Annotated in this window: 51 protein-coding genes and 1 pseudogene (1 of these 52 running past the window's edge); 20 read left to right on the top strand and 32 right to left on the bottom strand. The window is 70.6% G+C overall.

All coding sequences use genetic code 11. The annotated features are described in order from the left end of the window. Positions 1-884 (bottom strand): maltotransferase domain-containing protein (locus ACWGI2_RS33145; RefSeq protein WP_453699431.1); only part of this gene is annotated, 884 nt, incomplete at its 3' end. A 105-nt stretch (positions 885-989) separates the two neighbouring features. Next, a complete protein-coding gene (locus ACWGI2_RS33140; protein ID WP_453398705.1) occupies positions 990-1223 on the bottom strand; it encodes a DUF5133 domain-containing protein in 234 nt (77 codons plus the stop codon). Positions 1224-1516: 293 nt separating this feature from the next. Here ACWGI2_RS33140 and ACWGI2_RS33135 point away from each other — a divergent pair, with 293 nt between their 5' ends. Next, the gene (locus tag ACWGI2_RS33135) at positions 1517-2035 is read left to right on the top strand and encodes a pep a2 (protein ID WP_453699429.1); all 519 of its coding nucleotides are present in this window, start codon (positions 1517-1519) and stop codon (positions 2033-2035) included. Positions 2036-2083: 48 nt separating this feature from the next. After that, positions 2084-4234 (top strand): glycogen debranching protein GlgX, encoded by a 2151-nt coding sequence (glgX, locus tag ACWGI2_RS33130; RefSeq protein WP_453699428.1) that lies wholly within the window; start codon positions 2084-2086, stop codon positions 4232-4234. A gap of 9 nt (positions 4235-4243) precedes the next feature. On the opposite strand, the gene ACWGI2_RS33125 is transcribed toward glgX, so the two are convergent. The 10 genes from ACWGI2_RS33125 to ACWGI2_RS33080 form a co-directional block, all read right to left on the bottom strand. After that, complete coding sequence (locus tag ACWGI2_RS33125; RefSeq protein ID WP_453699426.1) at positions 4244-4993, bottom strand: FadR/GntR family transcriptional regulator; 750 nt, start codon at positions 4991-4993, stop codon at positions 4244-4246. Positions 4994-5010: 17 nt separating this feature from the next. After that, complete coding sequence (gene denD, locus ACWGI2_RS33120; RefSeq protein WP_453699424.1) at positions 5011-6051, bottom strand: D-erythronate dehydrogenase; 1041 nt, start codon at positions 6049-6051, stop codon at positions 5011-5013. Further along, complete coding sequence (otnI, locus tag ACWGI2_RS33115) at positions 6048-6869, bottom strand: 2-oxo-tetronate isomerase (protein ID WP_453699422.1); 822 nt, start codon at positions 6867-6869, stop codon at positions 6048-6050. The genes denD and otnI overlap by 4 nt, the downstream gene beginning before the upstream one ends. Before the next feature lie 44 nt (positions 6870-6913). After that, on the bottom strand, positions 6914-8218 hold the full coding sequence (locus tag ACWGI2_RS33110) for an MFS transporter (protein WP_453699420.1): 1305 nt from the start codon (positions 8216-8218) through the stop codon (positions 6914-6916). Positions 8219-8291: 73 nt separating this feature from the next. Next, positions 8292-8978 (bottom strand): class II aldolase/adducin family protein, encoded by a 687-nt coding sequence (locus tag ACWGI2_RS33105; RefSeq protein WP_453699419.1) that lies wholly within the window; start codon positions 8976-8978, stop codon positions 8292-8294. Then, positions 8975-10273: a 3-oxo-tetronate kinase gene (gene otnK / locus ACWGI2_RS33100; RefSeq protein ID WP_453699418.1), complete on the bottom strand. Its 1299-nt coding sequence runs from the start codon at positions 10271-10273 to the stop codon at positions 8975-8977. Before otnK ends, ACWGI2_RS33105 begins: the two co-directional genes overlap by 4 nt. Position 10274: 1 nt before the next feature. Then, the gene (gene ltnD / locus ACWGI2_RS33095) at positions 10275-11243 is read right to left on the bottom strand and encodes an L-threonate dehydrogenase (RefSeq protein ID WP_453699417.1); all 969 of its coding nucleotides are present in this window, start codon (positions 11241-11243) and stop codon (positions 10275-10277) included. 173 nt (positions 11244-11416) lie between these two features. Further along, positions 11417-12067: a hydrolase gene (locus ACWGI2_RS33090; RefSeq protein WP_453699416.1), complete on the bottom strand. Its 651-nt coding sequence runs from the start codon at positions 12065-12067 to the stop codon at positions 11417-11419. Positions 12068-12152: 85 nt separating this feature from the next. After that, positions 12153-12914 carry a cytochrome c oxidase assembly protein gene (locus ACWGI2_RS33085; protein WP_453699415.1) on the bottom strand — a complete coding sequence of 254 codons (762 nt, stop codon included), beginning with the start codon at positions 12912-12914 and terminating at the stop codon, positions 12153-12155. Beyond that, positions 12911-13333, bottom strand: coding sequence for a DUF2243 domain-containing protein (locus tag ACWGI2_RS33080; RefSeq protein ID WP_453398693.1), 423 nt, complete (start codon positions 13331-13333; stop codon positions 12911-12913). Before ACWGI2_RS33080 ends, ACWGI2_RS33085 begins: the two co-directional genes overlap by 4 nt. Positions 13334-13593: 260 nt before the next feature. Here ACWGI2_RS33080 and ACWGI2_RS33075 point away from each other — a divergent pair, with 260 nt between their 5' ends. Together ACWGI2_RS33075 and ACWGI2_RS33070 are read left to right on the top strand one after the other, a co-directional pair. After that, positions 13594-14256 carry an HAD family hydrolase gene (locus ACWGI2_RS33075; protein WP_453699413.1) on the top strand — a complete coding sequence of 221 codons (663 nt, stop codon included), beginning with the start codon at positions 13594-13596 and terminating at the stop codon, positions 14254-14256. Positions 14257-14279: 23 nt separating this feature from the next. Further along, the gene (locus tag ACWGI2_RS33070) at positions 14280-14873 is read left to right on the top strand and encodes a MepB family protein (RefSeq protein ID WP_453699412.1); all 594 of its coding nucleotides are present in this window, start codon (positions 14280-14282) and stop codon (positions 14871-14873) included. Positions 14874-14900: 27 nt separating this feature from the next. Here the strand turns inward: ACWGI2_RS33070 and ACWGI2_RS33065 are convergent, their stop codons facing one another. Genes ACWGI2_RS33065 through ACWGI2_RS33055 form a run of 3 tightly spaced genes read right to left on the bottom strand, consistent with a single transcriptional unit; the run spans position 14901 to position 16139 of the window. Continuing rightward, positions 14901-15278: a toxin Doc gene (locus tag ACWGI2_RS33065; protein WP_453398690.1), complete on the bottom strand. Its 378-nt coding sequence runs from the start codon at positions 15276-15278 to the stop codon at positions 14901-14903. Then, positions 15278-15517: a hypothetical protein gene (locus ACWGI2_RS33060; protein WP_453398689.1), complete on the bottom strand. Its 240-nt coding sequence runs from the start codon at positions 15515-15517 to the stop codon at positions 15278-15280. Before ACWGI2_RS33060 ends, ACWGI2_RS33065 begins: the two co-directional genes overlap by 1 nt. Positions 15518-15533: 16 nt before the next feature. After that, complete coding sequence (locus ACWGI2_RS33055) at positions 15534-16139, bottom strand: winged helix-turn-helix domain-containing protein (RefSeq protein ID WP_453398688.1); 606 nt, start codon at positions 16137-16139, stop codon at positions 15534-15536. 62 nt (positions 16140-16201) lie between these two features. Between ACWGI2_RS33055 and def the strand changes: the two genes are divergently transcribed. Beyond that, a complete protein-coding gene (gene def / locus ACWGI2_RS33050) occupies positions 16202-16846 on the top strand; it encodes a peptide deformylase (protein WP_453699410.1) in 645 nt (214 codons plus the stop codon). Positions 16847-16869: 23 nt separating this feature from the next. On the opposite strand, the gene ACWGI2_RS33045 is transcribed toward def, so the two are convergent. Then, complete coding sequence (locus tag ACWGI2_RS33045) at positions 16870-18198, bottom strand: aspartate aminotransferase family protein (protein ID WP_453699408.1); 1329 nt, start codon at positions 18196-18198, stop codon at positions 16870-16872. A gap of 91 nt (positions 18199-18289) precedes the next feature. Between ACWGI2_RS33045 and ACWGI2_RS33040 the strand changes: the two genes are divergently transcribed. Together ACWGI2_RS33040 and ACWGI2_RS33035 are read left to right on the top strand one after the other, a co-directional pair. Beyond that, entirely contained in the window at positions 18290-19207 is a 918-nt protein-coding gene (locus ACWGI2_RS33040) for a LysR family transcriptional regulator (RefSeq protein ID WP_453699407.1), read from the top strand. A gap of 127 nt (positions 19208-19334) precedes the next feature. Continuing rightward, positions 19335-20507 carry a serine hydrolase domain-containing protein gene (locus ACWGI2_RS33035; protein ID WP_453699405.1) on the top strand — a complete coding sequence of 391 codons (1173 nt, stop codon included), beginning with the start codon at positions 19335-19337 and terminating at the stop codon, positions 20505-20507. Positions 20508-20599: 92 nt separating this feature from the next. Here the strand turns inward: ACWGI2_RS33035 and ACWGI2_RS33030 are convergent, their stop codons facing one another. Next, complete coding sequence (locus tag ACWGI2_RS33030; protein ID WP_453699404.1) at positions 20600-21709, bottom strand: hypothetical protein; 1110 nt, start codon at positions 21707-21709, stop codon at positions 20600-20602. 2 nt (positions 21710-21711) lie between these two features. Continuing rightward, positions 21712-22791 carry a hypothetical protein gene (locus ACWGI2_RS33025; protein ID WP_453699402.1) on the bottom strand — a complete coding sequence of 360 codons (1080 nt, stop codon included), beginning with the start codon at positions 22789-22791 and terminating at the stop codon, positions 21712-21714. A gap of 149 nt (positions 22792-22940) precedes the next feature. On the opposite strand from ACWGI2_RS33025, the gene ACWGI2_RS33020 reads away from it, so the two are divergent. The 4 genes from ACWGI2_RS33020 to ACWGI2_RS33005 all read left to right on the top strand — a co-directional run bounded on the left by ACWGI2_RS33020 (position 22941) and on the right by ACWGI2_RS33005 (position 26898). Further along, positions 22941-23219: a hypothetical protein gene (locus tag ACWGI2_RS33020; RefSeq protein ID WP_453398681.1), complete on the top strand. Its 279-nt coding sequence runs from the start codon at positions 22941-22943 to the stop codon at positions 23217-23219. 85 nt (positions 23220-23304) lie between these two features. After that, positions 23305-25029: an immunity 49 family protein gene (locus ACWGI2_RS33015; protein ID WP_453699401.1), complete on the top strand. Its 1725-nt coding sequence runs from the start codon at positions 23305-23307 to the stop codon at positions 25027-25029. Positions 25030-25117: 88 nt separating this feature from the next. Beyond that, complete coding sequence (locus ACWGI2_RS33010; RefSeq protein WP_453699400.1) at positions 25118-26092, top strand: ATP-binding cassette domain-containing protein; 975 nt, start codon at positions 25118-25120, stop codon at positions 26090-26092. After that, positions 26089-26898 carry an ABC transporter permease gene (locus ACWGI2_RS33005; RefSeq protein WP_453699399.1) on the top strand — a complete coding sequence of 270 codons (810 nt, stop codon included), beginning with the start codon at positions 26089-26091 and terminating at the stop codon, positions 26896-26898. The genes ACWGI2_RS33010 and ACWGI2_RS33005 overlap by 4 nt, the downstream gene beginning before the upstream one ends. A gap of 12 nt (positions 26899-26910) precedes the next feature. Here the strand turns inward: ACWGI2_RS33005 and ACWGI2_RS33000 are convergent, their stop codons facing one another. Genes ACWGI2_RS33000 through ACWGI2_RS32990 form a run of 3 tightly spaced genes read right to left on the bottom strand, consistent with a single transcriptional unit; the run spans position 26911 to position 32594 of the window. Then, on the bottom strand, positions 26911-30069 hold the full coding sequence (locus ACWGI2_RS33000; protein WP_453699398.1) for an AfsR/SARP family transcriptional regulator: 3159 nt from the start codon (positions 30067-30069) through the stop codon (positions 26911-26913). A gap of 9 nt (positions 30070-30078) precedes the next feature. After that, on the bottom strand, positions 30079-31341 hold the full coding sequence (locus tag ACWGI2_RS32995) for a glycosyltransferase (RefSeq protein ID WP_453699396.1): 1263 nt from the start codon (positions 31339-31341) through the stop codon (positions 30079-30081). A gap of 32 nt (positions 31342-31373) precedes the next feature. Beyond that, positions 31374-32594 (bottom strand): erythromycin esterase family protein, encoded by a 1221-nt coding sequence (locus ACWGI2_RS32990; protein ID WP_453699395.1) that lies wholly within the window; start codon positions 32592-32594, stop codon positions 31374-31376. Between the two features lie 70 nt (positions 32595-32664). Between ACWGI2_RS32990 and ACWGI2_RS32985 the strand changes: the two genes are divergently transcribed. The 4 genes and pseudogenes from ACWGI2_RS32985 (at position 32665) to ACWGI2_RS32970 (ending at position 36316) form a co-directional block, all read left to right on the top strand. Further along, on the top strand, positions 32665-33432 hold the full coding sequence (locus ACWGI2_RS32985) for a TioE family transcriptional regulator (RefSeq protein WP_453699393.1): 768 nt from the start codon (positions 32665-32667) through the stop codon (positions 33430-33432). Positions 33433-33608: 176 nt separating this feature from the next. Next, positions 33609-34676, top strand: a complete 1068-nt coding sequence (locus tag ACWGI2_RS32980) for an FAD-dependent oxidoreductase (protein ID WP_453699391.1) — start codon at positions 33609-33611, stop codon at positions 34674-34676. Positions 34677-34728: 52 nt separating this feature from the next. Continuing rightward, positions 34729-35697 (top strand): polyphosphate kinase 2, encoded by a 969-nt coding sequence (gene ppk2, locus ACWGI2_RS32975; RefSeq protein WP_453398672.1) that lies wholly within the window; start codon positions 34729-34731, stop codon positions 35695-35697. Positions 35698-35735: 38 nt separating this feature from the next. Next, a pseudogene (locus tag ACWGI2_RS32970) lies at positions 35736-36316 on the top strand (PIG-L deacetylase family protein). Positions 36317-36427: 111 nt separating this feature from the next. Here the strand turns inward: ACWGI2_RS32970 and ACWGI2_RS32965 are convergent. Continuing rightward, positions 36428-37282 (bottom strand): alpha/beta fold hydrolase, encoded by an 855-nt coding sequence (locus ACWGI2_RS32965; RefSeq protein ID WP_453699389.1) that lies wholly within the window; start codon positions 37280-37282, stop codon positions 36428-36430. 176 nt (positions 37283-37458) lie between these two features. Here ACWGI2_RS32965 and ACWGI2_RS32960 point away from each other — a divergent pair, with 176 nt between their 5' ends. Then, entirely contained in the window at positions 37459-37803 is a 345-nt protein-coding gene (locus ACWGI2_RS32960) for a VOC family protein (protein ID WP_160509593.1), read from the top strand. Between the two features lie 57 nt (positions 37804-37860). Here the strand turns inward: ACWGI2_RS32960 and ACWGI2_RS32955 are convergent, their stop codons facing one another. Both ACWGI2_RS32955 and ACWGI2_RS32950 read right to left on the bottom strand, forming a co-directional pair. After that, entirely contained in the window at positions 37861-39438 is a 1578-nt protein-coding gene (locus tag ACWGI2_RS32955; RefSeq protein WP_453699388.1) for a hypothetical protein, read from the bottom strand. Beyond that, the gene (locus ACWGI2_RS32950) at positions 39438-40625 is read right to left on the bottom strand and encodes an FAD-dependent monooxygenase (protein ID WP_453699387.1); all 1188 of its coding nucleotides are present in this window, start codon (positions 40623-40625) and stop codon (positions 39438-39440) included. Before ACWGI2_RS32950 ends, ACWGI2_RS32955 begins: the two co-directional genes overlap by 1 nt. A gap of 191 nt (positions 40626-40816) precedes the next feature. Here ACWGI2_RS32950 and ACWGI2_RS32945 point away from each other — a divergent pair, with 191 nt between their 5' ends. Further along, positions 40817-41416 (top strand): hypothetical protein, encoded by a 600-nt coding sequence (locus ACWGI2_RS32945; RefSeq protein ID WP_453699386.1) that lies wholly within the window; start codon positions 40817-40819, stop codon positions 41414-41416. Here ACWGI2_RS32945 and ACWGI2_RS32940 read toward each other — a convergent pair. From ACWGI2_RS32940 to ACWGI2_RS32920, 5 genes are read right to left on the bottom strand one after another with little or no spacing between them, the layout of a single operon-like run. Beyond that, positions 41330-41830 (bottom strand): VOC family protein, encoded by a 501-nt coding sequence (locus tag ACWGI2_RS32940; protein WP_453699385.1) that lies wholly within the window; start codon positions 41828-41830, stop codon positions 41330-41332. The genes ACWGI2_RS32945 and ACWGI2_RS32940 overlap by 87 nt on opposite strands. Before the next feature lie 12 nt (positions 41831-41842). Beyond that, on the bottom strand, positions 41843-43552 hold the full coding sequence (gene cydC, locus ACWGI2_RS32935; protein ID WP_453699383.1) for a thiol reductant ABC exporter subunit CydC: 1710 nt from the start codon (positions 43550-43552) through the stop codon (positions 41843-41845). Then, a complete protein-coding gene (gene cydD, locus ACWGI2_RS32930) occupies positions 43549-45315 on the bottom strand; it encodes a thiol reductant ABC exporter subunit CydD (protein ID WP_453699382.1) in 1767 nt (588 codons plus the stop codon). Before cydD ends, cydC begins: the two co-directional genes overlap by 4 nt. A gap of 56 nt (positions 45316-45371) precedes the next feature. Then, a complete protein-coding gene (locus ACWGI2_RS32925; RefSeq protein WP_453699380.1) occupies positions 45372-46439 on the bottom strand; it encodes a cytochrome d ubiquinol oxidase subunit II in 1068 nt (355 codons plus the stop codon). A gap of 5 nt (positions 46440-46444) precedes the next feature. After that, a complete protein-coding gene (locus ACWGI2_RS32920; protein ID WP_453699378.1) occupies positions 46445-47761 on the bottom strand; it encodes a cytochrome ubiquinol oxidase subunit I in 1317 nt (438 codons plus the stop codon). Between the two features lie 184 nt (positions 47762-47945). Between ACWGI2_RS32920 and ACWGI2_RS32915 the strand changes: the two genes are divergently transcribed. Further along, entirely contained in the window at positions 47946-48848 is a 903-nt protein-coding gene (locus tag ACWGI2_RS32915) for a LysR family transcriptional regulator (RefSeq protein ID WP_453699377.1), read from the top strand. Here ACWGI2_RS32915 and ACWGI2_RS32910 read toward each other — a convergent pair. After that, positions 48841-49629 carry a class I SAM-dependent methyltransferase gene (locus ACWGI2_RS32910; protein ID WP_453699376.1) on the bottom strand — a complete coding sequence of 263 codons (789 nt, stop codon included), beginning with the start codon at positions 49627-49629 and terminating at the stop codon, positions 48841-48843. The genes ACWGI2_RS32915 and ACWGI2_RS32910 overlap by 8 nt on opposite strands. Before the next feature lie 92 nt (positions 49630-49721). Continuing rightward, complete coding sequence (locus ACWGI2_RS32905; RefSeq protein WP_453699374.1) at positions 49722-50411, bottom strand: DUF2848 domain-containing protein; 690 nt, start codon at positions 50409-50411, stop codon at positions 49722-49724. A 169-nt stretch (positions 50412-50580) separates the two neighbouring features. On the opposite strand from ACWGI2_RS32905, the gene ACWGI2_RS32900 reads away from it, so the two are divergent. Beyond that, entirely contained in the window at positions 50581-51945 is a 1365-nt protein-coding gene (locus ACWGI2_RS32900; protein WP_453699373.1) for an MFS transporter, read from the top strand. 58 nt (positions 51946-52003) lie between these two features. Next, positions 52004-52807: a carbon-nitrogen hydrolase family protein gene (locus tag ACWGI2_RS32895; protein ID WP_453699372.1), complete on the top strand. Its 804-nt coding sequence runs from the start codon at positions 52004-52006 to the stop codon at positions 52805-52807. A gap of 94 nt (positions 52808-52901) precedes the next feature. Here the strand turns inward: ACWGI2_RS32895 and ACWGI2_RS32890 are convergent, their stop codons facing one another. Further along, positions 52902-53329: the 3' portion of a GntR family transcriptional regulator gene (locus ACWGI2_RS32890; RefSeq protein ID WP_453699470.1), read on the bottom strand. Its footprint extends 199 nt past the window's final position; the window shows 428 of its 627 coding nt (coding positions 200-627); its start codon lies beyond the right edge, outside the window — the gene reads right to left on this strand; its stop codon occupies positions 52902-52904.

Raw genomic sequence — 53329 nt, 5'->3', positions numbered from 1 at the left:
TCCAGGGTGCCCAGGTCGGGGTGGATGGCGTCGTGGCCGCCCTCGGGGGAGCCGATCGCCCAGGGCACGCCCACGTCGTGCGGGCCGGGGGACAGCGAGTTGTTCGGCCCTTTGCGGAAAGTGGTCCCGATGGGGTGGATGGGCGGCAGGTAGACGACGTCGAAGCCCATCGCGGCGATCGCCGGAAGCCGCTCGGCTGCGGTGCGGAACGTGCCCGACTTCGGGGGCTTCCCCTCGCGCACGACGGCGCCTTCCGAGCGCGGGAAGAACTCGTACCAGGACCCGAACAGCGCCCGCTCCCGCTCCACTACCAGCGGCAACGGTGCGCTCTCGGTGAGGCGTTCGCGCAAGGGGTGGGCCGAAAGGAGCGCGCGCACCTCCGGTGCCGTGGCCGCCGCAAGACGGTCCAGCGGGGTGCGGGTGTCGTCGCGCAGCAGACCGAGCGCCGCCCGCAGGGTCGAGCGTGCCGCGTCGTCGGGTGCCTGGTCGAGGGCCCGCTCGAAGAGCTCGACCCCGTCCTCCAGGGTGACCCCGGTGTCCACGTCCGCGTGCACCTTGATCACCGCGTCACGCTGCCAGGCGGCCATGGGGTCGGTCCACGCCGCGACGGTGAAGGACCAGTGGCCGATCGCGTCCGGCGTGACGTCGGTGCCCCAGCGGTCCGTCCCCGGCTCCAGCTCCCGCATGGCCCGGCGCCGGACGGTGAGGCCGTCGGGCGCGTACAGGACCGCCTCGGCGCCGATCACGACGGAGCCTTCGGCGAACACGAGGGCCGAGACCTCGACGGCTTCGCCGACGACCGCCTTCGCCGGGCGCAGGCCGCCATGGACACACGGCCGCACATCCTCGATGGGGATGCGGACGTGGCTGGGGTCCACCGACATGCTGTCCACCTCCGGGGTCGTCCCGTGCGTTGTTCGTCTCGGCTGCGTTCCTTGAGCCTTCGTTCCTTGCGGCTTCGTTCCGTGCGGCTTCGTCTCCCGCGTCCGTCACTCCCCGGGCGGGGCCGTGCGGCTCCGCGGCCGGGGATCCGGCGGGCGTTCCGCGGCCTCGGCCGCCTCCCGTCCGCAGCGTCGGCTCGTCACCGCGCACAGCGCGGCCACGGCGTCCTCGAACCGCGCGCGCACCGCGGGGTCGCCGGGGGAGGCGAGGAAGCGGCGCTGCCATGCGCGGTACCTCACCAGTTGCAGATCGACGTCTTCTGTGACGCGCTCCGTCCGCATCGCGCTCGACCTCCTGGACCTCCGCGACGGCGAGTCCAGGCGGGCTCGCGGACCGTTCACGGAGGGGGAGCGAGCCGTCACAGCGGGTTTGCTCCCTCCCTAATGGTGCGAGGTGAAGCGCGCGCCGTCCTGTTGAACGCAGAGCGCTCGGCCGATCACTCTCGTGTTGCACGAATGGAGTAGGCGGGTGAAGGTGGTTGCTGACTCTCAAGCGAACACTGCTCACGCTCTGTGCGCATCACAGCTCCGATCGAAGCGTCGGAGCGCGAGCTCCGCGGTGAGGAGCAAGAACGATGAACCACCACGCAGTGCCCCGCTACTACCACCTCGACGTTGATCTGGTGCCTGAGCGCGTCGGTCAGATCCGACGCATCCTGGCCGCCCATCTGAGGTACTGGGGGCTCGAACAGCTCGTACCGGACGTGTCGCGTGGGGTCGGTCTCCTGCTGGAGCCGGCGGCACGGAACACCTCCGCGGCACGGACCGCGATCGAGACCTGGTGGACCGGACAGCACCTGATCACCGCGGTCTCGCACGACGATCCGGACACCGACGGGGAGCATCGCGTCGAGCCGCACTCCCTGGCCGAGATCGCGGCGCTCAGTGACGGGTGGGGCAGCTGCACCGCCGACGACCAGCACATCGTGTGGTTCTCGCTGCGCAGCCGTACGGAGCTTCGCGAACCGCTCGTTCCCAAGAGCCCGGCCCCCATCACGATCGAGGCGCGGCCCCTGCCCCGCGCCGTTCCGCAGCCGGTCGCCGTGGGCGCGCCGGAGCGTACGACGCCCATCGAGGTCGCCGGCCCCGCCTGACCGGACCGCGACGGCGGGTGCGCTCCCGGAAGGGCGCGCACCCGCCGCATGCCCGATGGTCGAACCCAGGGGACGACGACGGGAGACCTTGTGCACGTGTGGACCGGCCGACCCTTCCCGCTGGGTGCCACGTACGACGGCGACGGGACGAACTTCGCCCTGTTCAGCGAGGTGGCCGAGCAGGTCGACCTCGTCCTGCTGGACGCGGACGGTACCGAGCGGAGCGTGACGCTGGCGGAGGCGGACGGCTCGGTATGGCACGGATACGTGCCGGACATCGGGCCGGGACAGCGCTACGGCTATCGGGTGCACGGCCCGTGGATGCCCGCCGCCGGTCATCGCTGCGACCCGGACAAGTTCCTGCTCGATCCCTACGCCAGGGCGATCCACGACCTCCGTGATGACGGACCGGCCAAGGGGGCATCCGGTCGCGGGGCGTCCCACGCCGGTGCCGGACCGGACGCCCTGTGCGGTGTCGTCATCGATCCGGCCTTCGACTGGAGCGGAGACAACCCGCCCTCGCACGCCTACGCCGACTCGGTCATCTACGAGACGCACGTACGCGGACTGAGCCGCACCCACCCCGGCGTCCCCGAAGAACTCCGCGGCACCTACGCGGGCCTGGCCGCACCGGCCGTCATCGACCACCTGACCTCCCTGGGGGTCACCGCGGTCGAACTGATGCCGGTGCACCAGTACGTCCAGGACGGATTCCTGCTCGACAAGGGCCTGTCCAACTACTGGGGCTACAACACGATCGGATTCTTCGCGCCGCATCACACCTACGCGGCCCACGGAACGCTCGGGCAGCAGGTCACCGAGTTCAAGTCCATGGTGCAGGCCCTGCACGCGGCAGGCCTCGAAGTGATCCTCGACGTGGTCTACAACCACACAGCGGAGGGCAACGAGAAGGGCCCCACCCTCTCCTTCCGCGGCATCGACAACGCGTCCTACTACCGGCTGTCCGACGACGACTTCAGCCGCTACTACGACACCACGGGGACCGGCAACAGCCTGCTGATGCGCCACCCCAACGTCCTTCAGCTGCTCATGGATTCACTGCGCTACTGGGTCACCGAGTGCCACGTCGACGGATTCCGCTTCGACCTGGCAGCCACCCTCGCCCGGCAGTTCCACGAGGTGGACCGGCTCTCCGCCTTCTTCGACCTCATCCAGCAGGACCCCGTGATCAGCCGCGTCAAGCTGATCGCCGAACCGTGGGACCTCGGTGACGGCGGCTACCAGGTGGGCAACTTCCCGCCGCTGTGGTCCGAGTGGAACGGGAAGTACCGTGACTGCGTCAGGGACTTCTGGCGCGGGGGCGACCACACGCTCGCCGAGTTCGCCTCACGCCTCACGGGATCCGCCGACCTCTATCAGCGCGACCGGCGCCGCCCGCGCGCCAGCGTCAACTTCATCACCGCCCACGACGGATTCACCCTGCGCGACCTGGTCTCGTACGACAGCAAGCACAACGAGGCCAACGGCGAGGGAAACCGGGACGGCGAGAGCAACAACCGCTCCTGGAACTGCGGCACGGAAGGCCCCACGCGCAACCCTGAGGTACGCGCCCTGCGGGCCCGGCAGCAGCGCAACTTCCTGGCGACGCTGATGCTGTCCCAGGGCATTCCGATGCTCGGCCACGGGGACGAGCTCGGCCGCACCCAGCGCGGCAACAACAACGCGTACTGCCAGGACAACGAGACGACGTGGATCGACTGGGACCTCGACGAGGAACGCGAGGACCTCCTCGACTTCACCCGCCGGGTGGTGGCGCTGCGCACCGAACACCCCATCCTGCGCCGCCGCCGCTTCTTCCGCGGCGACACCGTCACGCACCAGGGGCAGCGGCTGCCGGACCTGGTCTGGTTGCGCCCGGACGCCGCGGAGATGACGACGGCGGACTGGGACCGGCCCGACGCGCACGCGGTGGCCGTCTTCCTCAACGGCGACGCGATCGCGGAACCTGACCGCGTCGGCCGGACCGTCGTCGACGATTCCTTCCTCGTACTGTTCAACTGCTACTGGGAGCCTATGGAGTTCCGTCTTCCCGACGTCACGTACGGATCGTGCTGGACGACCCTGCTCGACACATACGAAGCCGGTGGTCCGCCGGACGAGACGGAGCACAAGGCCGATACGACCCTGAGCGTGGAACCGCGGTCCCTGGTAATCCTCTCCCGTCCCCCGGCCGGGTGACGGAGCGGGTCAGGGGCGGTCCAGGTCCACCTCGAGCTCGTCCGTCTCCGTCCAGAAACCCTCGTCCGCGTCCTGGAGCCGGGACGCCGCGTGCTTCATGTGACGGCGTACGGCGCTGCGGGCCGCCTCCGCGTCACCCGACTCCACGGCCGCCAGGATCGCGTGATGCTCGACCCGCACGGCCTCGATGAAGTCGTCGCGCCGCGCCTCGTTGGCCCGCGTGACGCGGATGCCGCCGCGCATGACCTCGCCCAAGTACCGCACGGTCGAGACCATCACCGGGTTCCCCGTCGACTCGGCGATCGACTGGTGGAACGCCAGGTCCTCGTCCACCCCGTCGCCGCCGGCCGCCACCGCCTTGTCGATCGCGGCCAGCGACTGCCGCATCCGGGCGACGTCGTCCGGCGTGGCCCGGGAGGCGGCCAGCGAAGCCGCCTCGCCCTCCATGGCACGGCGGACCTCCACGATCTGCAGCACCTTGGACTTGGTGCCGGTGGCCTCGGCCTCCAGGTCGAGCGGCCTGGTGCGCCGGGGCATGACGAACACGCCCCGGCCCTGGCGCGGTTCCACGAGGCCCGCGTTGCGCAGCCGGGAGACGGCCTCGCGGATCACGGTGCGGCTGACGCCGAGCTGCTTGACCAACTCGACCTCGGTCGGCAGCTTGTCGCCCTCGGCCAGACGGCCCGACTCGATCTCCTCCGAGAGGATCGCGGCGACCCGGTCCGCGAGCCGAATGGGGCCACTCACCTTGGAGAACATGCTCGTCAGTCTATCCGTCAGGGCCTGATCGCCCCGGGCGCGGGCAGGTCCGCGGCGGTGACGGCTTCGGGGTGGTCCGCGACGTACGCCCGGACGACCGACTCGAAGCTCTCGTCGGGCCGCAGGCCGAGCGCCGTGGCGCGCGCGTTGTCGAAGGCGGCGGGCCACGAGCCGACGATGGCCTCGACGGCGGGGTCCGGCGCGACCGTCACCCGGTCGGCGACGGCGTCCCCGGCCACCCGGCGCAGGGTGTCCAGCATCTCGGAGACCGTCACCGTCAGCGCCGGAAGGTTGACCGGAAGCCCGCCCTCCAGCTCGCCCGGGCCACTGCCGCGCCCGGCCTCGGCGATGCGGAGGATGCCTTCGACGGTACGCCGAGGCGAGGCGAGAGCGACCCGCAGGTCCGTGCTGACCGGGCAGATGGCCGGCAGACCGGCGAGCGGCTCGCGGATGATGCCGGACAGGAAGCCGGAGGCGGCCGCGTTCGGCTTGCCCGGCCGCACCGCGACGGTCATCAGGCGCGCCACGCGTCCGTCGACGAAGCCCCGCCGCGTGTACTCGGCGACCAGCTGCTCGCAGACGCGCTTCTGGGTCCCGTAGCTGGACTGCGGGGTGGGCAGCGTCGACTCGCTGACCACGGGCGGCAGCGGCAGCGCGGGGTCGGAGCCGTAGACCGCGACGCTGCTGGAGAACACCACACGGGGGACCGGTCCGCCCGCGGCCGACTGCGCGCGGGCGGCGTCGAGCAGCGCGCGGGTGGTGTCCAGGTTGGCGCTCATGCCGAGGTCGAAGTCGGCCTCGCACTCGGCGGAGACCGCTGATGCCAGGTGGATCAGGATGTCCACGGGCCGCGCGAAGATGGCGTCGAGGCGCTCGCTCAGGTCGCCCTGGACGATGTCCACCCGCTGGTCGGCGGCCACCGTCGCCCGGTCCGGTACGAACCGGTCGGCTAGCACCAGTTGGCCGATCGGTGCCCCGCACAGGGTGCGCCGCTCCAGCAGCGCTTCGGCCACCTGCCGTCCCAGGAAGCCGAAGCCACCGGTGATGACGATCCTCATGCGCGTTCTCCTCGGTCGTTCTTGAGCAGGCGGTAGTTGTTGAGCCAGCCGAGCCCCTCGCTCGTACCGGCCCGCGGGGTGTACTCGCAGCCGATCCACCCGTCGAAGCCCAACTCGTCGACGACGTCGAACAGATGGCGGACATTGAGTTCGCCCCGGTCGGGCTCGTGGCGGTCGGGCACGCCGGCGATCTGCAGATGGGCGACGCGTCCTGTGGGAAGGTCGCGGCGCAGTGTCGTGGTGAGGTCGCCCTCCACGATCTGGCAGTGGTACAGGTCGAGTTGCACCTTGAGGTTCGAGGCGCCCACCTCCTGTACGAGAGCATGCGCCTCGGCCTGCCGGTGCAGGAAGTAGCCCGGCATGTCACGGCCGTTGATCGGCTCGATCAGGAGGTCGACGTCCACGGCGGCGGCCCGTTCGGCGGCCCAGGCCAGGTTCGCCAGGTAGGTGTCGCGGTGCGCGGCCCGCTGGGTCGCCGTCGCCTCCCGCGACAGGAGACCGGCCATCACGTGCACTTGGCCGCAGCCGAGCGCCGCGGCGTACTCCAGGGCCCGCTCGACCCCGGAGCGGAGCTCGCCCTCGCGGCCGGGGAGCGAGGCGATGCCCCGCTCCCCGGAGTCCCAGTCGCCGGGCGGTGCGTTGAACAGCACCTGCCGCAGGCCGTGCTCGTCGAGCCGGTGGCGCAGCTCGGCGGGTTCGTAGGCGTAGGGGAAGAGGTACTCGACGGCTTCGAAGCCGTCCGCCGACGCCGCGGCGAAGCGGTCGAGGAAGTCGTACTCGGTGTACATCATGGACAGGTTCGCGGCGAACCTCGGCATGCTTGCTCCTGTGGTGGGGCCAGGGTGGCCGGGTGCGGTCCCGGTCAGCGGTTGACGACATCCTTCTTCGTGGTCAGCACGGCGGCCGCGCCGATCACCAGACTCAGGGCAAGGACGTACATCGGGATGGAGGTCGAGCCCGTGGCGTCCTTGAGCCCGCCGATCATGTACGGGCTGACGAAACCGGCCAGGTTGCCCACCGAGTTGATCAGAGCGAGCCCGGCCGCCGCGGCGGTGCCGCCGAGGAACGCGGTGGGCAGCGACCAGAACAGCGGGGCGCAGGTGAGTACGCCTGCCGCGGCGAAGGACAGGGCGATCAGGGACAGCACGGTCGATCCGCTCCACCCGGCGGCCAGGGAGAAGCCGACGGCGCCCATGAGGCTGGGAATCACCAGGTGCCAGCGGCGCTCGCGGCGCTTGTCCGCGGAGCGTCCGAACAGGTTCATCGCGATCAGCGCCGCCACGAACGGCACTGCGCTGAGCACTCCGATCGTGAAGTTGTCCTCGATGCCGGTCGACTTGACGAAGGTGGGCATCCAGAAGGTCAGGGCGTACTGGCCCATCACGAAGCAGAAGTAGATGAGGCACATCAGCCACACCTTGGGGTCACGGAAGCCGTCCCAGACCCGGCCGTGCTTCTGGTGGGCGGTGTCCTTGGCGATTGCCGCCTCGACGATGTCCTTCTCCTCCTCGGAGAGCCACTTGGCGCTGCGCACCCCGTTGTCGAGGTAGAACATCGTCGCGACACCGATCAGGAGCGCCGGAATCGCTTCGAGCAGGAACATCCACTGCCAGCCCTGCCATCCGCTGACCCCGTCGAAGGTGTCCATGATCCAGCCGGAGAGCGGGTTGCCGAAGATGCCTGCCACGGGGATTGCCGACATGAACATCGCGATCACGCGGGCCCGGCGGTGGGAGGGGAACCAGTAGGTGCAGTAGAGGATCACACCTGGGTAGAAGCCTGCCTCCGCGGCTCCGAGCAGGAAGCGGAGCACGTAGAACGTCGTCTCGTTCGTGACGAACGAGAACGCCCCCGAGACCAGACCCCACGTGATCATGATCCGGGCGATCCAGGTGCGCGCGCCCACGCGCTGCAGCATCAGGTTCGAGGGGACCTCGAAGAGGAAGTAGCCGATGAAGAACAGACCTGCGCCGAGGCCGTACGCCGCTTCGCTCAGGCCCAGGTCGTCGGACATCTGCAGCTTGGCGAAGCCGACGTTGACGCGGTCCAGGTAGGAGAAGACGTAGCAGAGGATCAGGAAGGGGACGATGCGGAGAACGACCTTGCGGAACACGGCGTTCTCACGGGCGAGTTCGGGGGTCTCGGCCGTCGCGGTGGACGTGGACATGCGGAATCCTTACTGCGGCTCAGGGGATTCTCCGACGGGCGGTGCTCGGTTCGGCGCGCGGTGCGGTGTGGGATCACCAAGAGGCGCCGAACACGGCCTTGAGTTCGTCGAGAGCGGGGGAGGGGAGCGGCTCGGGGCGACGGTCGGTCAGGAGCCAGAGGCGCGCCGTTTCCTCGAGTTCTTCGAGTACGGCGAGAGCGGATGCGGCGTCCGGGCCCCAGACCACCGGGCCGAGACGGTCGAGCAGTACGGCCCTGATCGGCGTGCGTCCCGCAGCATGATCAGCGATGTGGCCGGTCACCAGGTCGGCCACGTGGGGGTCGCCCGGCCGGTGGTAGGGGATGAGCGGGACGTGCCCGACCTTCATGACGTAGTACGGCGTGAGGGGCGGAAGCACGTCGTCCTGACTCCACACGCCGGCCAGGGTGAGCGCGACCAGATGCGTGGAGTGGGTGTGGATGACGAACCGTGCCGCGGGGTCGACGGCACAGATGCGGCGGTGCAGGGTGAGGGTCTTGCTGGCACGGTCGCCCGCGATCTGCTCACCCCCGGCGTCGACCAGGGCGAGGCGCTCGGGGTCCAGGAAACCCAGGGCGGCGTCGGTGGGCGTGATCAGGTGGGAGTCGCCGATGCGTGCGCTGATGTTGCCGGCGCTGGCGTGGACGTATCCCCGGGCGAAGAGGCTGGTGCCTACGCGGACGATCTCGGCGCGCGCCGCGGCGACTTCAGTGCCAGTGTTAGTGCTCGGCGGCTTGGTCATGCCATCTCCCCGTCGAGCCGGGCGAATGCCGCGGTGAAGAAGTCGGGTCCGCCGAAGTTGCCGGACTTCAGCGTGATGTGGAGCGGGTCCCCGCCGGGCAGGGTGGCCGCGCACCAGGGCACGCCGGGGTCGATCTGCGGTCCGATGCGCAGGCCTGTCAGGCCGAGCGCCTGGACGACCGCGCCCGAGGTCTCACCACCGGCGACGACCAGCTGACGGACACCCAGCTCCACGAGCCCCTGGGCGACGCGGGCCAGGGTCTGCTCGACGAGCGCACCGGCCTCGGCGGCGCCGATGCGGCCCTGGACGTCCTTGACCGCCTCGGGTGCCTCGGTGGAGTAGACGAGGACCGGTCCCGCGGGCAGATGCGTCGCGGCGAAGGACAGGGCCTGCGCGGCCACGTCCTCACCGGCCGCGATCCGCAGCGGATCCACGCTGAAGGCGGGCCGGCCGCCGCGCAGGAACTCCCGCACCTGACCGTTGGTGGCGGTGGACACCGACCCGGAGACGATGGCCTGATGGCCGCCGGGCGGCGGCAGTTGGGCAGCGGCGGGGGACGGCTCGAACCCCCAGTTCGCGGGCAGACCGATCGCCAGACCCGACCCTGCGGTCACCAGCGGCAGCCCCTTGACCGCCGCACCGAGCCGCAGAAGATCGTCGTTCGACACGGCATCGACGATCGCGGCGCCGACACCTTCCTCGCGCAGCCTGTCGACGCGCTCCCGGATCGCCTCGGCACCGGCTGCGACCACGGTGTGGTCGATGAGACCGACCGGACGCGCGGTCTGCGCACCGAGCACGGACACCAGGTTGGAGTCCGTCATCGGCGTGAGTGGATGGTGCCGCATGCCGCTCTCACTGAGGAGCACGTCACCGACGAAGAGATGCCCCTTGAACACGGTGCGCCCGTTGTCGGGGAACGCCGGGGTGGCGACCGTGAAATCGGTGCCGATGGCGTCCATCAGGGCCTCGGTGACGGGGCCGATGTTGCCGGCCCGCGTCGAGTCGAAGGTCGAGCAGTACTTGAAGTAGATCTGCTCGGCGCCCGCCGAGCGCAGCCACTCCAGCGCCCGCAGCGAGGCCGAGACGGCCTCGGACGCCGGGGTGGTCCGCGACTTGAGCGCGATGACGACGGCGTCGGCGTCGGCCTTGACGTCGACGTCGGCGGGCTGTTCGGCCCCGACGGGCGGTACGTCGATCAGCTGGACCACGCGCATGCCCGCGCGCACCAGGTTGTTGGCCAGATCAGTGGCGCCGGTGAAGTCGTCGGCGATGCAACCGAGTCGGATTCCCACGTCAGACCTCTTCCTGTCCGGGCAGCTCGATGCCCGTGTCCTGTCCGGGCAGCTCGATCCCCGGGAAGATCTTGATCACCGCGCTGTCGTCCTCGCCGCCCAGACCGGAGGCCGATGCCTGGAGGAACATCTGGTGGGCGGTGGCGGCCAGGGGGAGGGGGAACTTCTCCGGCCGGGCCGCGTCGAGCACAAGACCCAGGTCCTTGACGAAGATGTCGACCGCGGACAGCGGCGTGTAGTCACCTGCGAGCACATGCGCCATGCGGTTCTCGAACATCCACGAGTTGCCGGCGCTGTGCGTGATCACTTCATAGAGCGCGTCGGCGGGTACGCCCGCCTTGATGCCCAGCGCCATCGCCTCCGCCGCCGCGGCGATGTGCACGCCCGCGAGCAGCTGATTGACGACCTTGACCTTGGAACCGATCCCGGCCTCGTCGCCCAGGCGGTACACCGTGCTGCTCATGGCATCGAGCACCGGGTCGGCGATCGCGTACGCGGTGGGGGCGCCCGAAGTCATCATGGTGAGCTGCCCACTTGCCGCCCGCGCGGCGCCACCGGAGATGGGGGCGTCCAGGTAGAGCACGCCGCGCTCGGCCAGGCGCCGTTCGAGGTCGGCGGACCAGGTGGGGTCGGCGGTGGAGCACATGACGTAGACGGAGCCCGGGTGCAGCCGGTCGGCCGCGCCGCCGTCACCGGTGCCGTTGCCGTCACCGTCACCGAACAGGACCGACTCGACCTGGGCGGCGTTGACCACGACGCCGACCAGGACGTCGACGGATGCCGCCAGTTCACCGGCGGATGCGTAGGCGGTGCCGCCGTCCACGGCGAAGGCCGAGGCCACGTGGGCCCGCAGATCATGGACACCCACATCGAAGCCCGCGTCCCGCAGGCTGCGCGCCATGCCGAGCCCCATGGCCCCGAGGCCCACCACGCCCACGCGCGGCCGTGCCGACCTGTCCTGGTCGTTCATGCCCATCCTCGTCTCGCTGTGCTGTGCCGAGCCGTGCCGCTCCGGGGTGCGGCTCAGCTCTGAATCCGTGCGGCGATCGGGTCATATGATGACCTGAGGACGTGGGATGGCGCACTGTGATGCCGGTCACATGGTTGGTGGTGTGCTCCTCCGTCGGCGACGGTCGGGGACGCTCAGATCTCCGCCTGTCCCATACCGGCGAACCACCGGGCCGCCACGGAGGCGGCCTCGTCCAATGCGCCCGGTTCATCGAAGAGATGCGTGGCATCGGGGATCACGCGCAGGCGGCTGAGGACGCGAAGCCGGTTGGCCGTTTCGCGGTTGCGCCGTAGGACCTCGGTGTCGCGTCCCCCGACGAGGAGCAGGACCGGGGCGTGCACATGGCCGAGCACATCGTCTCCGGCGAGGTCGGGTCGGCCGTCGGGGCAGACCACCGTGTCCACCAGGCCGGGCCTTGCGGCGGCGGCCCCGAGCGCGGCCGCCGCTCCCGTGCTCGCGCTGAACAGGCCGACCGGCAGATCGGAGACGTGGGGTGCGAGCCAGTCGACGGACGCGGTCAGCCGGTGCGTCAACAGGTCAACGTCGTTGTGCTGTCGGCCAGTTGACCTGACAGTGGCCGCTTCGTCGGCAGTGAGTAAATCGATGAGGAGCGTTCCGAGTGCGGAGTTGTGGAGTGTGCCTGCCACGGCCCGGCTGCGGGGGTTGTGCCGTGAGCCGCCGCCGACGCGGGCGAGGACCGCGACGCCGAACACCGTGTCCGGCACGGTCAGTTCACCGATGAGTGCTCCCTCGCCGTTGGGCACGGTGACGGTCTCGGACAGCATGTGGCCTCCGGATTCCGGGGACGGGGTGCACGCCGGGTACCCCGCGGGGCCTCCGGTACGCGGCAGGGGCACAGGGCGGACGCATTTACGACGACGCCGGGCGCGACCGGGAAGCCCGGACAAGGGCCCGGCCTTCGGCCGCGTACCACTGGTGGCACAGGAACACGGCCAGCGCGATACCGACCACGTCCCCGCCGTAGTACATGACGTACGACGCCAGGTGCAGATCGCTCGTGGTGAAGGAGGTGCCGGGCGGGCCGGCGGCGTAGAGCGACTTGGCCAGGATGCCGTGCGCGGCCGACGCGGCAAGCAGGGCTCCGCCCCGCAGCGCGAAACCGGCGCGATGGCGCAGCGGGTCCAGGGCCAGGACGGCGAAGGCGAACAGCGCGCCGGAGGCCAGGAGATGCACGCTGACGAGCGTGTCCAGCCACGGCCGGTGGTGCGCGGCGGCCATGACCGGCGTGCGGTACACCGCCCACAGTCCGGCGATGTGCAGGAGCGCGGCCAGCGGCGGCCACACGAGCAGGGCCGCGAGCCGGGAACGTACGCAGGAAAGAAGCCGCCGCCGGGGCCCCACCGGCAGCGCCCGCAGCGCCAACGTCACGGGCCGTCCAAGGACGAACAGCAGCGGCGCGATCATCCCGATGCCCAGATGGGCGGCCATGTGCCCCGTGAACGGCGGCCATTGGTCCCACGGAGCGGCGGCCGAGGCGATGAGCGCCGTGCCGCCCGCGCAGACCGCCGCGTCACGCGGGAGCGGCCAGCGGTCGCCGCGCCGACGCAGCTGCCGGGCCGCCGCCACATAGCCGAGACAGCCCACGGCCACGAGCAGCACCACTGCCGTCATCGGCGGGCCCGGACCAACAGCAGCGCTCCGGCGAGCAGGAACAGTACGGCGATCACGTTCCAGGTCCAGTCGTACGGCGCAAGGTCCACGCCGTAGCGGATCTGGTGCAGCTCCAGTGCCTTGTGCTGGAACGTGCCGTCGTACAGCTGGAAGCCGCCGAGCCCCAGACACAGGCCCGACCACCAGGCGGTGAGGTGCCGGGCGCCTCGGCGCCACAGGTCCGCGTACAGGAACAGGCCCGCCACCATCGCCAGCCAGCCGAAGGCGTGGAAGATCCCGTCTGAGACCAGACCGGCCTCGCTCGAAGCCTTGTCGTAGAAGTGGTGCCAGTGCAGCAGCTGATGGAACACCATCTCGTCGACGAACGCCGCAACCCCGACGCCGACCAGCGCACCGGAGAGCAGGGACCGCCGCGTCACCGGTCCGTGCCCCTGTGCCGCTCCAGCGGGCCATGTCGCTGCTCACGGGGATGGAACGTCATCCGGGCCTCCTCGGCGCCAGGGCGGACAGACGGGTACGAGCGGGAGAGCGAGGCGCCGAGTACCCGCGAAGCGGAATGGCAGACCGCCACATTTGCGCCATGCGTGCCGCCGGTGCGGCGATTACGGTGAAATCCCACGAAAGACCGTGAACGGACCGTGAACCGAGATCGTGAAGAGAGATCGTGAATGGAGCCCTCGTGAAGCGTGCTGCCCTGTTCGACGTCGACGGAACGCTCGTCGACACCAACTACCTGCACGTCACCGCCTGGTGGGAGGCGTTCCGGCAGGCAGGGCACCGGGTGCCGATGCGCACGGTGCACCACGCGATCGGCCTGGGCGGCACCGACCTGATCGAACACGTCCTCGGCGACGACCGCGATCCGGAGCAGGACGACGCCATCAGCGCCGCGCACAAGACGCTCTACGGCACCCACTTCGACCGGCTCGAAGCCTTCGAGAGCGCCGGGCAACTGCTGCGCTCCCTCGCGGGGGAGGGATGGACCATCGTCCTCGCCACCTCCGCGGGCGGCGCCGAGCTAGACGCGCTGCGTGCCGCCGTCGACGCGGACGACGTCATCACCGCGACGGCCAGCGCCGACGACGTCGAGGAGGGCAAACCCGCCGCGGAGCCCGTCACCCATGCGCTCGACCTGGCCGGCGCGAAGGCGCGGGACAGCGTGTTCGTCGGCGACTCGGTCTGGGACATGAAGTCCGCACGACGCGCGGGCGTCACGCCGCTGGCCGTGCTCAGCGGCGGCATCCCCCGGGACGACCTTTCCCGGGCCGGAGCGGCGGAGGTGTACGAGGACACCGCCCACCTGCTGTCGTCGCTGAAGAGCAGCGTGTTCGCAGGTCAGTGAGGCCGCCATGAAAGAGTGGAGCAATGGCAGCGACCCGCGAGTACTCGTCCGCTCTTCGACCGTGGCTCGACACCGCCTCGGCTCACGGAGATCTCTCCGAGGCGAAGGCGCTCGTGTACGACCCGTGCGGATTCACCTGCTCACAACCAGTGCCCGAAGCCGAGGGGGCCGAGTATGCCGCCCACGAGTTCACACTTGATGGCCGCTCCGTCCGGTTCCGCGCAGCGAAGACGACTCCCACCAAGGTCGGTCAGTTCGTCACCTTCTGGAAGCGGTCCCAGGAGGGACCCATCCAGCCCTTCGACGCGGCGGACCCCGTCGATCTCCTCGTCGTCAGTACCCGCGACCATGACCACTTCGGGCAGTTCGTCTTTCCCGTGGACGCGCTCCGCGAGCACGGTGTCGTCTCGGAGGACGGGGCGGGTGGGAAACGCGCGTTCCGCGTCTACGCGCCCTGGGTGACCACCACGAACCGCCGGGCAGGCAGCGCGCAGGCCTGGCAGGTGGACTTCTTCCTGCATCTGGACCATGTGGACCATCTGGACCAGAGCGGGCCTGCCGACCTGGCCCGCGCCCAGGAGCTCTACCGTCCGCGGGACGGGGCAGCGTCTCTGTGATCAGACATCGGGCATCGACATCAGACATCAGACCTTCCAGGACCTGATCCGGTCGGCGACGGCGTAGACGCTTATCCGGCTGTCGCGGATATTCCGGATGAGGTCGGACAGCGCTCCGTAGGGCGGATCGATGCCCTCGCCCGACTGGTCCATGTACTGGGCCGCGACGAACGCCGCGTACAGGCTGTTGCGGTAGGGCAGTGGCTCCAGGCGCACGATGGTGTGCAGCAGAGCGGCGGCGCGCCAGGCGGCATCCGGGTCGGCGGACTCCAGGGTCGGCAGCTTCGTCTTGTGGCGTGCGACCGCGGCGACGAGCGCGGAGTAGTCCGACACCGTCATGTCCTCGGGGGCGACCGCGAACTCCTGGACGTCGAGGAGCCAGGAGACGTCTACGTACAGAACCATCAGGCGGCCGCGGACCCCTCGTGACGCTTGGAGGGCGGAATCTCCTCGGGATTGGCCGCATCGAACTCGGCCCGCAGCCTGTCGGCCCAGGCAGAGGCGCCCGCGACGAATTTCTGGCGCTCCATTTCACGGACTCCGAGGTCGTGAAGGTACTGCTTGAGGCTCTTGCCCTCGGCCGCCGCGGCCGCGCGGACACCCTTGAGCTCCTCGTCGGTGAAGGTCACGTTCAGAGACGGCATACGTCCAAGGTACCAACTAGGTACCTGCCGGGGGAGTGCCTCCCCCGTCCGCACCGGAATCGGGCTGCGCCAGCAAGGGGAACAGGCGGCTGATGAGGGCTACCGGGCGGGCTCCGTCGGGCCGGGCCAGGGGGCGTTGCTCACGGTCCTGGTAGGGAGCGAGTGCCCGGCGGACGGTGTCCGCGACCCGGCTCATCTCCTCGGGGGTCAGATAGGCGATGGCGCTGAACGCTTCGTCGCGGCGCCATTCGGCCGGAGCCCGGTCGCGCTGGGCGAGCCATCGCTGCCAGCTCTCGTCCTCCAGGCCGCGGGCCAGGTCGCCGAACTCTTCCTCCGAGGGTCCACCGGCGGTGGGGTCGCCCTGCTTCAGGCGCCAGGGACGTGCGCGCCCCCCGTGGTGCGGGGCCTCCTCGATGTGCCCGTGACGTGCGAGCTGCCGGAGGTGGAACGAGCAGAGCCCCGAGCTGTAGCCCAGCCGGGCGGCGGCTTCGGTCGCTGTCACGGTGCCGACTTCGGCCAGCAGAGCCATCAGGGCCGTACGGACCTCGTGCTCGCGCAGAGCGTCGGCGGGGCCGGCGGGGTTGGCGGCGTCGGGGGAGGGGGTGAGGTCGTCTTCAGTCACTTTGCAAAGTCTGCTACTTTGCAAAGGCCTTGGCAAGCCGCAGAAAGATTGGGGAGTCAGCGATGTCCGTTCGTCTGGACCGGCGCGTCCGTGTGCAAGGTCGGCCCGTCGACACGTATCCCGCCCTGCCCCCCGAGGCGGAACGGGGTTCGGTGCGCCGGGTCACGGTGGTGGGGGAGGAGATCCTCAGCCGTCCGTGCCAGGAGGTGACCGAGTTCGGAACCGCGGAACTGTCGGCGCTCATCGACGACATGTTCCTGACGATGTACGTGGCCGACGGTGCCGGGCTCGCCGCCAACCAAGTGGACGTCGATCTGCGGCTGTTCGTCTACGACTGCCCGGACGACGACGGGGTACGGCACGTCGGCCACGTCATCAACCCCGTTCTGGAGCTGCCCGATCCTGGTAGCCGCCGACTCGTCGACGAGTTCGAGGGCTGCCTGTCCGTGCCCGGCGCGGCCATGGCGGTCCCGCGCACCGACCGTGCCGTCGTCCGCGGCCTGCACAAGGACGGCAGCCCTGTCGTCATCGAGGGCACCGGCTACTTCGCCCGGTGCCTGCAGCACGAGACCGATCACCTCGTCGGCCACACGTATCTCGACCGGCTGTCCAAGCGGGACCGCAAGGACGCTCTGCGGCAGATGGAAGAGCGCCGCGATGACGTCTTCGCGCAACGCGCGACCAAGGCCGACAGCCTGAGGCGTTGAACCTCAGAGAGAGGTGTTGAACCTCAGACAGAAGCGCCCGCCTCGCCGATCGCCTGGTCCAGCATCGTCAGGCCGAGCGACAGCTCGTCCTCGGTGGCGGTCAGCGGCGGAGCCATCCTCAATACCCCGCCCATGCCGGGTAGTTGGACGATGTTCATGTGCAGGCCGAGTTCGAGGCAGCGCCGTGTGACCCGCGCGCCCAGCTCGTTCGAGTGCTGCTTGGTCTCGCGGTCGACGACGAGTTCGAGCCCGGCCAGCAGGCCACGGCCGCGGATGTCGCCGACGACGGCGTGCCGCGAGGCGATGTCCGTCAGGCCTCGGTGGAGGAACGCGCCGAGCGACCGCGCCCGCTCGTCGAGCCTGTCGCCGACCAGGACGTCGAGGACGGTGTTGCCGACCGCGGCCACCAGCGGGTCGGCGACGTGCGTGGTGAAGAACAGGAACCCGCGCTCGTGCGCCTCCTCCTCGATCTCTGCGCTGGTCACCACGGCCGCGAGAGGCAGCCCTGCCCCCAGCGTCTTGGACAGCGTGAGGATGTCGGGCACGACGCCGTCGCGCTCGAACGCGTACCAGGTCCCGGTGCGGCACAGGCCGGTCTGGGCCTCGTCGAGGATCAACAGCATGCCGCGTTCACGGCATTTGGCGCGCAGGGCCGCGAAGTACCCGGCCGGTGGTTCGATGATGCCGCCCGAGCTGAGAATCGGCTCGACGAGGCACGCGGCCAGGCTGCCGGTCGACTGGGCGTCTATCAGGTCGAAGGCGAAGTCCAGTTGGCGTCGCCAGTCCAGGGAGCCGTCGTCCGTGGTGAAGTCGGGCCGGTACGCGTTCGGCACGGGGATGGCGAAATTGCCGGGCGCACCCGGACCGTAGCCCTTGCGTCCGGCGCTGTAGGTGGCGGAGGCGGCGGCCTGGGTCATGCCGTGCCAGGACCGCGCGAACGAGACGATCTCGTGCCTGCCGGTGACGAGCTTGGCCATCCGGATGGCGGCCTCGTTGGATTCGGCGCCGGTCGTCAGGAGCAGCGCCTTTTCCAGCGGCGCGGGCAACGTGTCGGCGAGGCGTCGGGCGAGGTCGACCACCGGGCGGCTGAGCATGCCGCTGAAGAGGTGGTCGAGGGACGCGATCTGCCGCTGCACGGTCGCGACGATCTCGGGATGCGAGTGGCCGAGGATCGCGCTCATCTGGCCGGAGGTGAAGTCGAGGATCTTCCGGCCGTCCGCGGTGAAGAGGAAGCTTCCGGCGGCACGCTCGATGATCTCGCGAGTGAACTCGCCGCCGTAGCGCACGAGATGCCTCTCGGCGTCGGCCCAGAAGGCGTCGGTGGAGGGCAGGGCGGGGGTCGAAACGGTCATGTCGCCGACGGTAGGCGGCAGTTGAGCGACACGTCCATCTCACGATTCCGGCTTTCCTGTTCGGGAAAACCGCACAACAATGAGGGGTGTGATGAACCCCTGGAGGCTGCGGCTCCTGAGCCAGCTCGACACGCTCGGCACCGTCAGGGCGGTCGCCCAGGCCGCCAACCTGAGCCCGTCGAGCGTGTCCCAGCAGCTCGCCGTGCTCGAGACCGAGACGCGTACGCAGCTGCTCGAACGGACGGGGCGCCGGGTGCGGCTGACCCCGGCCGGGCTGATCCTCGCCCGCAGGGCGCGGGCGATCCTCGACCACATGAACAGCGTGGAGGCAGAGCTGCGCGGCTTCGGCGAGGAACCGGCCGGGCTTGTGCGCCTCGGGGCGTTCCAGAGCGCGATCCACACCATGGCCGTGCCTGCCGTGAGCCGCCTGGCGCGCGAACATCCGCACCTCGACGTCGAGCTCCTTGAGCTGGAGCCGCACGCGAGCATGCCCGCGCTGCGGGGCGGCGACGCGGACATCATCATCACGACCACGGACTTCGACGAACTGCCGCTCGGACCGGACCTCGACATCGTGCCGCTGGCCACGGACCCGATCCTGCTGGTGGTCCCGCCCGACCATCCGGCGGCCGCGGTCGGCCGCGGTGCCGTGGACCTGGCGGCGCACGCGGACGAGTCGTGGGCGTTCGACATCCCGCAGTCGTACATGGCCAATCTCGCGCTGCGCCTGTGCCGTCAGTCGAGCTTCGAGCCGCGGGTGGTGTGCCGGTTCAGCAACTACATGATGACCCTGCAACACGTCGAGGCAGGGTTGTCGATCGCGCTGTTGCCCGGCCTGGCGGTCGACCGCCGCTATCGCGTCGCCACCAGGGAACTCGCCTCTCCCGTGACGCGCACCATCACGGCGGCGATCCGCCGCGGTTCACCGCCTCGCGCGGCGGTCCGCGCCGTACTGGAGGCGCTGCGGCACCATCCGGAGCTGCCGCTGCCGCTGCCGGGTGGGGAGTGAGCCAGGGGCCGACTGCTCTTCGTAGCCCCCGATGAGTGCCCCGCACCACGTTGTCGAGCACGACGAAGCCGCGGTCGAGCCGTCTGCCCTAGCTTCCGGTCATCGCAGCAACCGAAAGGGGCAGCAGATGACAGGGCGCACAGCACGGATGGGGGCAGTGGGTCTGGCGGCAGCGGCGGCCGTGACCGCCGCCTCGTTCACCTCACCCGCTGCGGCCGACACCGGCGCCGACACCGGTGTCGGCGTGGGACACGCGCAGACCCAGGAGGCGTTGGACGCCGCGGTCGAGGCCGGGGTGCCCGGGGCCACTGGGCAGGTCGACGACCGGTACTCGATCTGGACAGGCACGTCGGGCGTAGGGGACCTCAGAACGGGCGCGCCACGCTCAGCGGTCGACCGCTACCGGATCGGCAGCGCGACCAAGACCTTCGTCGCCACCGTGCTGCTCCAGTTGGAGGCGGAGGGCAGACTCGACCTAGACGACAAGGTCGACAAGTGGCTGCCCGGTGTGGTTCAGGGCAACGGTCATGACGGCCGTCGGATATCCGTCCGGCAGCTGCTCAACCACACCAGCGGGATCTTCGGCTACACCGCCGACCCGGAGTTCCTGGAGCGGGGCTTCACCGAGAAGTTCCTGGAACATCGCTACGACACCTACACACCCGCCCAGTTGGTGGGCATCGCCATGCGTCACGAACCGCTCTTCGAGCCGGGCGCGGGCTGGAGCTATTCCAACACCAACTACACACTGGCCGGAATGATCATCGAGAAGGTCTCGGGCCACCCGTACGAGGACGAGATCGGGCGGCGCATCATCAAGCCGCTCGGCCTGTACGCCACTTCCGTCCCCCGCACGGCGTCGTCGGTGCCGAAGCCGAGTTCCCGTGCCTACTCCAAGCTCTCCCTGGCACCGAAGCCGACGGACCCGACGCATGACGTAACCGATCTCAATCCGTCGGCCGCGGGCCCGGCGGGCGCGATGATCTCCGGTTCCGGTGACCTGAACCGCTTCTACTCGGCGCTGCTGGGCGGCAAGTTGTTGCTCGCGGCGCAGCTCAAGGAAATGAAGACCACCGTCCCGGTTAGCGGGGCCGGTCTGATCACGGGCTACGGGCTCGGGCTGATGAAGTTCGAGCCGTCCTGCGGCCTTTCGCTCTGGGGACATGGCGGCAACATCCAGGGCTCGGCGTCCCAGGCCGTGACCACGCCGGACGGCAAGCACTCGCTCGCCCTCAACTTCAACGGCGACTGGGCGGGGAACAGCCAGGCCGTCATCGAAGCGGAGTACTGCCCGAAGTAACCCGGAGTGCTCCGAAGTGACCCGAAGTACCCCGAGGCGAACAGAGACTGATGCGGTTGACGGTAGGTCGTCGAGATCTCAGCCGTGAGATTTCATCCGTAACGCAGGATGCGCGGGGCGAAGGTGTTCTCGGGGCCGGTGGCGCGGCCGACCGACCACACCTTCTCCGTGCCCGGCACCGGCGCCAGTTGCAGCCGCAGGGAGTCGCCCTCCCCTGCCACCGCCGGTTCGCTGTACTCGGTGAACGACTGTCCGTTCCAGGCGAGGAAATCCGGCCCGGGGACAAACGGCGGCCAGCTGCCCGGCGGGCCGTACTTCTGCGAGCGGGCCACCGAGACCCAGCCAAGACCGCCGGACGGGCCGGGCGTCAGTGAGGTCACCGAACCGAAGTCGGTGGGCATGGTCACCCGGCTCCACTTCTGCCCGTCGAAGCGGACCAGCAGGGGCGGAATCGGCTTGCCGACCGGGCCACCCACGAATCCGTCCGTGCCACCCGCCCACACCTCCGTCGGCGAGACCGCCAGCACACTGCCCACGGCCGACCGCGGGAATCCGTGCACGATCGTCTGCTGCCACGCATCGCCGTCCCAGTGCGACACGGCCGCACCTGAGTGGGTCTCACCCGCGGCCCAGACGTCGTCGGCCGACAGGATGTGCAGGCCGTACACGGCTCCCGGCGGCGCCGGCACGTCCTGCCAGCCGTGCCCGTCCCGGCGCAGCAACACCTGCGCACCGTCCCGCGAACCGATCAGCCAGGTCTCACCGCCGCCGGCGACGACCTTGGTCAGCACGACACCGCGCGGCGGGCGGCTCTCGGACCAGGCACTGCCGTCGTGGCGGAGCAGGCGGGCGCCGCCCGCCGAGTCGCGGCCGACCGCCCACACCGCGGTCGGCGAGGTCGCGGCGACGGACAGCAGCTCTCCCTGCCAGCGGATCCCGGACAGGCTCTGGCGGTGCCACGCGGTTCCGTCCCAGCGCAGCATCAGCGGGTAGCCCGGCGCCTCGCGACCGACTGCGTCGGTGCCCACTGCCCACGCCCGGTCAGGACCGAACGCCACCGCCTCGTTGAGACCGGCTTGGGGGCGTATCTCCGCCGGGACCGGAACGTGCTGCCAGGACTGGGTTTCCGCCGCGGCCGAGCTCATGACGGTGATGATGGTCATGGCGACGGCGAGGGCCGCGACGAGCAGTCTGCGTACCATGGTCAGCCTCCCAGCCGCTCGCTCATCAGGTTCGGTTTCGAGCCGTAGATCTCGACGGTGCCGAAGGACAGCAGTGCGGACCCGGCCCTCGCCAGCGCACGCGATTTGACGTCGATCGCGTTCGTACGCTGCGGACCGTAGGAGAAGGTGGTGCGCTTGCCGTCGACCCGCGCGTACTTCGACTGGAACGCGCGGTCACTGCGCACCGGCAGCCACAGTGCGCCGTCCGGACCGCGCACCATGGCCTCGGTGTAGGTGTCGCCCAGCGGTGGGTAAGTGGTGCGCCAGGCCTGCCCGTTGAAGGTCATCAGGTAGGTGCGGGACACGCCGTCGGTGTACTGGCTGCCGCCGATCGTGACCCGGCCGGACGGTTCGAGCAGGATCGTGTGCACGTTGCTGTTCGGCGGCAGCGACACCTTGGCGTCCCGCCACGCCGTGCCGTCCCAGCGCAGGATGGTGGTCCCGGTGCTGGTGTCCGCCCAGGCCCAGGCGTCGTCGGCCGTACGCGCGGTGATCCCCATGACGTACACCACGCCGTCCGGAGTGGACTGTGTGGTCCAGCGGGAACCGTCGTAGTGCAACACCTTCACCCCGGTGTCGTCCTCACCGACCACCCACGCTCCACCCGGTGCCGCGGCGAAGTCCTGGTAGACCGACAAGGTCTGCGGCAACGGGACGGCACTCCACCCTCCCGCCGACCGGCGCAGGATCTGTCCCTCACCCGCGCGGTTGTGGAAGATCCACGCCTCCTCGCCGACGAACCGCACCTTGCCGAGCCAGCCCGGCTCAGCGGCGCCGGGGAAGGTGGTGTCCCGGTTCCACGCCGTGCCGTCCCACCGGTACAACATCGGCCGCATCCCGTCGGCGGCGTGCTCGTACCCGGTCGCCCACGCCTCCCCCCGCCCCCGGGCGGCGAGATCGGACACCGTCACCGGGGGAGCCGCCGCAGGCACCGGCAGCGCCGACCAGCCCGGCGTCACGCTCGGCGTCGCCGCCGCGGCCGGGGACACCACCGCTGTCGGCGACACCGCCGCGGCGCAGGCGAGCACAAGGCAGACAACGACTGCACGGAGACCGTTCACGAGACCCCCCAGAGCGCGAAGGTCGCACAGGCTATTGGCGTTCACCCACCCGTGAACAGTCGGCATCCGGCCGATCACGGCTCACTCTGGATGCCCGCTGTTTCGCGGGCAGGACCGGATTGTCAGTGGTGGCTGGGAGGGTGGGAGGCATGGACAGGGATGAGGAGTTGCTGCGCGGCCGGATCTACGGCCAGGACCATGACGACCCCCGGCAGGGCCCGCAGCCGGGGCGGGACTACGCCGAGCTGGTAGGCGGCCCGCTGGACGGCCTGCTGCTCGACATCACAGGATGGACCAAGGGCGAGATGGAAACCGGTGTCGCCCTGCCCACGGAGCTCGGGCACTTCGGTGCCGGCGGCCGGGCGATGTACGACCCGCGCCCCGGCGACAAGAGGCGCCGCTGGGACTGGTCCGGTGACACTCCCTGAGCCGCTGAGCCAGGCTGCTGACCAGGCCCGCCCTCGTCCGACCCGGCGTCAGAACCGCCCGCACACAACTCGTAGAGTCGCAACGGTGAACGAAGACAACACTTTTGGCACGCAGGACGCTCCCGACCGTGACCTGCCGATGCTGACCATCACCCAGTCCGCCCGTCTGCGCGCACTCGCCGCCCCGTACGCGCGGGAAGGGCGCGACTACTCCCTTCACAACCTGGCGCAGATGTGCCGTCAGGCTCCGGAGGAGCACTGGCCCGAGCTGGTCGCGGCCCACTTCGCCCGCTTGGAGGAGGGAAGCAAGGGCGGCGAGAGCCCCGCGGAGCTTCTTCGCGGGGTGCATGCGCGGCTGCTGCCCACGGATTCGCTCACGCCGGAGATCGCCGGCGCCATGAGCTACGCGCGCGTGGTGGCCGAGGGGCTCGTCTTCGCCTACGCCCTCGACATGCCCACCAGCGTGCGGATCCTCACCGACTCCGACGTGGAGCGTGCCGGGATCGAGGAGTTGGGGCAGGCGGCGTACGCGAACTTGATGCGCGTACCTGTCGAGCACGACGAAGTGCCCCTTGAGGGAGGTGCGTTGCTGCACTCCCTGTACGGCGAATCGCCCTTCATCGCGAGCAAGGCACTGTTCCTGTCCGAGGCGGTCCGGCAGGTCACCGGCGAGTCGCTCCCGGATGCCGGAGCCCTTTTCGTCGTGCCCACCCGGCACCTGCTCGCTTACCACCCGATCGTCGACGGTTCGGTGGTCGACGCGGTCAACGGCCTTGCCGCGTACGGTCTCGGGGCCCACGAGGACGGGCCGGGCGAGCTGTCACCGCGGGTCTACTGGTGGCACCAGGGCCGTCTGACGTCGATCACGGTCATCGACCACGACACCCGCTCCTTCTCCCTGCAGCCGCCGCCGGAACTGCTGGCCCGCATGAAGGGCCTGGTCCGCCTCGACCGTGCCGGACGGCTCGACACTGTCGCCGCCGCCAAGACGCCCGACGTGGCTGCCCTCACGCACGCCACGGCCGAGGCGATAACCGGCCTCGCCGAGAACCCCGCCGGTCTTGCCGAGAGCCCTGCCGGTCTCGCCGATGCCTTCGCCTCGGCTCTCACGCTCGCCCATGCCCACTGTGCCGCCGACCCCAAAGCGGCTCACATCGACACCTGGGACGCCTGGGCCGTCGCCGTACAGCTCGGCTCGGCACTGTTCGCCGGTGCGCAGGCCCAGGAGTGCCGCCTGGGTGAGGACATCGTGCGGCAGTTGCCCGCGATCCCGGCCGCGCCGCCCGCGGACGCCCGCGCCTGGCTCGATGCCTTCTACATCGCGGTCGCGTGCCGCCAGAAGGACAGGGCCGACCGGCTGTGTCAGGTGCCGCTGGAGGTGCTGCGGCAGGACGACTCCGTCGACGCGTACGTACTGCACTGGATCGACACCCTGCAGACCTACTGGTCCGAGCGCCCCATGGACGACGTCGTGGCAAAGCTGCTCGCCACCATGGAAACGTCTCATCCCGAGTCCCTGACCCACACGCCGAAGGACTTCTCGGACCTGGTCGACTACCAGCCCGTCGCTCTCTTCCACCGTCTGATCGCACGCGACCACGACGCCTTCACCAAGACCCTGGCCGAAGCTGTCGCGCACCACGGCACGTACTGGGGCGACTCGGCGGCGCCGCGCGCCCGGGTGGCGCTGGGACCGCTGGCGATGGCGAGCCTGGCGTACGACTACGGCTTCCCCGTCGCCCTGCCGCAGCCCTACCTGCCCATGTACCTGCTCAACCGCGAACGGATCGAGGAGATGCCGGCGGGCTGATGCTCCGAGCTGAGGCACCGCGCTGAGTCACGGGGGCTGAAACCCTCGTGAAACCGCGCTGAAGGCGTCCTGCCGCAACCTCTGCGGCATGACGACAACGACGACACCGTCCTCACTCGCCATCGCGGCGAACGGGCTGCGCAAGTCCTACGGCGACAAGACCGTGCTGGACGGCATCGACCTGGCGGTTCCGGCCGGCACTGTCTTCTCCCTGCTCGGCCCGAACGGCGCAGGCAAGACCACCGCCGTGAAGATCCTCTCCACGCTCATCACCGCCGACGGCGGGGACCTGCACGTCGGCGGCCATGACCTGGCCGCCGACCCGCAGGCCGTGCGTGCCGCGATCGGTGTCACCGGTCAGTTCTCCGCCGTCGACGGCCTGATCACCGGCGAGGAGAACATGCTCCTCATGGCCGACCTGCACCACGTCTCACGACGGGAAGGGCGACGGGTCGCCGCCGAACTTCTCCAGCGCTTCGATCTCACCGAGGCGGCGAAGAAGCCCGCCTCCACCTATTCGGGCGGTATGAAGCGCCGCCTGGACATCGCCATGACGCTGGTCGGCAACCCGCGGATCATCTTCCTCGACGAGCCCACTACCGGCCTCGACCCCCGCTCACGGCACAACATGTGGGGCATCATCCGCGAACTCGTCTCCGACGGGGTGACCGTCTTCCTCACTACTCAGTATCTGGAAGAGGCCGACGAACTCGCCGACCGCATCGCGGTGTTGAACGACGGCAAGATCGCCGCGGAAGGCACGGCGGAAGAACTCAAGCGGGCCATCCCCGGAGGCCACGTACGCCTCCGCTTCACCGACCCGAAGGCGTACCAGTCGGCTGCCTCAGCCCTGCGCGAGGTCACCCGCGACGACCAGGCGCTCGCACTCCAGATCCCCAGCGGCGGCACTCAGCGCGAACTGCGCTCCATCCTCGACTGGCTCGACTCGACGGGCATCGAGGCGGACGAACTGACCGTGCACACCCCCGACCTCGACGACGTCTTCTTCGCTCTCACCAGCAGCACCCAACTCCCCAACCAGCCCATGGAGTCGGTCCGATGAGCTCCCTCTCCCTCTCCCTCCCGCTCTCCCTCACCGTGCGCGACTCGTCCACGATGCTGCGCCGGAACCTCCTGCACGCCCGCCGCTATCCGTCCCTCACCCTGAACATCCTGCTGATGCCGATCGTCCTGCTGCTGCTCTTCGTCTACGTCTTCGGTGACGTGATGAGCGCGGGCATCGGCGGCGGTGGCGCGGACCGCTCGGACTACATCGCCTATCTCGTCCCCGGCATCCTGCTGATGACCATCGGCGCCACACCGACCGGGACCGCGATCTCCGTCTCCATGGACATGACCGAGGGCATCATCGCCCGCTTCCGTACGATGGCGATCCACCGCGGTTCCGTGCTCATCGGGCACGTCGTCGGCAGCGTGCTGCAGGCCATCCTCAGTGTGCTGCTCGTGGGCGCTGTCGCGGTGGCCATCGGTTTCAGGTCCACCGACGCCACGTTCCTGGAGTGGCTGGCGGCGTTCGGGCTGCTCGCGCTCGTCGCGTTCGCGTTCACCTGGATCGCGGTCGGGATAGGGATGGCCAGCCCGAATGCCGAGGCGGCAAGCAACAACGCGCTGCCGCTGATGATCCTGCCGCTCATCTCGAGCGCCTTCGTCCCGGTCGACGCGATGCCGGGCTGGTTCCAGCCGTTCGCCGAGCACCAGCCCTTCACTCCCGCCATCGAGACCCTGCGCGGGCTCCTGCTCGGCAGCGAGATCGGCGACAACGGGTGGGTCACGATCATCTGGTGCCTGGGGTTGGCCGTGCTCGGCTACCGCTGGTCCACGTCGCTGTTCAACCGCGACCCGAAGTAAGCGCGCGCCGCGTCAAGTAAGCGCGCGAACCGCCTCCCACAGCTGATCCCGCTTCAGGGCGGCGTACTGCGACACCGCGTCGGCGTACGCCGCCCGGTCGGCGTTCTCGGCCGCCTGCCGGGCGCGGTCCTCCGCCATCGTCGGCTGGAACTCGCGCAGCACACGCAGCCGTTCGGCCAGCGCGATCATCCGTACGGCGGAAGCATCGCCGGACGTGAGCGCGGCCATGCCGAGCGCGTGCAGCACCGTCCCGAACACCGGCAGCTCCATGGGCGAGCGGGGCGGGCCGGCGAGCAGCGTCCGCAGCCGCTGCCGCAGCCGGTCGACCTGTACCGCGACCAGGTCGAGACGGTCGGCGTGCGCGTGCGCCGTCACCGCGGCGGACTGGATCTGGAGCGCCCACGGGTCGAGCCACGGGTCGCCGCCGTGCAGCGAGCCCGCCTCTGGCATCCGCTCCACGGCGCCGCGCCACAGGCCGAGCCCGGTCTCCGTACGACCGCGGGCAAGGGCGATCTCCGCGCGGCTGCCGAGGTCGGGGCTGTAGAAGGCGTTCTCCTGCGGGGTGTTGACCCCCTCGGTCTGCCGCAGCCAGTACTCGGCCTCGTCGGGGTCGCCGCGCTGCATGCAGGCGAGGACGAGGGCCGAGCGGATACCGATGTAGTCGAGTTCGTCACCGATATGCGGCAGCGCCTTCAGCGCTGCCCTGAGGTGTTCGTAGGCGGTATCGCCCCGCCCCACCCGCAACGACAGTTCACTCAGCCGTGAATGGCCCATGAGGTGCAGGGACGGATTGTCTACGTGAGCCAGCGCGGTGATCATCCGGTGAGCCGATGCGAGCGCCCTGTCGATGTCGTGCTCGTACTCCCATACGTAGGTGGCCACGCACTCGGCGATACCCGCGACCAGAGGCTGCTCGCTGGCGCAGAGCGCGTGCAGCACGGCGTAGTCGGGAGGGCGCATCTCGGGGAGCGCGCTCAGGACTGCCGCGGTGGCGCGCGGCAGCGTGTCCGGCGGAGCCGCGGGCAGCCGGCGGAGGGTGACGAGCTGGCGTACGCCGTGCGGGCCGTAGTTCATGAACAGGCCCGCCGCGCACAACACCGCCGCGGCGCGGGCGACTTCGACGTACTCGGGCCCGGGGTAGTAGTGCGAGAGCGGCGGGCCGGTGTCCGCGGCGAGGGTGGCGAGGCGGGGGTAGTTGGAGTCGGTGGACCACAGAGCGGCGAGGACGGCGGTGAGCGCGGCGATCGTGGGGCCGTCCGTACGGGCCAGGGCGTGCCGCAGGGCCGGTACGAGATTGTCCTGCTCGGCCCTGATCCGCTCCCGGGTGGCGACGGGGCCGCTCCCGCCGGGGTGAAGCAGAGAGCTCGGGGAAGCGTCCTCCCGGCCGAAGAGCATGTCGTGGTGGGCGAGCCCGAAGTCTCGTGCCCAGGCGAGGAATTGGCCCACGGCCGCGTCTTGCTCCCCGGCCTCCGCTCGGTGGGCCGCGCTGAACTCCCGTACGGCCTCCAACATCCGGAAGCGCACGCCGGCCGGGGTGTCGACGACGGTGAGCAGCGACTGACCGGTCAACTGATCGAGGAGCGACAGCGCATCGTCACCGAGCACGTGCTCCGCCGCCTCCCCGGAGAAGCCTCCAGGGAAGACCGACAGCGTGCGCAGCGCCGCCCTTGCGTCCTGTGCCAGCAGGTTCCAGCTCCACTCCACGACCGCGTGCAGTGTGCGGTGGCGCTCCGGCACGTCCCGCGCCCCGCCGCGCAGCAGCGCGAACCGGTCGCCGAGCCGGCGGGCGATCTCCGGCACCGACAGCACCCGCACCCGCGCCGCCGCCAGCTCCACGGCGAGCGGCAGGCCGTCGAGGTGGCGGCAGAGGTCGGCCACCGCGTGCGGCGGCAGCTCCACGCCGGTCCTCGCGGCCCGGGCCCGCTGCGTGAACAGCTCGACCGAGGTGGCGAGACCGAGCTCCGGCAGCGCGTACACCGCCTCTGACGTGAGGTCCAGCGGGGCCCGGCTGGTGGCGAGCACCCGCAGCTCCTTCGAGGACGCGACCAGGGCCTGTACGAGGCCGGCGGCGCCCCCGATGACCTGCTCGCAGTTGTCGAGCACCAGCAGAGCGGGCCCGGAGCCGAGCACGCCGAGGATGCCTGACACCGGGTCGGCCGCGGCGTGGCCGCTCACGACGCCGTGCCGCCCCTCGCCCGCACCGAGCGCGGCGGCCACCTCCGTGGCCACGTCCGCGTCCGCGGTGACAGCGGCGAGCGGCACGAAGTACACCACGCGCTGCTCGGCCCGGCGGCTGACGGCGTGCGCGAGCCGGGTCTTGCCGAGGCCGCCGGGCCCGACGACGGTGACGGCACGGGAGCCGCGCAACAGCCGCTCCACCGCCGCGATGTCCGCATCGCGGCCCAGGAGTGGATTGGGCTCGTGCGGAACCCCGTGCCGGACCATCGGGGCCTCGCCGCGCAGCAACTCCTGCTGCACGGCCTTGAGTCCGGCGCCGGGATCCGTGCCGAGCGCCTCGCGCAGCTCGCGGCGGTACGCCTCGTACCGTGTCAGCGCGGCGGACGGGCCCGCCGTCGCCGCCTCGCCACGCAGCAGCTCGGCGAGTACTTCCTCGTCGCGCGGATGCTCAGCGGCGGCCACGGCCAGCGGCCCTGCCGCCTCCGCATGCCGTCCGAGGCGGGCGAGTGCGAGCGCTTGTGCGCGTACGAGAGTGCCGCGGACGGGGGCACGCTCGGCACGCAACGCGGAGACGGGGCCGTCGACATCGTCCACCCCGCCAGGGACGCCTTCCCAGAGCGCGAGCCCGGCCTCGGCTGCGGCCAGCGCGCCCGCGTGGTCCCCGGCCCTGGCCCGCTCCGCACTCGCGGCGGCGTGCAGCAGCACCGCGGAGCTGTCGACCTGACCCTCGCCGAGGGTGAGCCGGTACCCCGTCGGTGTGCTCGCGATGACGTCGGCACCCAACTGCGCCCGCGCCCTGGACACGAGCACCTGAAGCGCCTTTCCCGGCCGCTCCGGCAACGCGTCCGGCCACAGCCCCGCCACCAGCCGCTCGGTGCCGCAGCCCGCGCGCAGGTCGCCCGCGAGCAGCGCGAGGAGCCCGCGGAGCCGGGGTGCGGTGACCTCCTGCCCGCGATGGGCGACACGCGGCAGCAGGGTCAGTTCGGTGGTCACCCGAGCACATTAGCCAAGGCGGCGGAACTGTACGGCGCTCGGAGGTGTACCGCCTGACGGTGCGCGGCCGATCAGCAGTTCCGCTGCCGTCGTCGCCCCGTCGGTGCGGAAGGTGTCGGCCACTGCCCTTGCTCGTTCGTGGGTGTCGTCAGCCAGGGCTGTCTTGAGCGCGGCGGACAGGGATTCGACGGTCGGGGTGGGGCCGTCGTGTGCCGCGCCGATGCCCAACTCGGCCACGCGGGCGGCCCAGTACGGCTGGTCCGCGCCCTGGGGCACCACCACTTGGGGTGTGCCGGCGCGGGTGGCGGTCGTCGTGGTGCCCGCGCCGCCGTGGTGCACGACGGCGGCCACTCGGCGGAACAGGGCCTGGTGGTTGGCCTCGCCGACGGCGAAGCAGTCGTCCTGGTCGTCGATCAGGGCCAGGTCGGCCCAGCCGCGGGAGAGGAGAACGCGGCGCCCGTGCGCGCGGACCGCCTCGACGGCCACCCGGGCGACGTCGGCCGGGGCGCCTATGGGCGTGCTGCCGAAGCCCACGTACACGGGTGGTTCGCCGGCGTCCAGGAACGCCACCAGCTCGGCGGGGAGCGGCCGTTCGTCGGGCGTGATCCACACGCCGGTCTGCACCACGGCGAGGTCCGGCGTCGCCTGCCACGGGGCCAGGGTCGGATCCGTGGCCAGCCATGGTTGGCCGGTGAAGGCGTAGTCGCGGACGTTGTCGACCGGGGGCAGGCCGAAGGACGCCCGCTGGGTGTTGAGCATGTCGCCGAACATCGAGTTCGCGATCCGCGCGTCCTGGTCCCACAACACGCGGTTGTCGGTCACATCCGGCGGCAACGGCCGCCCCCGCCGCGCGGGCGGGCGGCGGTACGGCGAGGGCAGGCTGACCGGCTGGTGGCTCGCGTGTATGTAGCGGATGCCCAGCTTCTCGGCCACCGACCGGGCTCCGGCCGTCGCGGGCAGGGGGCCGGTCGCCACCAGCGCGTCACACCCCTCGGCCGCCGCGGCGACCGTGCCGAACTGCGCGGCCATCAACTCCGCCGCACGCTCAGCCAGGCCCACCGCCGAACCCGGCGTCACCGTGGTCACCAGCGGGCGCACCGGCCTGCCGGTCGGCACCATCTCCACGCCGACCTCGGCCAGTCGCTTGGCGAACTCCTCGTCCGGCGGCGCGCACACCCGTGCCTCCGCTCCGAGTTCCCGCAACCGGACCGCGAGCCCCACCATCGGTTCGACACTCCCGCGCGACCCGTACGCCGACAACAACACACGCATGCCGTGATTCTCATTTCTGCAGGTCCCTGGAGCTAGCTCCGTGGGACGTCCTTGAGGAACATGAGCCCGTCGATCCCCGTCAGGTGAGCCGGGTCGAGCGGGGCGTAGCCGAACCATGGTGATACACGGGGCGCGGGCGGTGTGTTGCCGAGGGCCGCGGCCAGCTGCCCGGCGTCGATGACGTAGCGGTCCTCCGGGAGCTCGTACAGGAGTCCTTCGAGGGTGTCCGGTTGTGGGGTGTCCACCCCCTGGTGGCGGATCGTGCCGAGGGCCGTGGCCAGGAAGGCATACTCCTCGCCCAGGCGGGCGCTGACGAGGGCGCCGGCGCTCCACCACTCAAGGAGCGGGTGGTCCCACATGCGCATCGAGCTCTTGTCGCGTTGGAGATGGCTGTTGTGGGCGTGGACGAGTGTCGGGCCCCGCTCGGCGAGGGCGAGGAGGTTGTGGGCCATCATGTGATCCCGCTGGCCCAGAAGGCGGGTCATCCGGCTCGGCGAGGCATCGGCCATCCAGTGGTGGTATCGCAGCAGGCCGGTGGCGGTGCGCCCGCACAGGCGCGCTCGGTCGAAGGCGTCCCGTGAGGTCGCCGTGATCAGGTGCGGTGTCTGCATGTCGAGCAGGGCCACGAGGTCGTCGGCGAGCAGCCGTAGTTGTTCCGCCTCGGTCGACTGCCCCACGGACTGGGCCGGGTCCATCATCGCGGCGGGATTGGTCCATGGGTCGTCGGCGCCGAGCAGGTCGTCGAGGGCTTCGGCGGTGCAGGGAAGTAGATCCGCGTCCGCTACCCCGGCCGAGAGGTAGCTGTGGAGTGCGGTGAGGGCCTGGCGGGGGCTCGCGGCGTGGGTGATCTCCAGGGGGCCGTCGAAACCGGCGAAGCGGACGTGGTCGGACGAGGGCCGGCCGTCGTTGAACGTCCTTATCCAGCGCACCAGTTCGCGGTTGGCCGCGGAGGCGCCGCCCCAGTCGTGGCTGAAGCCGTGCTTCATGACCTCGTCGAGGGTGGTGCCTGTGTCCGCGCCCGACGTGACGTAGTCGTCCACGACCAGGCCCATCATGCAGTCGCTCTCGATCGCGATCGTCCGGTAACCCTCCTGCTCGATGAGCTGCTGGAAGAGCTCGTTGCGCAGGTCGAGCAGAGGGTCCTCGCCGTGGGTGGGCTCGCCCAGGGCGAGCAGCTGTGGACGGGCCTGGAGGAGATTCATGACGGTGGTCGCCTCGACGGCATGGACGGTGTCCTTGATGTCAGTAGCCATGCCTTAAACGCTATCGTTGAACTCTCGATTGAAACTTTGCTGCCGTACGGGTCGGGTCACGGATGGGATCATGGGGCGAAACCTTCAAAGCGGGGATCGGCTCAGGCCGGTCGACCTGGCGCGCGGGCACGGTCTGTCCACGCAGGCGATCAGGAACTACGAGGAGGCCGGCATCCTCCCGGCCGCTGATCGCACGTCGCACGGCTACCGCATCTACACCTCGCGGCACGCGCGGGCCCTGCGCGCGTTCCTTGCCCTGGTGCCCGGCCATGGCCACCAGACGGCCACGTCGATCATGCGGGAAGTGAACCGGGGCGCGGCCGGTGAGGCGTTCCGCCTCATCGACGAGAGTCATGTCCAGCTCCTGGAGGACCGGCGAACCCTCCAGGCCGTGGAGAGGGCGCTCCGAGACCTGGGGTCCGCGCCGGTGTCCGGGGGTGGGTCTTGGGCTGGACCGGGGGCTGAACCAGCGGCTGGGGTCGGGCCCGCGTCTGAGGGCATGTTCGTCGGGGCGCTGGCCGGGAAGCTCGGGATCCGGCCGGCGACCCTGCGCAAATGGGAGACGGCCGGCCTTGTCCACCCGCGTCGGGACCCGCGTACCGGCTACCGCGTCTACGACGAGGCCGACGTACGGGATGCCCGTATGGTGCACCAACTCAGGCGGGGCGGCTACCTGTTGGAGCAGATCGCCCCGCTGATCGCCCAGGTGCGGGCGGCGGGCGGCCTTGAGCCTCTGGAAGCCACGTTGAGCGACTGGCGCGGCCGGCTGTCCACCCGCGGGCGAGCCATGCTGACCGGCGCCGCCGAGCTGGAGACGTACCTGAGCCAACCCCGGTGAGAGGGGTCAATTAGGCCCTGACCTGGGCCTGGGGGTGTCGGGCAGCAATCGGGCAGCTGTCGGGAGCCGTGGGGCCGCTGTCGGTGGCTTGTCGGTGGCCTGTCGGCGGGGTCCGGCACCTTTCGAGGAACGGCCGCCGGAGATCACTCGGCCGGCCCCGACCCCGAGGAGCCCTCATGCGTACCCCCGTCACGATCATCGGCGCCGGACTCGGCGGACTCACGCTGGCCCGCGTCCTGCACCTCCACGGAATCCCGGTCACCGTCTACGAGGCGGAGTCCTCCCCGGCTGCGCGTTCGCAGGGCGGCATGCTCGACATCCACGACTACAACGGACAACTCGCCCTCGAAGCAGCCGACTTGATGGACGAGTTCCGTGGCCTGATTCTGGAGGGCCGCCAGGCGATGCGGGTCCTCGACCCGGACGGGACCGTCCTGCACGAGATGGCCGACGACGGCACGGGCGGACGCCCCGAGGTGCAGCGCGGCGAACTGCGGCAGGTGCTGCTCGACTCGCTCCCGGCCGGCACCGTCCGGTGGGGCCACAAGGTCAGCAGCACCCGCAGCCTCGGCGAAGGCAGTCACGAGGTGACGTTCGCCGACGGCAGCACCGTCATCAGCAGCCTGCTGGTCGGCGCGGACGGCGCCTGGTCACGGGTGCGGCCGCTGCTCTCCTGCGCCACACCCGAGTACACCGGCAAGTCGGTCGTCGACACTTACCTGTTCGAAGCCGACACCCGGCACCCCGCCGCCGCGAAAACGGTCGGTGGCGGGTCGATGATCGCGTGCACGCCGGGCAGGGAGATCTTCGCTCACCGGGAAAGGGGCGACACTCTGCACGCCTACGTGGGACTGTCCGAGCCACAGGACTGGTTCGCCGCCATCGACTTCACCGACGCTTCCGCTGCCGCCTCTCGAATCGCTGAGGAGTTCACCGGCTGGGCGCCGGAGCTCACCGCGCTGATCACCGACGGAGACATCCCGCCGGTCCTGCGCCCCCTCTACGCCCTGCCCACCGAGCACCGGTGGGACCGCGTGCCCGGCGTGACCCTGCTCGGCGACGCAGCCCACCTCTCGGCCCCGAACGGCGAAGGCGCCAACCTCGCCATGTACGACGGCGCCGAACTCGGCAAGGCCATCGCCGCTCACCCCGACGACATCGAGACGGCGCTCGCCGAGTACGAACAGGCCATGTTCCCCCGCAGCGCCGCTGCCGCCACCTCACCGATCGCTCCGGGTAAATAGCGTTCGATGCAGGTAGAAAGGTGGCACGCGTTGATGAGGCGTCGATGAGTCGATGAGAGGAGACGGTGTGGCGTCGGACGACAAGGACGGGGAGCGTTTGCTGGACGGGCTGTCGGTGGATGAGGCCCGGCCGGAGCGCCCGGTGCTGCTCGACGCTGAGGGAGAGCCGCTGCGGACCTGGCAGGAGAACTATCCCTACTCGGAGAAGCTGAAGCGCAAGGAGTACGAGCGCCAGAAGCGGATCCTGCAGATCGAGCTGCTGAAGCTGCAGAGATCGGTACGCGAACAGGGCCAGCGCATCGTGGTCGTGTGCGAGGGACGTGACGCGGCGGGCAAGGGCGGCACGATCAAACGCTTCACCGAGCGCCTCAACCCCCGCGGTGCCCGCATCGTGGCGCTGGACAAGCCCACTGAACGGGAAGCGGGCCAGTGGTACTTCCAGCGTTACGTCGCGGAGCTGCCGTCCGCGGGCGAGATCGTCTTCTTTGACCGCTCCTGGTACAACCGAGCCGGCGTCGAGCCCGTCATGGGTTTCTGCACCCCACGCCAGCACGAGGAATTTCTTCAGCAGGCACCGCTGTTCGAGAAGATGATCACCGATGACGGCATCGTGCTGGTCAAGTTCTGGTTCTCCGTCTCCAGGGCGGAGCAACGCACACGTTTTGCCATCCGCCAGGTGGATCCCGTACGCCAGTGGAAGCTCTCACCCACGGATCTCGCGTCGCTGGATCTCTGGGACGCCTACACCCGCGCCAAGGTGGACATGTTCCGTGCCACGGACACCGTCCACGCGCCGTGGTCGGTGATCAAGTTCAACGACAAGCGCCGCGGCCGCCTCGAAGCGATCCGGCACCTGCTGCTGCGTGTCGACTACGCGTCGATGGACAAGGACGCGGTGGGGGAGGCGGACCCGCTCATCATCGGCCCGGCCGACACACTGCTGGAAGCGGACGAGGATCCGACGGACCTGTCACCAAGCCGGCTCGCCGAGGGTGAGCAGGGTCCTGGTCAGCACCCGTGAAAGCCACCGCTCAGCGGCGAAACCCGGCGTCTGCGCCCATGCCGAGCCTCCTCGCCGTTTTCGCCCACCCGGACGACGAGTCCCTGTCGGCGGGCGGAGCGCTCGCCCGCCACGCAACCACGGGCGCCCGCACGGCAGTTGTCACGGCGACCTGGGCCGCGGACACGAAACGCGCCACCGAACTGACCCACGCCCTCCAGATCTTGGGCGCCGGGCAACCACGGATGCGCTCGCCTGTCAGGCGGCGGGACTTGAGCGCCTCTACCCGGAGGCCGGTGCCCCCTGGCAGCCGAGCGCGATGTACTCGGCCACGCACCCGCACTCGGCCGTACGGGCGTGGGGCGGACATCTGGCCGCAACAGGCAAGGCCATGCGCAGCGTTCCGGACGAGTGGGTGACCGCCACCGTCGATGTCGGGCCCTGGCTGGAGCAGAAGGTCGCCGCGGTGCTGGCTCACCGCACCGAGGTGGAGCGAGGGGCCGCCCCGGGGCTGATCGCAGGCCTACCGTCATCAGAACGGGAACAACCGCTCGCCACCGAGTGGTACATCCGCCACGAACCGGCCTCCATCAGGGCGGCACAGGCAGCACAGCCAGCACAGACGGAGCTGACGGTCTGAGCGTCACAGGGCAGCTGCTGCGACGGCCGATCGGCCAATGGCGCGATACGGCCCGGCGCAGCCGTCGCGCGCCGGGTCGCATCGCGTACCGCGATGACGAGACGTGGGACGTCAGTGCGTCGCGAGGCCTGCGAGCAGCTGGGCGGCGGGCTTCGGGTGGACGAGCCAGCGCAGGTGGCTTCCCTCGAGGGTGCCGACATCGAAGGGGTTGTCGGGGGTGAGGGTGTTGCCCTCACGGATCAGGCGGTCCTGCATGGCGAGCGGGATGCTGGTGTCGTCGGTCAGGCGCACATAGGTCTTGGGGATGCGCCCCCACGTCGCGGCCTGAGTCCGGTCGGCGGACGTGCCGACATCAAGGTTCTCGTCGGGCTGGAACGTGTTCAGGAACGTCAGGAACTCGTCGTCGGTGAGGTCGGCGGCGAAGGCTTGCTTGAGCGCGGCCAGCGTACCGGCGTCGGCGGTGCGGAAGTTGACCCGCAGCAGGCCCAGCTCGGCCGGGTTCCCGACGAGCGCCGGAGCGAAGGCACCCGGGTCGACGCCCGCCATCTCAGGCTGGGCGTAGTAGTCGTTGACATCCAGGTCGACGGGGCACCATGCGGAGACATAGGCGATCCGGTCGACGAGGTCGGGCCGGGCATTGCCGACCGCGGTGATCGTGATGCCACCTCTGCTGTGGCCGACAAGGATCGTCGGCCCGTTCTGTTTCGCTCTCTCGAGGACCTCGATCACACGGGCGGCATTGTCGGCGAGGGTGACCCCCTTGATGCTTCCCGGTACTCCCGCGAGCACGTCGAGATCCTGCGGCGCCTGGTACGGCGCGGCGTAGGTCGCCTCGAACCCGTGCCCCGGCAGGTCGACCGCGACCGAGCGGTGCCCGAGGAGGCCGAGCTCGGCCTGCAGCGGCGCGAACGAGAAGGAGTTGGCGAAGGCGCCATGAACAAATACGTATGTCGGCTGATTTTGCATGCCAGTAGCCTCCAACGAAATGATCTTCGGAACAAGCACGATTTGGATAACCCTGTCTGTCCCAAGGCCCGGCCCGCGGTATGACCTTGACCCGCAGTCGGCACGGATGACGTGGCGGAATCCGCCACGTGCTCACGGGGCCCCTGCGCGGACGCCGTCGTGCATAGCATGGCCTCATGACCGTAGATCTGTTCGCGGGCATTCCTGTCCGCGACTACGCCACGGCGGTGGCCTGGTACCAGCGACTGCTCGGTGGGCCGCCGTCCTTCCTGCCCAATGAGACCGAGGCGGTGTGGGAGCTCGCCGAGCACCGGTACATGTTCATCGAGGTGCGGCCCGATCATGCCGGGCACGCCCTGCACACCGTATTCGTCGAGGATTTCGACGACCGCGTGTCCCGGATCGCCGAGAGGGGTCTGAAACCCGACACGCGTGAGACCTACGCCAACGGCGTCCGCAAGGCCACCTTCCGTGACCCGGACGGCAACGAGATCGGATTCGGCGGAAGCCCGAGGGACTGACCGGGACTGGCCCCCCCGCCGGGCAGGGCGCGCAGACCGTTCAGCTCTGCGGGCCGTTCAGCCCTGTGGACTCTCCGCAGACGCCTTGGCTTCCTCAGTGTCCTCAGTGTCCTCAGCGTCCTTGGCGCAGAGGTACGGACGCGCGAGGAACAAGGCGGTGCCGGTCAGGACGATGCCGAAGTAGACCGGCGCGAGGTGGATGAAGTCCGTGTAGTGGATCGTGCCGTGCACCGCCACGGCAGGCAGGAAGCCGGCGGCGGCCGCTGTGGCCAGGGACCAGAACACCCACGCCTCACCGCGCCGCCAGCCCCACGCGCTGAGCAGCACGATCGCGACCGCGGCGGACATCAGGGCGCCGCCGAACCCCGCGCGGTCGTGGGCGAGGAACGGCACGAGCCGCGGATTCACGGCTTCCAGTGTGTGCGTGTCGGTGCCGAGGAAGGTCAGGTCGGTCGGCACGAAGACATCGGTCAGACCGACCACCGAGATCACCGCCCCGCCCACGAAAAGCCCCGCGCCCGTGAGAATCATCAGCAACTGGCCGACCAGAGCCCGCCGGCGCCCCGGCTCCGGTCCCTCGGGCGCCAGGCGCCACCGTGCCGCGTGCGGGGCACGCCGGACCGCGGCGACGAACATCGGGAACAGCACGAGGGCCGTGGCCGTGTGCAGAGGTTCCACGAAGCCGGTGGCCAGGAAGTAGAACAAGGTGGGGAAGCCGATCGCCCCCGAGAGCAGATACACCTCGCGGGCCCAGGGCCACCCGCGTCTGATCCCGCCCACGGCGAGGCCGGTGTAGAGAGCGCCGATGGCCACCATCGTGCCGGCCATGGTGATCCGATCGTGCTGGAGGAAGTGCACGAGGTGGTGATTGGCGGCGTGCAGTTCGTGCAGCGTCATGCCGAGGTAGTCGCGGTCGTACCAGAGCAGCACCGGTCCGAGCGTGATCGCGGCGGCGCCGAGTCCGGCGCCCGTCATGCCGAGCCCGACCAGCAGCGCCCAGCACCAGGCGGGCCAGCGGCGGGGGTCGCGGCCGACGTCGCGCAGCACCGGAGTGGGCGCGGTGGGCGTGGCGGCCTCGGTGACCCGCGCGAACCAGCCGGGTCCGGCGGCCACGAGCACGGCGGGGCGGGCGAGTACGACGGTGCCCGGCTCATCGAGCGCGCTCGCCGCGGCGGACACCGACGGGTCGCACACGTGGATGACGTGCGGGTCGTCGCCGCTGGTGAATCCGTCGACATGAGGTTCGAGGGCGGCTTCGACCTCCGGGTCGCCGGTACGGACGACCACCGGGATCGATCGGCCGGCGGCGGCTTCGCGCACGGTCCGCACGTCAGCCGCCGAGACGGGCGCCACCTCGACGACACCGGCCCCCAGCGGCGACATGGCGCGGACCGTGTCGCGGGCGAGGGAGGGCGGGACGGATATGCCGAGGCGGACGGTCACGGGCACACCGGCGATCTCGCCGGCGAGCCGCTTCGGCGGATGGCGGTGGCCGAACCCCCGGGCGATCAAGCGCGCGCCGCCGGGGCGGGAGCCGATCGAGGCCAGCAGCCGCAGAGCGCTCCGCTGTGAACGGCGCAGGCCCAGAACGGCAGCGGCCGCGCCCCGCAGCGGCTGATAAGTCCAGTCCGGCATCAGTGACCCTCGTTCTCCGCCGCGGTCACCCGGCCACCGGGCGCGGTCCAGTCGAGTACCGGCGTCATGGAACGCAGCGTCGCCCGCGTCGGCATCAGGCGAGCCGCCGTGTCACGCAGCAGCACGGCGGGCGCCCACGCCAGCTGGCCGAGTGCACCGAGCCGGGCGGAGCGGCGCGCGATGGCCTGGGTCCGGGGGCGGCGCAGCAGGTCGTACGAGCGGAGCGCGGCGGCCACGTCCGCGGTGCCGTCGAGGCAGTGAGCCAGGGTGACCGCGTCCTCCAGGGCCTGGCACGCGCCCTGGCCCAGGTTCGGGGTCATGGCATGGGCCGCGTCGCCAAGGAGCGCGACCCGGCCGTGGACGAAGGAGGGCAGGGGCGGCAGGCCGTACAGGTCGTGCCGGAGCACCGCGTCCGCGGGGACGGCGGCCAGGAGGGCGGGGACGGGGTCGGGCCAGGCCCCGAACCGGCGCAGCAGTTCGTCATGTTCCGAGGTTCCGGAAGCCACCCCGGCCCCGGCGGGCAGCGAAGCGGTCGCGAAGCAGTACATCCGCCCGCCCGGCAACGCCGTGTAGCCGAACCTCTCCCCGCGCCCCCAGATCGCCGCGCCTTCGGAAGGCGGTGTGGCCAGGGGGTCGGTGACCATGCGCCAGGCGGAGTATCCGGCGTACCGGGGGCCGGCCGCATCGGGCCAGAGCGCGCCGCGGACCGCACTGCGCAGCCCGTCGGCGCCGATCACGAGGTCGGGCCGGGACTCGCCGCCGGAGTGCTCGACGACCGGGCCGTGGTCGTCGTCGCGGACCGTCGACACCTCGCTGCCCGGCCGCAGACTGTCGGCGGGCAGCGCCTCGGTGAGCGCCCGCAGCAAGTCCGCGCGGTGCAGGACCACCAGGGGCTGACCGAAGCGCCGGGCCAACTCCCCGTTGTCCGTACGGGAAAGCCAGCGGCCCCGCCGGTCGCGTACGCCACCGGCGGCTTCGACGGCGCCGAGTTCCCGCACGGTGCCGGCCAGGCCGAGCACGTCGAGCGCGCGGAGCGCGTTCGGCCACAGGGAGATGCCGGCGCCGATCTCGGTGAACTCGGGGGCCCGTTCGAGCACTTCGACGCGCCAGCCCCGGCGGTGCAGGGCGATGGCCGCCGTGAGGCCGCCGATCCCGCCGCCGACGATGGTCGCGGCGCGCTGCGGCATGGTTCCTCGCTCTGGGGTCGGGGGGCGCCACTCCCGGTCAAGTGGCGCTCGATCCGGTGCCCGAGCGGCATGTGACCTACACGAGTCCGGCCGGGCAGCGCCTCATAGCAGCATGTCGACAGAGACCTGTCAACGCGATGACGACCGGCCTGACCAGCCCTCACGGCCCCGCGACCCATACCCTTTGCGGAATGGGCATCGGAATCGAAGTGCTGATCGTCGACTGGGACCGGGTCGAGGCGGCGCCGGCGAGCGGACGGCGTGAACTGCTGGACGAGGCCGCGTTCGGGGACGAGGGCGACCTCGACGAGGAGGGGTGGATCTGGCCCGCGGCGGCGGACGCCGACTGGTACGGCAGGTACGCCTTCCGCCGCACCCTCGGCTCGTACAAACCTCACTTCTGGGCGGGCGAGCGCTGGGAGCACCTCAGGGACTTCGCCGAGCCGGACCTGCGTACTGCCCTGGACCGATTTGCGTCCGCGCTCTTCTGGGAGGGCCTGGAGTACATGGCCGGGGATGCGGCGGCCGGGAGTCTTCCCGAGCGGGATAGCCCATGGGACGTCCCGCTGCTGATGTGGCGGCCACCGCAGGACATCGCGGCGATCAGGAGCTTCTGGGAGCAGGCGGCCCCGTCCCTGGACACCCTGCGAGAACCGTTCGCACAGCACGCCGCGGCACCGACGGGCTGGATAGGCGACTTCGACTCATTCGCCGAGTTCCTCAGAGGGTGGAGCGAGGTGGTCGTGGAGGCCGACCGGCGCGCCTGGGGCATCGTCGGGCTTCGCTGCTGACTCAAGGGGCGGCGACGCGGTGCGGGGGCGATGGGCCCGAATGTCGACAGGGCGCCCGTCGGGGTCGCGAGCTGTCATCGTCCACTGCGTGGGCAGTGTCACGATCTCCCCGACCGGCCACCCGGCACCCAGGATGTCCTCGCGAACCGCACACAGTTGCGCGTACGTTCCGACGCGCAGACCCCATCCCGCCTGGCTCAGGGGGTCGAGATCCGTCGCCGGGGGAGTGGCGGTCTCGACGATCATCAGGTGGTCGTCCCCACCGACATCGAGGACTGCGATCCGAGGATCAGAAGAGGTGGCGGCGCGCTCGAACGCGAACGCCGCTCCGAGCAACCCCGTGTAGAACTCCACGAGTTGGTCGAGGTCGGTCGTGGACAGCGTCAGATGGTTGATTCCAAGGAGAACCGGCATGATCGGCCAACTCTAGCGCCGCTGCTGGACGCGGCCCCGATCGAGGGTGAGGATCTGGTCGGCGGTCGTGAGGTCCGCGGTGTCGTGGGTGATCAGGAGAGTCGTGCGGCCTTGGGTGGCCTGGAGGATGTCGGTGAGCACGGCCTTGGCGGTCTCGGGGTCAAGACCTTCGGTGGGTTCGTCAAGGACGAGGACGGGCGGGTCGGCGAGCAGGGCTCGGGCCAGGAGAAGGCGCTGACGTTGGCCGCCGGACATGGCGGAACCGTTCTCACCGAGGCGGGTGTCCCACCGGGCCGGGAGGGACTCGATCCAGTCCAGGAGTTGGGCTCTGCGGGCTGCTTCGCGCAGGTCGGCCTCCGTTGCCTCGGGGCGGGCCAGGAGGAGGTTGGCGCGGATGGTGGTGCGGAAGACGTGGGCGTCCTGAGTCATGCCGGTGATCGCGCGGCGTGCGTCGGTGCCCGCGCAGGCGCGTAGTTCGCGTCCGCCGATACGGATGCTTCCGGCCTCGTAGGGCACGAACCGCATGAGCGCGGCGATCAGCGTCGACTTGCCGGAGCCGCTGGCGCCCAGGAGCACGGTCAGGCGGCCGGGCCGCAGGCGCAGGCTCACTCCGTCCAGGGCCAAAGGGCCGTCGGGGAGGTGGCGTACGCGCAAGCCGGTGATGTCCACGCCGATGGGTGTGTCGGTGGCAAGTGGGGCCGGGGCGGTCGGCTCGGTGACGGGTGGTGGAGTGTCGAAGAGGTCGGCCAACCTGCCTGCGCCGACCCGCACTTCGGCGAGGTGATGTGCGGCAGTGGGTAACAGCGTCAGGGCCTCGAAGGACACCAGCGCGAGGACCGCGAGGACGGTGAGGTGTACGGCGGGCAGTTCCCCCACCGCATGGGCGTGCAGCGCGAGCCAGGTCACGCCGGCTGTCGCCGTGGCCTGGAGGAGGAGGACCGTGGTGGAGGCGATCGAAGTGGTCCAGGCGGCCCGGCGCTCCAGCGCGGCGATCCGGGCGGAGGCGCGGCAGGTCCGTCCGTGGGCCCGGCCCCGGGCCCCGTTCGCGGCGAGGTCCGCCGCACCCTGCGTCAAGTCCAAGGTGAGTGCGGCGAGTTCGGAACGGGCTGCCTTCCCCGCGCGGCTCGTACGCCGGGACAGCGTGAGCACCATGGTGGGTACGAGGAGTCCCGCCACGGCCAGCAGCAGCCCCAGCAGAACGCCTGCCTGGGGCAGCAGCGCCATGGCCAGGCTGGTGGCGGTGACGGCGACTGTGCAGGCGGCCGCTGCCGGGATGAACACGCGCAGCAGGAGGTTCTGCGCGGCGTCCACGTCGTCGACGAGGCGGGTGAGCAAGTCGCCGCTGCGGAAGGCGGGGATGCCGGTGGGAGCGAGGGGCACGAGGGCCTCGTACACCTGGGTGCGGAAGCCCGCGACGGCCCGCAGCACACCGTCGTGACCCAGAAGCCGGTCGATGTAGCGCAGCGCTCCGCGCCCCAGAGCCAGGGCACGCACGGCGACGATCGCCAGGCTCACCGAGGCGAGCGGGGGCTGTTCGGCGGCGCGGGTGATCAGCCAGGCGGCCGTGGCCATCAGCGCGGCGGCCGCCAGCTCGCTGCCGGCTGAGGCGAGCGCGGCGGGCAGCAACCGGCGCCAGTACGGCAGGAGATGGCGCAGGAGACGGGGGGTGGGGCGGGGAGTTCGTGCCGGAGTGAGTGCGGCGTCGCGGCCGTGGAGGGTCATGGGGCCAGAGGCCCTTCTGCGAGGGCGAGTTGGGCCGGGTGGGCGCCTTGGGTTGGAGGGGCGCCTTGGGCTGGCGTGAGGCTGCCTGCTTCTACGGTGATGATCCGGTCCGCGTGAGGCAGCAGGCTCGTGCGGTGGGCGACCACGATCGAGGTCTTGCCGCGCATGAGGCGGACGGTTGCGCGGGTGACGGTGGCCTCGCTCTCGGGGTCGAGGTGGGCGGTCGGTTCGTCCAGGAGCAGCACGGGGGCGTCCTTGAGGAAGGCGCGGGCCAGGGCGATCCGTTGGCGCTGGCCCGCGGAGAGCCCGGCGCCGTGCTCGCCGAGTGTTGTGTCGTACGCCTGGGGCAGTTCCTCGATGAAGTGGTCGGCGTAGGCGGCGCGCGCGGCTCGGCGCACTTCCGCGTCGCTCGCGTCGGGGCGCGCCAGGCGGATGTTGTCCGCGACGGTGGCGGCGAACAGGTGCGGGCGCTGGGGCACCCACGCCACCTGGGAGCGCCACGCGTCGGCGTCGAGGTCGGCGAGGTCGGTGCCGCCGACCGTGACCCGGCCCGACGCGGGCTGCGTGAAGCCGAGGAGCAGCGCAAGGACCGTGGACTTGCCCGCGCCGCTCGGTCCGACCAGGGCGATGTGCTCGCCGGGGCTCAAGGAGAGGGAGACATCGCGGAGTGCGGGGGCGGCGCGGCCCGGGTAGCGGACTGTCACCTCCTCCAGGGACAGGTGCGCTGCGCGGGCGTCGGGCACGGCACGGTCGGCGGCGTACGCCGCGGACGGGCCGCAGCCAGCGTCGTCGTCACCGGTACCGCCGCCGCCGTCGTCATCGTCGTCGAGGATGGTGAAGACACGCTCGGCCACGGCGATCCCCTCGGCGCTGTCGTGGAAGGCCGCCCCCGCCGCACGCAGCGGCAGATAGGCCTCGGGGGCCAGGAACAGGACAACCAGGGCCGTACGGAGGTCCAACTCGCCGTCGAGTAGCCGCAGTCCGACCGGCACGGCGACCAGCGCCACGGAGAGCGTCGCGACCGTCTCCAGGACGAAGGAGGAGAGGAACGCCACGCGCAGCGTGCGCATGGTGGCCCGCCGGTGGGCGTCGGCCATCTTGTGGACCACCCGCGCCTGGTGCTGCTCGCGCCCGAAAGCCCGCAGTGTCGGCAACCCGGCCACCACATCCAGGAAGTGACCGCCGAGCCGGGACAGCAATTGCCATTGCCTGGCGGTGCGCCGGGCGGTATGAGCTCCGACCAGCGCTCCGAACACGGGGATCAGCGGCAGCGTCACGATGACGATCAGCGCGGAGGTCCAGTCCGTCCACGCCAGCCAGGCGACGACCGTGAGCGGCACCACCGCGGTGGCCGTCATCGTTGGCAAGTAGCCGACGACGTAGGCATCCAGGGCATCGAGGCCACGAGTGAGCAGCGTCGCCGTCTCGCCGTGGCGCCCGGCCGTGAGCCGCAGCGGGCTGGTGCGCCGCAGCCGACCGGTGAGCCTCTCGCGCAGCGTGCGCTTGGCATCGGCCGCGGCGCGCTGCGCGAGCACCCCCCGAGCCCAGGTCAGCAGGGCGCGCAGCGCCATGACGGCGGCCAGGGCGGCCAACGGCGCGATCCGGAACGGGCGCCCGGCGAAACCGTCCGCCAGGACCGCCGCGAGCAGAACCGCCTGGGCGACGACGAGCCCGCCCGTAAGAAGGGCAAGCACCGAGGAGTACGTCATGTGGCGCCGCAACACCGGGAGTTCGCGCATGAGGCGGCGTTCGACGGTCTTCATCCTGGGGGTCCCTCTTCCCTTTCTCTCTCGTCTTCTCTCTCGTCGCTTTCCGAGACTCAGAAGTAGCTGGGGTGACGGCGTCCCGTCCTGCCTCGGAAGGCCCACCAGCTCCACGTCTGGTACGCGAGGATCGTCGGGACCACCAGAACCCCGAATGCGCTCAGGATCTTCAACGTGGCGTCGTCCGTGACGGCGTGTCCGATGGTCAGCCCCTCACCCGCCGAGCTGATCAGGAGGTACGGGTAGTGGCCGGCCCCCACGAGCAGCACGGGCAGCGCCGTAGCGCAGCAAGTGGCTGCGAACGCACGGATGTTGTGTCCGCGGGAGAAGTGCCACCAGGCGCCGGCGAACGCCGCGGCGAACAGGGCGGCGACGACCGCCGAGGCCGCGCGGTTCGTCATCGAAGCACCCGCGCCGAAGAGCGTGAGGAGCAGCGCGAGGGCAGCCACGGCCGCGGCCCCACGGAGCAGGGCGGCTCCCAAGTACCGTGCTCTGGCGGCGAGTTCGAGGCCCGAGCGCAGCGCCACGAAGGCCGCGCCGTGCGCCGCGAAGAGCAGTGCGGTGGTGACGCCGCAAGCCAGCGTGAACGGCGCGAAGACGTCGCCGAACCCGATGTGGAAGCTCCCGTCGGCCCGGCGGGGCACACCGTGGAGCAGCAGGCCCACGACGAGTCCCCAGCACACGGCGGGCAGCGCCCCGCCGAACACGATCAGGGCGTCCCACCAGCGACGCCCGCGGACACTGTGGGCGCGCCGCCGCAGTTGGACAGCCGCGTTGCCGAGGACCAGACCGACGAGGATCGCCACGATCAGCGGGTACAGGCCGGACAGGAGGGTGCCTTCGAGGTGCGGGAAGGCGCCGAACAGGACGCCGGCGAAGGCGACCAGCCAGACCTCGTTGCCCAGGAAGAACGGCGCGATGGCGTCGAGGGCGGCGTCCCGGCCGGGGCGTGCCGCCTCCTCGCCTCGGCCAACTCGATCACCCCGGTCAAGCCGGTCGCCCTGGTCACCTCGGCCGCCGAGGAAGGGGTGCAGCATCTGTACGCCGTAGTCGTAGCCGCCGAGCACAAAGTACCCGGCGAGCAGCAGGCCGAGGAGGGCCAGCCAGGCGGTCTCCAGACTCATCTCGCTCAACTTTCTGTCACCGCAGGGGAGTAGTGCAGGGAGGTCGTCTCGGCGCTGCCCCAGGGGCCCTCGGGCAGGTCGTCGGGGAGCGGTTCGGTGGTGCCGAGCTGGGTGGCGTCCGGGCCTCGAAGGGCGAAACGGGTGATCAGCGTCCAGTTCGTCACCGCCAAGGCGAGGAAGATGGCGACGAAGACGGTGCAGGACACGGCCAGTGCGGCCGTACTGACATGGGAGAGCGCGTTCTCGACCGTCAACTCGCCGTAGACGAGCCATGGTTGGCGCCCGACCTCACGGACCACCCAGCCGCCCACGGAAGCGACGAAGGGAAACGGCACCGTGGCGACCAGCACCCACAGAACGGGGCGCCAGCGCATCAGCCGGTTCTTCCACAGCAGGATGACCGCGATGAACGTAATGGTGGACACGGTGTTGCCGATGATCGTCATCACGTCCATCGAGATCCGCATCGTGTCCTGCCAGGGCACGTAGTTGCCTGGCCCGTGCTCCTTGACGAGCTGTGCCTGCACCTCGGCGACGCCACTGTTCTCCAGGACCGCGTCCTTCATGGGCTGGGTGCGCTCGATCACGGGCCGCTGCATCTCGCCGACGACGACCACGAAGAAGGAGGCGACCATGGCCACCCACAGCCCCAGCCGCAGGGAACCGCGGAACAGGTCCGTCTCCTTGGTGCGCCGGAGGAAGTGATAGGCGCTGACCCCGGCGATGAAGACGCCGCCCGTCGTCAGTGCGGCCAGTGCGATGTGGAAGAGGGCTACCAGTGCGCTGGAGTTGGTCAGCAGCGCCCCGAAGTCGGTCAAGTAGGCCGCGCCGTCGCGCACTTCGTAACCGACCGGGTTCTGCATGAAGCCGTTGGCGACCATGATCCAGTACCCGGACGCGTACGCGGTCAGGGCGACCAGCCAGATGAGCGTGACATGCACGCCCCTGCGCATGCGGCCCCAGCCGAAGATCCACATGCCGAGGAAGGTGGACTCGGCGAAGAAGGCGATGAGGGTCTCGAGGGCCAGTGGGGCGCCGAACACATTGCCCGCGAATTTGCTCAGACCGCTCCAGCTGAGCCCGAACTGGAACTCCATGACCAGGCCGGTGACGATCCCGACCGCGTAGTTGATGACGTAGAGCTGGCCCCAGAAGCGGGTCATGCGCTCCCGGACGGCTTTCCTGGCGGGATCACGGGTGTACACGGCGCGGGTGTGCATGATCGCCACGAGGGGGACGAGCCCCATGGTGAGGATCACGAACAGCCAGTGGATGCCGGTCGTGGCCGCGAACTGGAGTCGAGCCAGATCCGCAGCGCTCATGGTGGGACCTTCCTGGGGGGTGGGTGGCCGCACCTGCGAGACATCCCTGCTCGGGTACTGCCTGTTCGGGTACTGCCTGCACAGCGGCCTTGATGAAGACCGTAGGGAGAATCCCTTATGCATTCCAAGACTTGTTCTGCCATGTGAAGATGACTCGGAAGGTATAAGTGAAGGTGGATGGATCATGGATCTTCTACAGTTGCGGTACTTCCAGGCCGTCGCCCGTTTCGAGCACATCAGCCGCGCCGCACAGGAACTACGCGTCGCCCAGCCCTCGTTGAGCCGCACCATCGCGCGCCTGGAGTCCGAGCTCGGCTCCCCGCTCTTCGACCGGCAGGGGCGCCGCATCCGGCTCAACCCGTACGGGGCGATGTTCCTGCGGCATGTGGAGCGCGCCCTGAGCGAGCTCGACGACGGCCGCAGGGCCGTGCGTGAGGCCCGTGACACCGGGCTCGGCCGCGTGAGCGTCGCCTCCGAGACTCTCCTGACGATCACTCATATCCTGGGCAGCTTCCGGGCCGACCACCCCCGGGCCGACGTACGGCTCTTCCAGTCGACCGCACAGGAGATGGACCGCCGACTGCGCACCAGGGAGGTCGACTTCTGCGTGGCCTCACAGCCGCTGACCGGCACGAACCTGGAGTCGGTCGAGCTCGCCCGCGAGGAGGTGCTGCTCGCGGTGCCGCCCGGGCACTGGCTCGACGGGCGGGAGAGCGTGACGATCCCCGAGATCGCCGACGAGCCCTTCGTCACCACGCGCCCGGGCCACTGGCAGCGCACGCTCCTGGACCGGCTGTTCGCGGCCGAAGGGCTCACACCCCTGCTCTCCTGCGAGGGCGATGAACCGGGCGCCAGCCAGGACATGATCAGCGCGGGCCTCGGCATCGGCCTCATCCCTGCGATCTCCCGCCAGGTCGGCACGGAGGCGCGGGTTCCGGTCGTCTGGGTCCACCTGGACGCGCCCGACTGCGAGCGGGTGCTCACCCTGGTGTGGAGCCGTGACAGCTACCTGTCCGAAGCCGCCCTGAAATTCCGGGAGTTCATCACCAGCAGGCCCTTCATGGCCCATCGCCTGCGTCCTACCTGACGTGCCCCACAAGCGCGGAGACCCGCACCTCTTCCACGAACGGGGCGGGCGGAAGCGCCAGCCTGACGCGTTCGGCGAAGGCGAGTCTCTCGTCGGGGTGAGGCAGGGAGTCCTCGGGGATCGCGGAGAAGACCCCGCCGATGAGCTGGTCGAAGCTCAGTTCCTCGCGGTCCTCCGTCACGATCTCCCGGACGTCGTGGAAGCCCGCTGCCTCAAGAGCCCGTGCATAGCGGGCCCGGTCGTGGGGGCCGGTGCCGCACGAAGCCGTCAGTGCGGTGTCGAAGTGTTCCTCCAGGCAGCCGCGCAGCGCGCGTGACCAGACGCTGTCCTGCAGCCACAGCGGTGTGCCGTTGGCGATCACGGCGATGCCACCGCCCGGCCGCATCAGGGGTGCCAACTCCCGGAAGAGCGCGTCGTGTTGCATCCAGTGCAGGGCTTGGCCGATGACCGTCACCGCAAGGGAGCGTTCGCCCATCAGCGCGCCCAGCGCCGGGACGTCGGTGTCGGCGCCGAGTGACCATGTCGCGTTGCGCACACCCTGAGCGGTGGCCGCCTCCCGGGCCAGCCGGAGCATGTCGGGCTCCGGGTCCATGCCGATCACCGAGCCGACCCGGGCGGAGAGGGGCAGGGCCAGTTGGCCGGTGCCGCAGCCGAGATCCAGTACGGTGTCGTCGCCGTCAAGACCGAACGCCGCTTGCAGGGCGTCGAGAAGCCGCGGCGGATACCCCCGCCGGAACCTCGCGTAGTACTCGGCCACGTCCCCGCTGAATCCCACCGTCATGGCCCCACTCTGTCAGGCACCGGCCGGCCCGGAGCGCTGTCTGCGGCACGCCTGCGCCTGCACCCGCAGGTGCAGCCTGAGAGCGTGCGGTGTCAGCCGATGGGCTCGGGCAGGGGCACCACCTGGTAGGCGAGCCGGATCGTGCTGCCGGTGGCGGGGTCGCCGAGCTCCACGCGCCAGCCCTCGGCGAACTGGTCCACGCCCTCGGCCATGGGGATGGTGCCCGAGATCAGGACGGTGCCGGGGGTCAGGCCGCCGCGCTCGCGCAGTACGCCGGTCCAGTAGCCGGGGGTGAGGAGTTCGGCGAGCGTGCCGTGCTGGATCTCGGTCTCCCGGCCGTCGGCGTAGGTGACCCAGGCGCGCAAGGTCAGCTCGTCGATGCGCGACTCGACGTCGGCCAGGAGCCAGGCCTGCCGGGCCAGGACATCGGGTGCCGCGTTCTTGCTCCAGGCCACACCGTGGACCTCGAGCTCGCGGTCGGTGTGGTCGCAGGCCGCGGTCAGCAGCAGCTCGCCGCCTTCCGCGACGACCAGCGCCCATTCGGCCTCGCCCGACGTGCGGGCGTGCGGGGCCGCGACCCGGTCGGTCTGCTGGGCCAGGTAGGGGGAGACGGGGTAGAGGGCCGGGGTCACCGACGGTGCGGGCACCCCGAGTTGGGCGAGCTCGGCGACGTGTGCGGCGACGTCGGCCTGCTCGCGCCCGGCGTACCCGGCGTTGAGCACCTGCACGACGTCGACATCACGGGTGGAGCCGTCGGGGAGTTCGAAGGTCAGCACGGCCATGGGGCACTCCAAAGGGGGCAGGTCTCAACGTGGGTCCGGACGTGTTCGGACGTGGGTCTCGACACGGTCAACTTCCGGCGCGGGGGTTGCGCATACGACCTGTATACAAGAAGTATGCCGGAAGGTCGATGTCCAGGTCGATGTCCCCTCGACGCAAGGATCGGGAAGCATGCAGCACACCCCTCAGGGCCCACCGGCGGTTTCACCGGGCCGCTCCGGCATCCGCCGGGCCTTCTTCGCCAGCCTCACCGGTACCGCTCTGGAGTGGTACGACTTCGCCGTCTACTCCGCCGCCGCGGCCCTCGTCTTCGGTGACCTCTTCTTCCCCTCGGAGGACCCCCTCACCGGCACCCTCCTGGCGTTCTCCACGTATGCCGTCGGCTACGTCTCGCGCCCGCTGGGCGGCTTCGTCTTCGGCCGCCTCGGCGACGTGATCGGCCGCAAGAAGGTCCTCATCGCCACCCTGGTCCTCATCGGCGCGGCCACGTTCCTCATCGGCGTCCTGCCCACGTACGGCACCGCGGGCATCACCGCTCCCATCGCCCTGGTCCTGCTGCGGTTCGCGCAGGGCGTCGGGGTCGGCGGCGAGTGGGGCGGCGCGGTCCTGCTGTCCAGCGAGTTCGGTGACCCGCGCCGCCGCGGCTTCTACGCCTCGGCGGCACAGATCGGGCCGCCCGCCGGAAACCTCCTGGCCAACGGCGTGCTGGCCGCCCTGGGCGTGCTGCTCACCGAGGAGCAGTTCCTGTCCTGGGGCTGGCGCGTGGCCTTCCTGCTGTCGGGCGCCCTGGTCGCCTTCGGCCTCTGGATCAGGGCGAAGCTGGAGGAGACCCCCGTCTTCAAGGCCATGGAGGCCGAGGAATCCCGGCCCCAGGCGCCGATCCGCGAGGTCTTCACCACCCAGCCCCGCGCCCTGTGCGCCGCGATCCTCAGCCGGGTCGCCCCCGACGTGCTGTACGCGATGTTCACCGTGTTCGTCCTCACCTACGCCACCGACGAACTGGGCATGACGCGCGGCTCCGCCCTGACGGCAGTCCTGGTCGGCTCCTTCCTGCAGATCTTCCTCATCCCCCTGGCCGGCGCCCTCTCCGACCGGGTCAACCGGCGTCTGCTGTACGGCTGTTCCGCCATCGCCGCGGGGGTGTGGCCGTTCGTGTTCTTCCTCGTGGTCGACGGCGGCAGTTGGATCCTGCTGGTGTGCGGCGTCGTGGTGGCCCTGGCCATCCACTCGTTCATGTACGGCCCGCAAGCGGCCTTCGTCGCCGAGCAGTTCTCGCCCCGCCTGCGCTACACGGGCTCTTCGCTCGCCTACACCCTGGCGGGCCTCATCGGCGGAGCGGTCGCCCCGCTGCTGTTCACCGCCCTGCTCAGTTCGTACGGCAGCTGGGTCCCCCTCGCGCTCTACCTCGCCGTCGCGGCTGCCGTGACCCTCATCGGTCTCTGCCTGGGCAGGGACTCCGCCCACGCCGAGGAGGAGGACGAGCTGCTCGCCGGCGCCGCCACCCCGAAGGCCACCCCCGCCGCCCGCGTTCCGTAACCTCAGCGCTCCCGCCCCCTCCGCCCCTGCCCCTCCCGACTCCGAAAGGCGGCCCACCGTGCGTATCGCACTGAGCCAGCTCACCACCGGCCCCGAGCCCCGCGAGAACCTCGCCCTCATCGAGGAATGGACCGCACGCGCGGCGGACGCCGGCGCGGACATCGTCGTGTTCCCCGAGGCGTCGATGGCCTGCTTCGGCACCCCTCTGGCGCCGCTCGCCGAACCCCTGGACGGCCCCTGGGCCACCGCGGTCCGCGCCATCGCCGAGGCGGCGGGCATCACCGTTGTGGCGGGCATGTTCACCCCGGCTCCCGGCGGCCGGGTGGCCAACACCCTGCTGGCCACCGGCCGTGGCGTCGAAGCGACGTACGACAAGATCCATCTCTACGACGCGTTCGGCTACGCCGAGTCGGACTCCGTGGCCGCCGGGTCGCGGGTCGTCACCATCGACGTGGACGGCGTACGTCTGGGCCTGGCCACGTGTTACGACGTGCGCTTCCCGGAGCTGTTCCGGGCCCATGCCGACGCGGGGGCCACCGCGACCCTCCTGTCGGCCTCCTGGGGAGCGGGCCCCGGCAAGGTCGATCAGTGGGAGCTGCTGGTGCGGGCCCGCGCGCTGGACGCCACGTTGTGGGTCGCGGCCGTCGACCAGGCGGACCCGGCCGCCGGGGGATTCGCGGCCGGGGGCACGGCGCCCACCGGAGTGGGGCACAGCATGCTCGTCGGCCCCGACGGAACCGTACGCCACCGTCTGGGGGCCGAGCCGGAACTCACGCTGGTCGAGGTGGACGCCGAGGAGGTCGCGGCGGTCCGCAAGAACATCCCGGTGTTGGCCAACCGCAGGCTGGGGGAGCCGCGCTGAGCGACGGGGCCCGCAACTCCCGCTCCCCGTAGGGTCGGTGGGCCCTCCGACCCTACGGCCGCCCAGAAGCCCAGAACTCCACAACTGCGCCCGCTTATCCGGCGAGCAGCACCTTCAGCGTCGACTCCAGGTGGCTGTCGATCGCGGCGCAGGCGGCCTGCGCGTCACCGGCCGCGAGGGCGTCCACGATCGCCCGGTGCTCGTCGAGCACCGCTTCCTGACGGCCCTGCTGGTTGTAGAGGGCCACGACACCGGCCCGCACCTGGCGGCTGCGCAGCCCCTCGTAATGCCGGTCAAGCAGGGAATTGCCCACGGCCGAGACGAGCGAGGAGTGGAAGAGGTGGTCCACGTCGATGAACTCCTTGGCCTGGTCGGGGCCGCTCAGGGCGCGCTGCCGCTCCAGGCATGCGGCCAACTCCCGTACCGGAGCCAGGCCCGTGCCGATGACGTGCTGCGCCGCGTACCGCTCGACGATCCCGCGGAGCTGCATCAGCTCGCTGATCTCACGCCCCGACAGCGGCG

Source organism: Streptomyces sp. NPDC054866 (assembly GCF_053610745.1).
The sequence above is the reverse complement of the archived record's forward strand: the minus strand, read 5'-3'. Positions and strand labels throughout refer to the sequence as shown.

Excerpts from the sequence above, each read along its gene's own strand:
- ACWGI2_RS33140 (WP_453398705.1), bottom strand. The coding sequence starts at position 1,223 with ATGCGGACGGAGCGCGTCACAGAAGACGTCGATCTGCAACTGGTGAGG.
- ACWGI2_RS33135 (WP_453699429.1), top strand. The coding sequence starts at position 1,517 with ATGAACCACCACGCAGTGCCCCGCTACTACCACCTCGACGTTGATCTG.
- glgX (WP_453699428.1), top strand. The coding sequence starts at position 2,084 with ATGCCCGATGGTCGAACCCAGGGGACGACGACGGGAGACCTTGTGCAC.
- ACWGI2_RS33125 (WP_453699426.1), bottom strand. The coding sequence starts at position 4,993 with ATGTTCTCCAAGGTGAGTGGCCCCATTCGGCTCGCGGACCGGGTCGCC.
- denD (WP_453699424.1), bottom strand. The coding sequence starts at position 6,051 with ATGAGGATCGTCATCACCGGTGGCTTCGGCTTCCTGGGACGGCAGGTG.
- otnI (WP_453699422.1), bottom strand. The coding sequence starts at position 6,869 with ATGCCGAGGTTCGCCGCGAACCTGTCCATGATGTACACCGAGTACGAC.
- ACWGI2_RS33110 (WP_453699420.1), bottom strand. The coding sequence starts at position 8,218 with ATGTCCACGTCCACCGCGACGGCCGAGACCCCCGAACTCGCCCGTGAG.
- ACWGI2_RS33105 (WP_453699419.1), bottom strand. The coding sequence starts at position 8,978 with ATGACCAAGCCGCCGAGCACTAACACTGGCACTGAAGTCGCCGCGGCG.
- ltnD (WP_453699417.1), bottom strand. The coding sequence starts at position 11,243 with ATGAACGACCAGGACAGGTCGGCACGGCCGCGCGTGGGCGTGGTGGGC.
- ACWGI2_RS33090 (WP_453699416.1), bottom strand. The coding sequence starts at position 12,067 with ATGCTGTCCGAGACCGTCACCGTGCCCAACGGCGAGGGAGCACTCATC.
- ACWGI2_RS33085 (WP_453699415.1), bottom strand. The coding sequence starts at position 12,914 with ATGACGGCAGTGGTGCTGCTCGTGGCCGTGGGCTGTCTCGGCTATGTG.
- ACWGI2_RS33070 (WP_453699412.1), top strand. The coding sequence starts at position 14,280 with ATGGCAGCGACCCGCGAGTACTCGTCCGCTCTTCGACCGTGGCTCGAC.
- ACWGI2_RS33065 (WP_453398690.1), bottom strand. The coding sequence starts at position 15,278 with ATGGTTCTGTACGTAGACGTCTCCTGGCTCCTCGACGTCCAGGAGTTC.
- ACWGI2_RS33060 (WP_453398689.1), bottom strand. The coding sequence starts at position 15,517 with ATGCCGTCTCTGAACGTGACCTTCACCGACGAGGAGCTCAAGGGTGTC.
- def (WP_453699410.1), top strand. The coding sequence starts at position 16,202 with ATGTCCGTTCGTCTGGACCGGCGCGTCCGTGTGCAAGGTCGGCCCGTC.
- ACWGI2_RS33045 (WP_453699408.1), bottom strand. The coding sequence starts at position 18,198 with ATGACCGTTTCGACCCCCGCCCTGCCCTCCACCGACGCCTTCTGGGCC.
- ACWGI2_RS33040 (WP_453699407.1), top strand. The coding sequence starts at position 18,290 with ATGAACCCCTGGAGGCTGCGGCTCCTGAGCCAGCTCGACACGCTCGGC.
- ACWGI2_RS33035 (WP_453699405.1), top strand. The coding sequence starts at position 19,335 with ATGACAGGGCGCACAGCACGGATGGGGGCAGTGGGTCTGGCGGCAGCG.
- ACWGI2_RS33030 (WP_453699404.1), bottom strand. The coding sequence starts at position 21,709 with ATGGTACGCAGACTGCTCGTCGCGGCCCTCGCCGTCGCCATGACCATC.
- ACWGI2_RS33020 (WP_453398681.1), top strand. The coding sequence starts at position 22,941 with ATGGACAGGGATGAGGAGTTGCTGCGCGGCCGGATCTACGGCCAGGAC.
- ACWGI2_RS33010 (WP_453699400.1), top strand. The coding sequence starts at position 25,118 with ATGACGACAACGACGACACCGTCCTCACTCGCCATCGCGGCGAACGGG.
- ACWGI2_RS33005 (WP_453699399.1), top strand. The coding sequence starts at position 26,089 with ATGAGCTCCCTCTCCCTCTCCCTCCCGCTCTCCCTCACCGTGCGCGAC.
- ACWGI2_RS32995 (WP_453699396.1), bottom strand. The coding sequence starts at position 31,341 with ATGCGTGTGTTGTTGTCGGCGTACGGGTCGCGCGGGAGTGTCGAACCG.
- ACWGI2_RS32990 (WP_453699395.1), bottom strand. The coding sequence starts at position 32,594 with ATGGCTACTGACATCAAGGACACCGTCCATGCCGTCGAGGCGACCACC.
- ACWGI2_RS32985 (WP_453699393.1), top strand. The coding sequence starts at position 32,665 with ATGGGGCGAAACCTTCAAAGCGGGGATCGGCTCAGGCCGGTCGACCTG.
- ACWGI2_RS32980 (WP_453699391.1), top strand. The coding sequence starts at position 33,609 with ATGCGTACCCCCGTCACGATCATCGGCGCCGGACTCGGCGGACTCACG.
- ppk2 (WP_453398672.1), top strand. The coding sequence starts at position 34,729 with ATGAGAGGAGACGGTGTGGCGTCGGACGACAAGGACGGGGAGCGTTTG.
- ACWGI2_RS32965 (WP_453699389.1), bottom strand. The coding sequence starts at position 37,282 with ATGCAAAATCAGCCGACATACGTATTTGTTCATGGCGCCTTCGCCAAC.
- ACWGI2_RS32960 (WP_160509593.1), top strand. The coding sequence starts at position 37,459 with ATGACCGTAGATCTGTTCGCGGGCATTCCTGTCCGCGACTACGCCACG.
- ACWGI2_RS32955 (WP_453699388.1), bottom strand. The coding sequence starts at position 39,438 with ATGCCGGACTGGACTTATCAGCCGCTGCGGGGCGCGGCCGCTGCCGTT.
- ACWGI2_RS32950 (WP_453699387.1), bottom strand. The coding sequence starts at position 40,625 with ATGCCGCAGCGCGCCGCGACCATCGTCGGCGGCGGGATCGGCGGCCTC.
- ACWGI2_RS32945 (WP_453699386.1), top strand. The coding sequence starts at position 40,817 with ATGGGCATCGGAATCGAAGTGCTGATCGTCGACTGGGACCGGGTCGAG.
- ACWGI2_RS32940 (WP_453699385.1), bottom strand. The coding sequence starts at position 41,830 with ATGCCGGTTCTCCTTGGAATCAACCATCTGACGCTGTCCACGACCGAC.
- cydC (WP_453699383.1), bottom strand. The coding sequence starts at position 43,552 with ATGACCCTCCACGGCCGCGACGCCGCACTCACTCCGGCACGAACTCCC.
- cydD (WP_453699382.1), bottom strand. The coding sequence starts at position 45,315 with ATGAAGACCGTCGAACGCCGCCTCATGCGCGAACTCCCGGTGTTGCGG.
- ACWGI2_RS32925 (WP_453699380.1), bottom strand. The coding sequence starts at position 46,439 with ATGAGTCTGGAGACCGCCTGGCTGGCCCTCCTCGGCCTGCTGCTCGCC.
- ACWGI2_RS32920 (WP_453699378.1), bottom strand. The coding sequence starts at position 47,761 with ATGAGCGCTGCGGATCTGGCTCGACTCCAGTTCGCGGCCACGACCGGC.
- ACWGI2_RS32915 (WP_453699377.1), top strand. The coding sequence starts at position 47,946 with ATGGATCTTCTACAGTTGCGGTACTTCCAGGCCGTCGCCCGTTTCGAG.
- ACWGI2_RS32910 (WP_453699376.1), bottom strand. The coding sequence starts at position 49,629 with ATGACGGTGGGATTCAGCGGGGACGTGGCCGAGTACTACGCGAGGTTC.
- ACWGI2_RS32905 (WP_453699374.1), bottom strand. The coding sequence starts at position 50,411 with ATGGCCGTGCTGACCTTCGAACTCCCCGACGGCTCCACCCGTGATGTC.
- ACWGI2_RS32900 (WP_453699373.1), top strand. The coding sequence starts at position 50,581 with ATGCAGCACACCCCTCAGGGCCCACCGGCGGTTTCACCGGGCCGCTCC.